General features: G+C 61.4%; 47 protein-coding genes. 20 read left to right on the top strand and 27 right to left on the bottom strand.

Annotated features, from left to right (window positions below):
* Window positions 1-409: hypothetical protein (locus D8U60_RS27790; protein WP_206663316.1), on the top strand; the 409-nt coding region annotated here is incomplete at its 5' end.
* 315 nt (window positions 410-724) lie between these two features.
* On the opposite strand, the gene D8U60_RS22815 is transcribed toward D8U60_RS27790, so the two are convergent.
* The 9 genes from D8U60_RS22815 to D8U60_RS22775 all read right to left on the bottom strand — a co-directional run bounded on the left by D8U60_RS22815 (window position 725) and on the right by D8U60_RS22775 (window position 8,727).
* Window positions 725-1,765, bottom strand: a complete 1,041-nt coding sequence (locus D8U60_RS22815; RefSeq protein ID WP_071173244.1) for an AI-2E family transporter — start codon at window positions 1,763-1,765, stop codon at window positions 725-727.
* A gap of 69 nt (window positions 1,766-1,834) precedes the next feature.
* Window positions 1,835-2,641, bottom strand: a complete 807-nt coding sequence (locus D8U60_RS22810) for a DUF4892 domain-containing protein (protein ID WP_071173245.1) — start codon at window positions 2,639-2,641, stop codon at window positions 1,835-1,837.
* A 115-nt stretch (window positions 2,642-2,756) separates the two neighbouring features.
* Window positions 2,757-3,611 (bottom strand): alpha/beta hydrolase, encoded by an 855-nt coding sequence (locus tag D8U60_RS22805; RefSeq protein WP_130901001.1) that lies wholly within the window; start codon window positions 3,609-3,611, stop codon window positions 2,757-2,759.
* Window positions 3,608-4,414 (bottom strand): alpha/beta hydrolase, encoded by an 807-nt coding sequence (locus D8U60_RS22800; protein WP_110602343.1) that lies wholly within the window; start codon window positions 4,412-4,414, stop codon window positions 3,608-3,610. Before D8U60_RS22800 ends, D8U60_RS22805 begins: the two co-directional genes overlap by 4 nt.
* Before the next feature lie 152 nt (window positions 4,415-4,566).
* Window positions 4,567-5,010, bottom strand: coding sequence for a hotdog fold thioesterase (locus tag D8U60_RS22795; RefSeq protein ID WP_016773655.1), 444 nt, complete (start codon window positions 5,008-5,010; stop codon window positions 4,567-4,569).
* A gap of 31 nt (window positions 5,011-5,041) precedes the next feature.
* The gene (locus D8U60_RS22790) at window positions 5,042-6,697 is read right to left on the bottom strand and encodes an AMP-binding protein (RefSeq protein WP_130901000.1); all 1,656 of its coding nucleotides are present in this window, start codon (window positions 6,695-6,697) and stop codon (window positions 5,042-5,044) included.
* A gap of 177 nt (window positions 6,698-6,874) precedes the next feature.
* Window positions 6,875-7,327 (bottom strand): phosphohistidine phosphatase SixA, encoded by a 453-nt coding sequence (sixA, locus tag D8U60_RS22785; RefSeq protein ID WP_130900999.1) that lies wholly within the window; start codon window positions 7,325-7,327, stop codon window positions 6,875-6,877.
* Window positions 7,324-7,671 (bottom strand): DUF4389 domain-containing protein, encoded by a 348-nt coding sequence (locus D8U60_RS22780; RefSeq protein ID WP_016773653.1) that lies wholly within the window; start codon window positions 7,669-7,671, stop codon window positions 7,324-7,326. The genes sixA and D8U60_RS22780 overlap by 4 nt, the downstream gene beginning before the upstream one ends.
* Before the next feature lie 30 nt (window positions 7,672-7,701).
* Window positions 7,702-8,727 (bottom strand): NAD(P)H-dependent glycerol-3-phosphate dehydrogenase, encoded by a 1,026-nt coding sequence (locus tag D8U60_RS22775; protein WP_024013958.1) that lies wholly within the window; start codon window positions 8,725-8,727, stop codon window positions 7,702-7,704.
* Between the two features lie 197 nt (window positions 8,728-8,924).
* On the opposite strand from D8U60_RS22775, the gene D8U60_RS22770 reads away from it, so the two are divergent.
* The 6 genes from D8U60_RS22770 to D8U60_RS22745 all read left to right on the top strand — a co-directional run bounded on the left by D8U60_RS22770 (window position 8,925) and on the right by D8U60_RS22745 (window position 16,483).
* Window positions 8,925-11,048, top strand: a complete 2,124-nt coding sequence (locus D8U60_RS22770) for a TonB-dependent receptor (protein ID WP_130900998.1) — start codon at window positions 8,925-8,927, stop codon at window positions 11,046-11,048.
* Between the two features lies 1 nt (window position 11,049).
* The gene (locus D8U60_RS22765; RefSeq protein ID WP_130900997.1) at window positions 11,050-11,982 is read left to right on the top strand and encodes an ABC transporter substrate-binding protein; all 933 of its coding nucleotides are present in this window, start codon (window positions 11,050-11,052) and stop codon (window positions 11,980-11,982) included.
* On the top strand, window positions 11,979-13,883 hold the full coding sequence (locus D8U60_RS22760) for an ATP-binding protein (RefSeq protein ID WP_110646680.1): 1,905 nt from the start codon (window positions 11,979-11,981) through the stop codon (window positions 13,881-13,883). Before D8U60_RS22765 ends, D8U60_RS22760 begins: the two co-directional genes overlap by 4 nt.
* 247 nt (window positions 13,884-14,130) lie before the next feature.
* Entirely contained in the window at window positions 14,131-14,646 is a 516-nt protein-coding gene (gene fabA / locus D8U60_RS22755; RefSeq protein WP_024013962.1) for a 3-hydroxyacyl-[acyl-carrier-protein] dehydratase FabA, read from the top strand.
* An 11-nt stretch (window positions 14,647-14,657) separates the two neighbouring features.
* Window positions 14,658-15,878, top strand: a complete 1,221-nt coding sequence (gene fabB, locus D8U60_RS22750; RefSeq protein ID WP_016773647.1) for a beta-ketoacyl-ACP synthase I — start codon at window positions 14,658-14,660, stop codon at window positions 15,876-15,878.
* A gap of 416 nt (window positions 15,879-16,294) precedes the next feature.
* Window positions 16,295-16,483, top strand: coding sequence for a hypothetical protein (locus D8U60_RS22745; protein WP_016773646.1), 189 nt, complete (start codon window positions 16,295-16,297; stop codon window positions 16,481-16,483).
* A gap of 68 nt (window positions 16,484-16,551) precedes the next feature.
* Here the strand turns inward: D8U60_RS22745 and D8U60_RS22740 are convergent, their stop codons facing one another.
* The 7 genes from D8U60_RS22740 to D8U60_RS22705 form a co-directional block, all read right to left on the bottom strand.
* The gene (locus tag D8U60_RS22740) at window positions 16,552-17,094 is read right to left on the bottom strand and encodes a DUF2058 domain-containing protein (RefSeq protein WP_016773645.1); all 543 of its coding nucleotides are present in this window, start codon (window positions 17,092-17,094) and stop codon (window positions 16,552-16,554) included.
* Between the two features lie 26 nt (window positions 17,095-17,120).
* Window positions 17,121-17,954: a nucleoside triphosphate pyrophosphohydrolase gene (gene mazG, locus D8U60_RS22735; protein WP_024013963.1), complete on the bottom strand. Its 834-nt coding sequence runs from the start codon at window positions 17,952-17,954 to the stop codon at window positions 17,121-17,123.
* A 130-nt stretch (window positions 17,955-18,084) separates the two neighbouring features.
* The gene (gene relA / locus D8U60_RS22725) at window positions 18,085-20,328 is read right to left on the bottom strand and encodes a GTP diphosphokinase (RefSeq protein ID WP_041479585.1); all 2,244 of its coding nucleotides are present in this window, start codon (window positions 20,326-20,328) and stop codon (window positions 18,085-18,087) included.
* 101 nt (window positions 20,329-20,429) lie between these two features.
* Window positions 20,430-21,806, bottom strand: a complete 1,377-nt coding sequence (gene rlmD / locus D8U60_RS22720) for a 23S rRNA (uracil(1939)-C(5))-methyltransferase RlmD (RefSeq protein WP_130900996.1) — start codon at window positions 21,804-21,806, stop codon at window positions 20,430-20,432.
* On the bottom strand, window positions 21,806-22,708 hold the full coding sequence (gene cysM, locus D8U60_RS22715) for a cysteine synthase CysM (protein WP_039757833.1): 903 nt from the start codon (window positions 22,706-22,708) through the stop codon (window positions 21,806-21,808). Before cysM ends, rlmD begins: the two co-directional genes overlap by 1 nt.
* Before the next feature lie 209 nt (window positions 22,709-22,917).
* Complete coding sequence (locus tag D8U60_RS22710; RefSeq protein WP_130900995.1) at window positions 22,918-24,342, bottom strand: sensor histidine kinase; 1,425 nt, start codon at window positions 24,340-24,342, stop codon at window positions 22,918-22,920.
* A complete protein-coding gene (locus D8U60_RS22705; protein ID WP_130900994.1) occupies window positions 24,329-25,051 on the bottom strand; it encodes a response regulator transcription factor in 723 nt (240 codons plus the stop codon). Before D8U60_RS22705 ends, D8U60_RS22710 begins: the two co-directional genes overlap by 14 nt.
* 206 nt (window positions 25,052-25,257) lie before the next feature.
* On the opposite strand from D8U60_RS22705, the gene D8U60_RS22700 reads away from it, so the two are divergent.
* Window positions 25,258-28,011, top strand: a complete 2,754-nt coding sequence (locus D8U60_RS22700; RefSeq protein ID WP_122752293.1) for a response regulator — start codon at window positions 25,258-25,260, stop codon at window positions 28,009-28,011.
* Window positions 28,012-28,092: 81 nt separating this feature from the next.
* Window positions 28,093-29,082, top strand: a complete 990-nt coding sequence (locus tag D8U60_RS22695; RefSeq protein ID WP_130900993.1) for a 2-hydroxyacid dehydrogenase — start codon at window positions 28,093-28,095, stop codon at window positions 29,080-29,082.
* Window positions 29,083-29,088: 6 nt separating this feature from the next.
* Here the strand turns inward: D8U60_RS22695 and D8U60_RS22690 are convergent, their stop codons facing one another.
* Window positions 29,089-29,547 (bottom strand): hypothetical protein, encoded by a 459-nt coding sequence (locus tag D8U60_RS22690; RefSeq protein ID WP_130900992.1) that lies wholly within the window; start codon window positions 29,545-29,547, stop codon window positions 29,089-29,091.
* A gap of 134 nt (window positions 29,548-29,681) precedes the next feature.
* Here D8U60_RS22690 and D8U60_RS22685 point away from each other — a divergent pair, with 134 nt between their 5' ends.
* Entirely contained in the window at window positions 29,682-30,116 is a 435-nt protein-coding gene (locus D8U60_RS22685) for a hypothetical protein (protein ID WP_130900991.1), read from the top strand.
* Window positions 30,116-30,520: an META domain-containing protein gene (locus D8U60_RS22680; protein WP_016773637.1), complete on the top strand. Its 405-nt coding sequence runs from the start codon at window positions 30,116-30,118 to the stop codon at window positions 30,518-30,520. The genes D8U60_RS22685 and D8U60_RS22680 overlap by 1 nt, the downstream gene beginning before the upstream one ends.
* Before the next feature lie 238 nt (window positions 30,521-30,758).
* Here the strand turns inward: D8U60_RS22680 and D8U60_RS22675 are convergent, their stop codons facing one another.
* A complete protein-coding gene (locus tag D8U60_RS22675; RefSeq protein WP_130900990.1) occupies window positions 30,759-31,226 on the bottom strand; it encodes a TlpA disulfide reductase family protein in 468 nt (155 codons plus the stop codon).
* 113 nt (window positions 31,227-31,339) lie between these two features.
* On the opposite strand from D8U60_RS22675, the gene arsC reads away from it, so the two are divergent.
* Genes arsC through D8U60_RS22660 form a run of 3 tightly spaced genes read left to right on the top strand, consistent with a single transcriptional unit; the run spans window position 31,340 to window position 32,711 of the window.
* Window positions 31,340-31,693, top strand: coding sequence for an arsenate reductase (glutaredoxin) (arsC, locus tag D8U60_RS22670; protein WP_130900989.1), 354 nt, complete (start codon window positions 31,340-31,342; stop codon window positions 31,691-31,693).
* Window positions 31,690-32,286, top strand: a complete 597-nt coding sequence (wrbA, locus tag D8U60_RS22665) for an NAD(P)H:quinone oxidoreductase (RefSeq protein ID WP_122611650.1) — start codon at window positions 31,690-31,692, stop codon at window positions 32,284-32,286. Before arsC ends, wrbA begins: the two co-directional genes overlap by 4 nt.
* Complete coding sequence (locus D8U60_RS22660) at window positions 32,286-32,711, top strand: DUF2069 domain-containing protein (protein ID WP_076563849.1); 426 nt, start codon at window positions 32,286-32,288, stop codon at window positions 32,709-32,711. Before wrbA ends, D8U60_RS22660 begins: the two co-directional genes overlap by 1 nt.
* A 135-nt stretch (window positions 32,712-32,846) precedes the next feature.
* On the opposite strand, the gene D8U60_RS22655 is transcribed toward D8U60_RS22660, so the two are convergent.
* Both D8U60_RS22655 and ttcA read right to left on the bottom strand, forming a co-directional pair.
* Window positions 32,847-33,521, bottom strand: coding sequence for a DNA-3-methyladenine glycosylase I (locus D8U60_RS22655; RefSeq protein ID WP_016773632.1), 675 nt, complete (start codon window positions 33,519-33,521; stop codon window positions 32,847-32,849).
* A 167-nt stretch (window positions 33,522-33,688) separates the two neighbouring features.
* On the bottom strand, window positions 33,689-34,513 hold the full coding sequence (gene ttcA / locus D8U60_RS22650) for a tRNA 2-thiocytidine(32) synthetase TtcA (protein ID WP_024013975.1): 825 nt from the start codon (window positions 34,511-34,513) through the stop codon (window positions 33,689-33,691).
* A 425-nt stretch (window positions 34,514-34,938) separates the two neighbouring features.
* On the opposite strand from ttcA, the gene D8U60_RS22645 reads away from it, so the two are divergent.
* On the top strand, window positions 34,939-35,541 hold the full coding sequence (locus D8U60_RS22645) for a Yip1 family protein (protein WP_016773629.1): 603 nt from the start codon (window positions 34,939-34,941) through the stop codon (window positions 35,539-35,541).
* 148 nt (window positions 35,542-35,689) lie between these two features.
* Window positions 35,690-36,184, top strand: coding sequence for a SprT family zinc-dependent metalloprotease (locus D8U60_RS22640; protein ID WP_024013976.1), 495 nt, complete (start codon window positions 35,690-35,692; stop codon window positions 36,182-36,184).
* A gap of 116 nt (window positions 36,185-36,300) precedes the next feature.
* On the opposite strand, the gene D8U60_RS22630 is transcribed toward D8U60_RS22640, so the two are convergent.
* A complete protein-coding gene (locus D8U60_RS22630) occupies window positions 36,301-37,482 on the bottom strand; it encodes a CaiB/BaiF CoA-transferase family protein (RefSeq protein ID WP_130900988.1) in 1,182 nt (393 codons plus the stop codon).
* A 267-nt stretch (window positions 37,483-37,749) separates the two neighbouring features.
* Window positions 37,750-39,084: a dicarboxylate/amino acid:cation symporter gene (locus tag D8U60_RS22625; RefSeq protein ID WP_122707473.1), complete on the bottom strand. Its 1,335-nt coding sequence runs from the start codon at window positions 39,082-39,084 to the stop codon at window positions 37,750-37,752.
* 347 nt (window positions 39,085-39,431) lie between these two features.
* Between D8U60_RS22625 and D8U60_RS22620 the strand changes: the two genes are divergently transcribed.
* Window positions 39,432-40,430 carry an AraC family transcriptional regulator gene (locus D8U60_RS22620; RefSeq protein ID WP_130900987.1) on the top strand — a complete coding sequence of 333 codons (999 nt, stop codon included), beginning with the start codon at window positions 39,432-39,434 and terminating at the stop codon, window positions 40,428-40,430.
* 219 nt (window positions 40,431-40,649) lie between these two features.
* Here the strand turns inward: D8U60_RS22620 and D8U60_RS22615 are convergent, their stop codons facing one another.
* The 3 genes from D8U60_RS22615 to D8U60_RS22605 form a co-directional block, all read right to left on the bottom strand.
* Complete coding sequence (locus D8U60_RS22615) at window positions 40,650-41,996, bottom strand: ATP-binding protein (RefSeq protein ID WP_130900986.1); 1,347 nt, start codon at window positions 41,994-41,996, stop codon at window positions 40,650-40,652.
* Complete coding sequence (locus D8U60_RS22610) at window positions 41,993-42,670, bottom strand: response regulator transcription factor (protein WP_016773623.1); 678 nt, start codon at window positions 42,668-42,670, stop codon at window positions 41,993-41,995. Before D8U60_RS22610 ends, D8U60_RS22615 begins: the two co-directional genes overlap by 4 nt.
* Before the next feature lie 146 nt (window positions 42,671-42,816).
* Window positions 42,817-43,422, bottom strand: a complete 606-nt coding sequence (locus tag D8U60_RS22605) for a membrane protein (protein WP_024013981.1) — start codon at window positions 43,420-43,422, stop codon at window positions 42,817-42,819.
* A gap of 143 nt (window positions 43,423-43,565) precedes the next feature.
* Between D8U60_RS22605 and D8U60_RS22600 the strand changes: the two genes are divergently transcribed.
* Window positions 43,566-44,357 (top strand): dienelactone hydrolase family protein, encoded by a 792-nt coding sequence (locus D8U60_RS22600; RefSeq protein WP_130900985.1) that lies wholly within the window; start codon window positions 43,566-43,568, stop codon window positions 44,355-44,357.
* Window positions 44,358-44,519: 162 nt separating this feature from the next.
* A complete protein-coding gene (locus D8U60_RS22595; protein WP_122611657.1) occupies window positions 44,520-45,245 on the top strand; it encodes a 4'-phosphopantetheinyl transferase superfamily protein in 726 nt (241 codons plus the stop codon).
* A gap of 107 nt (window positions 45,246-45,352) precedes the next feature.
* On the opposite strand, the gene D8U60_RS22590 is transcribed toward D8U60_RS22595, so the two are convergent.
* Complete coding sequence (locus D8U60_RS22590) at window positions 45,353-46,963, bottom strand: ATP-binding protein (RefSeq protein ID WP_130900984.1); 1,611 nt, start codon at window positions 46,961-46,963, stop codon at window positions 45,353-45,355.
* Window positions 46,960-47,682, bottom strand: a complete 723-nt coding sequence (locus tag D8U60_RS22585) for a response regulator (protein ID WP_056788095.1) — start codon at window positions 47,680-47,682, stop codon at window positions 46,960-46,962. The genes D8U60_RS22590 and D8U60_RS22585 overlap by 4 nt, the downstream gene beginning before the upstream one ends.
* 855 nt (window positions 47,683-48,537) lie before the next feature.
* On the opposite strand from D8U60_RS22585, the gene D8U60_RS22580 reads away from it, so the two are divergent.
* The gene (locus D8U60_RS22580) at window positions 48,538-51,432 is read left to right on the top strand and encodes a ribonucleoside-diphosphate reductase subunit alpha (protein ID WP_024013986.1); all 2,895 of its coding nucleotides are present in this window, start codon (window positions 48,538-48,540) and stop codon (window positions 51,430-51,432) included.
* Window positions 51,433-52,083: the final 651 nt, after the last annotated feature.

Below are 52,083 nucleotides of genomic sequence, written 5' to 3'. Positions count from 1 at the left end.
CTTCGCGAGCAAGCTCGCTCCCACAATGAAACTGAGTGTATTCGGTAGATATTGGTTGGATGTGGGGGCGCTATCGCTGGCAAGCCAGCTCCCACAGGGATCGTGTGGTTTCAGAGAGAGATGGGTTGGCTGTCAGGCCGCCTTCGCGAGCAAGCTCGCTCCCACAATGAAACTGAGTGTATTCGGTAGATATTGGTTGGATGTGGGGGCGCTATCGCTGGCAAGCCAGCTCCCACAGGGATCGAGTGGTTTCAGAGAGATATGGGTGGCTGCCAGGCCGCATTCGCGAGCAGGCTCGCTCCCACAAAATCAAAATCAAAATCAAAAGCAAAAGCAAAAGCAAAGCAGCGCAGCTGCCCGCGGCGAAGCCGCCCCACTCAACAATGAGCGCAAGCTCGAGTGCTTTTGATCTACGGGCGACGTCGGAAGGCTGAGCGGAGGGATTGATCCGGGCGTGGGAGCGCAGCGACCGTCTGGCGCAGCCAGACACAGCGGAAGGAGGTGCAGCGAAGCAAACCGTAGCCGCTGCGCCCGGATCGATCCCGCAGCGAAGGAACCCGAGCCTGCGAGGGCCGAACGCAGGAGCAAAGCGTTTTGGTTACTTTTGGGCGTCTGCAAAAGTGACCCGCTGTAAGAGCGGAACCGCCAGCCGCAACACCCGCAGAAACGGATATACACCCAAAACCCCAAGAGCATGGTCGGCCCAAAGGCCGCCAAGCCCCCCCTAGACCCGAGCCTGACTCTTACTCCAATCCGTCAACAAACTGTAAGCCACCGCCAACAAAGTAGGCCCAATAAACAACCCGATAAAGCCAAAGGCAATCAACCCGCCAAACACCCCGAGCAACACAATCACCAACGGCAGATTGCCACCACGGCTGATCAGATACGGCTTGAGCACATTGTCCACGCCACTGATGATGAACGTCCCCCAGATCCCGAGAAAGATCGCCATCCCGTACTCCCCCTTCCACACCAGCCAAGCCGTAGCCGGCACCCACACCAGCGGTGGCCCCATCGGAATCAGACTCAGCATAAACGTGACGATCCCCAGCACCAGCGCCCCCGGCACCCCGGCAATCAAAAAGCCGATCAACGCCAGCACCGCCTGCGCCGCCGCCGTACCAATCACGCCGTTGACCACCCGCTGCACCGTGCCCGCCACCAATTCGATGTAATAACCGGCACGATCGCCAATCAAGCGCTGCAGCAGACTGTGCACAAACGCCGCCAGTCGTGGCCCGTCACGGTAGAAAAAGAACACGAACACCAGGCTCAGCGTCAGCTCGAGAATCCCGCCGCCGATCTGCGCACTGCGCGCCAGCAGCCAGTTACCGACCTGGCCCAGATACGGCTTGATCGAGACCATCAACGCCGCGCCCTGCTGATCGATGCTGTCCCACATCGCCACCAGTCGCTCACCAACCAAAGGCACGCTGCCAAGCCAGGTGGGCGCTTCCGGCAAGCCGTCGACCTGCACATCCTTGATGAATGCCGTGGCATCGCGCACATGATCGGCAAGATTGAAGCCCAGCCACACCAGCGGCGCCGCCACCAGCAACATCCAGCCCAGTGTCAGGATCAACGCGGCCAGCGATTCGCGGCCATTGAGCGCGCGGGTCAACAAACGCATCAGCGGCCAACTGGCGAACGCCAGCACCGCGCCCCAGAACAGCGCCGACCAAAACGGCGCCATCACCCACAGGCTGGCACCGAATAACACCAGCAGCAGAATCTGCACCAGCAGGCGATCGTTATTGAGCATGGGAAGTCTCGGCAAAGTCAGTCAGCGAAAGAGTAGGCGAACACTGCGTGCATGCTCGCCCGGCACAGCTTATCGCAACAGGTCGATGCGCAGGCCAGAGCCTTCGAGATTGCCGGTCTCCAGACGCGCCGCCCGTACGCCCTGAGTGATCAACGCCTGGCGCCAGGCTTCGGCCTTGGGCCCGGAAACCGTGACCCGCAAGGTCGTGTCGAGATTCAGGCCACGGGAAATCAGGCGCAGCCAGGTGGCATCCGGCTCATCAGCGAGTTTCGGGAAATCCAGCTCGCCGGTGCTTTTCAACTGGCGCAGCAGGGTCGCCGAGGTCGGCAGCAGTTCGCCCAACGGCGCAGTCGCCTCGAACTGTTCGACATGCAGATAGGCTTTGCGATTGCCGCGAGTGATGCTGTAAAGCGCCACCAGCGTGTTGTCCTTTGGCGCCGCCAGCCGGAGCAACAGATAAGCCTGTTGCTCGTCAGCGCCATACAGCTTGGCGTTGCCGAACACTTCGTTGGCCCACAGGCTGCTTTCGCCGCAATCGCGGGCCTGGCACCAGAACAGCAACTCGGCGTCCTGCTGTTGCAGGGCTTCGCGGGCGGCGGTAAAGGCTTCGGTGGCGGAATGTTCCGGCGGCAACTCGTAGGTTACCGAGGTGGTCTGGCCGCGGGCGGTGACCTGGCCGTCGAAGCGCAACTGGCCGCTGATCTTGCGGATCGAACCCAGCGGGTAGATGCGCTCCAGCTCGGCCGCCGGGCGATAGTCGACGATCTGTGCGTCGGCCAGACGCGGCACGATTTGCAGATCCTGGCTGCCCGGCACATCGGCAGCGAAGGACAAGGAGCTGAAGCAGCACAGCGCGAAAAGACTGAGTGGCCGCATAGTCAGGCTCACCGGACGGTCATGGCTGGGCGGGTCGGGGTCGCAGCGGTATAGAAATCCATCAAGTTTGTCTCCTGTTTCAACCCGCCCAGCCTCGGCAGTTGCCGGTAGCAAGTCAAGGCATGGCGAAGAAGCGATTGAAACATTCTGCTACAAGACCTGCGCCAGCCTCGTCATTCAGGTGCAGATGATGCCCGCCCGGCAACTGTTCGTGACCGAAGGGTAGACGCTGCAGCAACTCAGGATGCCTGGCCAGCATGCCATCCGCCGCGACTACCAGATGCGCCGGGCAACTGACGCGCGAGGCAAACGCCATTGCCTGTTCTTCCGTCAGGCGCAGCGGCGATGGCAGGGTCAGGCGATTGTCGGTGCGCCAGGTGTAACCGCCGGGCACCGGCATCAAACCGCGCTGGGCCAACAGTTCGGCGGCCTCGCGACTGACTGCCACCAGGCCTTTCATCCGCGCCTCGATGGCACGCTCAAGGGTGGTATAGACCGGTTTGCGCTTTTCGCGCAGATCAAGTTGCGCCTGTAGGGCCATGCCCATGCGCTCGGCGGCGTTTTCGCCTTTGTCTGTCGGAGGAATCACGCCATCGATGAGCGCCAGATGGCTGATGCGTTCAGGCAGCGAACCGGCCAGCACCATCGAGACAATCGCGCCCATCGAATGCCCGAGCAGGCCGAAACGCTTCCAGCCCAACTGCTCGGCGACTTGCAGCACATCATGGGCGTAGTCCCACAGGGCATAACCGGCGCCGCTTGGCCGATGAGCGGAATGACCGTGGCCGGCCATGTCCAGCGCGACGATACGCAAACCGTGGAGCTTCGGCGCCAGCCGGGCGAAGCTGTTGGCGTTGTCGAGCCAGCCGTGCAACGCGATCACCGGCAGGCCGTCCTCGGGGCCGAACATATGCGCGGCCAATTCGATGTGCGGCAGGTTCAGGCGCACTTCTTCGCAGGTCGCGCTCATGCGCAATCCTTGTTCTGCCGCTGTTCCCAGCGCATGAACAGATTCTTGAGCAGCCGAGCCGTGTCCTGCGGGCGCTCCAGCGGGAACATGTGCCCGCCGGGCATGCTCAACGCCTCGCCCTGGGGCAGGCGCGAGACGAAACGTGTGTGATGGCGCATGACCACGCGGCTCTTGTGCCCGCGCACGATGGCCAGCGGCACCTGCAACTGGCGGGTGCGCCCCGGACTGGTGTGCGGCACGCCGCGATAAATGCTGATTTCCGTGGCCGGGTCGAAACGCAGACGCAGCTTGTCGTCGACCTGATGCAAACCGTGTTGCAGGTAGGCATCGAAGCATTCCGGATCGAAGCCGCGAAACAGGGTTTTGCCGGAAAAGTAATTGCGTGCACTGTCGAGATCGGCGAATTCTTCACGGCGTCCGAGGGTGCGCCCGGCGGGAGTCAGCCGGTCGATGAAACCAAAGCGCTTGGCCGCGCGAATCACCCACTGATCGGTGCGGGTCAGCACCGGTGAGTCGAGCATCACCACGCCGCGATACAGCTCGGGACAGCGCAACGCCGCGTGCAAGTGCAGCAGACCGCCAAAGGAGTGGCCGACGCCCCATACCGGCTGCTCCTGCTGCTCGAGGTGATGGATCAGTTCATCGACCAGGTTGTACCAGTTGTCGTCTGCCGGAAAACGCGGGTCATGGGCGTGCTGCTCCAGATGCACGACCCGATACTCCGGCGCCAGCGCCGCGAACAACTTGCCATAGGTCCCCGAAGGGAAGCCGTTGGCGTGGGCGAAAAAGATCGGTTGCGACATGCGGGCAAATCCATGAGCGGGAATCGTGGCGTTGATTGTCCGCAAGAGCCGGCGCCACAGCAATGACCATAACTGCCAGAAATGGTGGTGGAGACGCTTCGCAAGCAAAAGACCACAACACCGAAGGCTGCGATCTTTTGATCTACAACCTGTCAGCGCAGCGGCGGCTGTTCCCCCAGCGGCACCACCGCCATGGTCAGGCGCGATACGCAACTGGCCTTGCCTTCGTCGCTGGTCAAACGGATGTCCCAGACATGCGTGGTGCGCCCGATATGAATCGGCGTGGCCACCGCCGTCACCCGCCCACTGCGCAAACCGCGCAAGTGATTGGCGTTGATCTCCAGGCCGACGCAATAGAATTTACTGGCATCGATGCACAGATAACTGGCCATCGAACCCACGGTTTCCGCCAGCACCACCGATGCGCCGCCATGCAGCAGGCCGTAAGGCTGGTGGGTGCGATGGTCGATGACCATGCTCGCGGTCAGCGACTGTTCGTCGAAGGCTTCGAAGCGAATATCCAGCACTTCGCCAATGGTGTTCTTCTGGATCGCATTCAGCTGTTCGATGTCGGGAGTAGTACGCCACAAGCTCATCGCAGACTTCCTTTGTTGTTGTAATCGATGCTCAATCCTGCCACAGCACCGCCTCGCTGCGCGCGCTCCATTCTTCGAAGCGCGGCCCGTAGCGATCCTCGATGACGTTGCGTTTGATTTTCAGGGTCGGCGTGAGGAAGCCGTTGTCTACCGCCCAGTTGTCCTTGACCACCACCAGCCGGTGCAGGCGTTCGTGCTTGTCGAGGGCGGCGTTGACCTCCTCCAGCAGCTTTTCCAGGCTCGCGTGCAGACTGGCACGAGGCTCTTGCTGATTGACGGTGGACAGCACGCACAACCCCAGCGGTGCACTCAGGCCATCGCCGACCACGCACACTTGTTCGATGCGTGAATGCACCGCCAGGCGGTTTTCGATCGGCGCCGGCGCGACGTATTTGCCCTTGCTGGTCTTGAAGATTTCCTTGAGTCGCCCGGTCAGGCGCAGGCGCCCTTCGCTGTCCTGCTCACCCTTGTCGCCGGTGCGCAGAAAACCGTCTGCGGTGAGCGTCTCGGCAGTTTTCTGCGGTTCCTTGAAATAGCCGAGCATGTTGGCCTGGCTGCGCACCTGCACTTCGCCGGACTCATCGATGCGCACCTCGACTTCAGGGCACGGCTGGCCAATCCAGCCTTGCTTGTATCGCCCCGGCAGGCAGATATGCGAATAACCGCAGCCCTCGGTCATGCCGTAGACCTCCAGCACATCGAGGCCAAGTTTCTGATACCAGGCGAGCAAGGTCTGCGGCACCGGCGCGGCGCCCGACAACGCCACGCGCAAGGCATCCAGGCCGAGCCCGGCCAGCACTTTGTGCCCGACCCGCTTGCCGATGAAGGGCAGCCCAAGGAGGAAGTCCAGACGCTGCGCCGGGATCTTGCTGTATACGCCCATCTGGAACTTGGTCCAGATACGCGGCACGCCAAACATTGCCGTCGGCCGCGCGCGTTGCAGATCGGTGATGAAAGTCTCGAGGCTTTCGGCGAAGAACACGGTCTGGCCGGTATAGATCGAGGCCAGCTCGACAAACATGCGCTCGGCAACGTGGCACAGCGGCAAATACGACAGCAGCCGATCGTTCTCGTTGAGCCCGAACAGCTGCGTGCCGCGACTGGTGGCGAAACCAAGATTGGCGAAACTGTGCATCACGCCTTTGGGCAGGCCGGTAGTACCGGAGGTGTAGATGATTGTCGCCAATTGCTCGGCGGCGGGACGTGGATCGTCCTGGATTGGCGAACAGCTCTGCAGGTCCGCCCAGCTGTAATCGAACTCGCCTGGCGGATGCAGTGGCAGGCTGATGGTCGGCAGGCCCGCCGGCACGCCCTGCGACATGCCTGCCCAGTCATCCAGTTTGCCGATAAACGCCAGCGCACTTTCCGAGTGAGTCAGCACTTGCGCAACGGATTCAGCGGTGAGATTGGGGTACAGCGGCACCGACACATGTCCGGCCATCCAGATCGCCAGGTCGGCGATGATCCAGTGCGCGCAGTTTTTCGAGATCAGCGCAATGTGGCTGCCGGGCGGCAGCTCCCGCGCGCGCAACCAGTGCGCGGCGCAGCGGGCCTGATGGCCGACATCGGCCCACGTCAGCGTCTCCACCTGACCACCGCCGATGGGCTGCACCAGAAAGCGCTGGCGCGGGTGCCGGGCTTCCCGTTCGTAGAACACGTCCAGCGGCAAACGGAAGGCGGCAGACATGCGACTCGCTCCTGTTTTTTTGGTCTGGAGCAAGCGTAGTCAACCAAGCAAGTGCTTGGTTGAATTTTTTACCAAAAGAAACAAGATCAAAAGATCGCAGCCTTCGGCAGCTCCTACAGAGGAATGCATTCCAAGGAGCTGCCGAAGGCTCGGGCCGCGATCGGACGATCTTTGCTTTTAAGGGTGCTTGAGGCTATTGAGCTTCATCGAGCCAATCAGCAGCTCGCTGTGCTCAAGCTCCGCCAGCCCCGCTGTACTGACCTTCTCCGACGGATGCCCGGCGCCGTGTTGCAGATAGCTGAGCAGATTGCCCACCAGCGGGTTGTGGCTGACCAGCAGCACATTGCTCACCGCGACCAATTGCTCGGCGACCTTGTCCGGATCGCTCTCCGGCGTCAGCCACTCGACCGTACGGATCTCCGGCTCGAAACCCAGCGCCTCGCGCACGATTTGCGCGGTCTGCTGCGCGCGCAGATAAGGGCTGGCATAAATCGCCGTCAGCGGCTGGCCCATCAGATACGCCGCGCTGCGCAGGACTTCGTTACGACCATGCTCGGTCAGCTCGCGCTCGGAATCGATTTTCGAACCGTGAGGCACCGCCTCACCGTGACGCAGTACCCACAGTTTCATAGCTTGGGCTCCTCATCGCGCACCGGATGCGCGGCCGGGGCGACGGTGTGCGGCGCTTCCCCTTCCGGGGTGCGCGGCGCTGGCCAGTCGGCGAACGGCCAAGGCTTCTGGTCACTGTGGAACGTGCCGAAGCGGCCGATCTGCGCGAGGAACTGGCTGAGGCTGTCGCCGAAATTCATCAGGCTGGCGCTCGGTGCGCCGTAGATCAGGCGGTAGATCAGTTGCACCAATACCACCGCGCCGAGGATGAATTGCGCGACTTGCCAGACCAGCAGATAAACGATCATCCACAACACCCGCAGGAGGATGGATTCGTACTGGGTTTCGCTTTTCGGATCGTTCATGGCTTGCTTCCTGTCCGTGTAACAGCGGAATCAGTTGAAACCGCTGGTGGAAATAAAGTCGACGTCGGTTTTCGGCTCGGCACGCATCAGTAGACCGATCACCTGCTCCAGCGTGCGTCCTTCGAACAGGATCGCGTGCAGCCCGGCGACCAGCGGCATGTACACGCCGACTTCCTGGGACTTGGCCTTGAGCACCTTGAGGGTGTTGACCCCTTCGGCGACCTCGCCAAGACGCGACACCGCTTCGTCGAGGCTCAAGCCTTGACCGAGGGCGAAGCCGACCTGGTAGTTGCGGCTCTTGGGTGACGAACAGGTGACGATCAGATCGCCGACCCCGGCCAGACCAAGGAAGGTCATCGGGTTGGCGCCCTGATTCACCGCAAAGCGGGTCATCTCGGCCAAGGCGCGAGTGATCAGCATGCTCTTGGTGTTTTCGCCCATCTCCAGCGCCACCGCCATGCCGGCGATGATCGCGTAGACGTTCTTCAACGCCCCGCCCAGCTCGACACCGAAACGGTCGGCGCTGGCGTAGACGCGGAAGGTGCGCCCGTGCAGGGCGGCTTGCACCGCTTTGCACAGTTCTTCGTCTTCACTGGCGACCACCGTGGCGGTCAGTGCGTGCTCGGCGATTTCCCGCGCCAGGTTCGGCCCGGACAACACGCCGATACGCGCCTGCGGGGCGATCTCTTCGAGAATCTGGCTCATCAGCTTGAAGGTCTGCGCTTCGATGCCTTTGGTCAGGCTGACCAGCATCTTGCCGCTCAAACGCTCGGCGTGGGCGGCGAGTACCGTGCGCAAGGCGCTGGACGGCAGCGCGACGAAGCACAGATCGCAGGCGTCGAGGGTGGCTTGCAGGTCGGTGACGGCGGTCACGCCCGGCAGAATCTTGATGCCTTTGAGGTAACGCGGGTTTTCGCGGTTGACCCGGATGGCCTCGGCCTGCTCGGGGTCACGCATCCACTGAAGGACTTGATGGCCGTTCTCGGCCAGCAGATTGGCCACGGCGGTACCAAAACTTCCGCCTCCCAGGACCGCAATCGGGCGCTGTTCAGTCATATGCAATCCGTTAATCCATACCAGTGGCGATGCCGGGCATTATACGGGGCGACCCGATGGCGGCCAGCCCCAGCAACAATTACCGACATTTGTAGGAAGAAGACCAATAAAACCTAGGAAAATGCCTGCAACGTCACTGGAAAAGTCGCCGCCCTCGGTTAACATGCGCGCCAATTCTTCTCTCTGCAGGCTGTGTCGTGTTTTCTGGCCCTCCTCTCCCGCGCTCGCCGCTGCTCCTGGCGCTGCTGTTCAGCCCGCTGGTGCTGGCGGACGATCTGTTCGTCGACAGCCAGACGCTGCCGCAGGTGCTTACCGCCACGCGGCTGAAGCAGACGCCAGCGGAAGTGCCCGGGAGCATGACCGTTCTCGACAGCGAACTGATCAGCGCCAGCGGTGCCCGCGACATCAGCGAGCTGCTGCGGCTGGTGCCGGGAATGATGGTTGGCAGCATCAACGGCAATCAGCCGGCGGTGAACTACCACGGCACCAACGCCAGCGAAGCGCGGCGCATGCAGGTGTTGATCGATGGCCGTTCGGTGTACCGCGCCGGCCTGGCGACGGTGGACTGGAGCGATATCCCGGTAGCGATGGAAGACATTGACCGGATCGAGGTGTTTCGCGGCCCGAACACGGTCAGCTACGGGGCCAACGCGCTGATGGCGGTGATCAACATCATCACCCGCCACCCGGCCGACAGCCATGGCACGCGTTTGAAGATCACGCGCGGCCAGCGTGGCATCAACGACTTTTATGCCAGTCAGGGCACCGGTTGGGACGGCGGTGATCTGCGCCTGTCGCTGTCCGGCCAGGAAGACGACGGTTTCGACAGCGACCGCAACGGCGCCGATTATCGCGACAGTCGACGCTTGAATCGTCTGAGCCTGGCGGTCAGCCACGACCTCAATGAAGGGCAAAGCCTCGACTGGCAGCTCAACGCCAAGGACGGTAGCAATCAGCGGCCTTATACCTACCGCCCGGTGTTCTCGGGGATTACCGACGCCGGGAACAACTCCGACGTGGTGGCCAAGGATTACGCCGGTTCGGTGCGCTGGAACCTCGATATCAATCCCGAACACAGCCTTTATGTGCAAGGTTCGGCGCAGCACTGGGATCGCCAGCAAGTCTGGCGCGCCTGCGATGCCGAGGTGTCGTTCAGCCCCGAGCTGACGCAGCTGTGGCAGCTCAACCCGAATTACACCGAACGGCTGGCGCGCAACATCAACCAGTTCACCGGCCCCGGCGCGGCACCCGGCACGCCGCAGGAAATGGCGCTGGCCAATCAAGTGCTCGAGCAATGGCGCAACGGCGCCAGCCAGACCTTGTGCGGCGATATCGACCAGAGCGCCCGCGAATCGCGCTACGACCTCGAACTGCAGGACACCCTCAGCCTCTCCGACAGCCTGCGACTGGTCAGCGGCCTCAACTACCGCTACGACCGCGCCGATTCCGAGACCTATTTCAACGGCACCCTCGACGACACCACCTGGCGCGCTTTCGGCCAACTGGAATGGCGCGCCACCGAGCACTGGCTGGTGCAGGGCGGAGCGATGTTCGAAGACACGCAACTGATCGGCAGTTCGCTGACCCCGCGCTTCGCGGTCAACTACCTGATCAACCCGCGTCATGGCCTGCGCGCGGTGTACTCGGAGGCGATCCGTTCGCCGGACATGTTCGAGAACAACGTCAATTGGAGCTATCAGGTCAGCAACCTGCGACCCTCGGCCTACGGCCAGTCGTCGGCGCGCTATTTCGTCAAGACCCGTGGCCCCGGTGATCTCGATCAGGAACACATGCGCTCGCGGGAATTGGGCTACAACGGCTACTTCGCCGAACTGGGGCTGGCCGTGGACGTGAAGCTGTTCTACGACGAAATCACCGGGATGATCAGCGAGCCGCTGCGCAACAACCAGTACATCGCCAGCAACGCCAACAGCTCGCGCTTTCGTGGCACCGAAACGCAACTCGACTGGCGCCTCAGCAGCGCCGACCGCTTGCGTTTGACCTACGCCTTCGTCGACGCCGAGGCGAGCAATCCGCTGGACCAGCAGTTGACCTCGCGCAACAGCGGTTCCGCCGGTTGGCTGCGCAATTGGGGCCATGGCTGGAACAGCGCCCTCTTCTATTACGGCGACAACGCGCTCAACGGCTATCGCTTCGAACGCGTCGACACGCGCATCGCCAAACGCATCGCCATTGGCAAAGCTCAGCTGCAATTGGCCGGCGTGCTGCAACAGCGCCTCGACCATCAGCCGAATACTTTCGTCGACAATAATTACGATGAACGCCGGGTGATGTATTTCAGTGCCGAGCTGGAGTTCTAGGATGCGCACCGGCCCGTCACGGAAGACGCCCACCCTGGGCCACTGGCTGGCCGGGCTCTGCCTGTTCATGACCGCGTGGCTGCACGGCGTCGCGGTGCAAGCGGCGGATATTCTGTTGACCGGCGCCGAGGAAAGCCCCGGCGTGCAGGCCTTCGTACAAGCGCTGAGTGAACTGCGCCCGACCGACAACGTGCGGTTCCAGCCGCTGGCGAGTTTGCCGGCACCGGGCAAATTACCGGCCAGTCTGCGCTTGATCCTGCTCGATCTGCCCAGCCTCGACTGGCGCCTGCAAGACTCACAAGGCCCATCGACGCTGGTGTTGCGCATCAGCCGCTTGCAGGCGCGCCAGCGTTTCGCCGATGCCCAACCGGCGCGCCTGAGCCTGCTCTGGAGCGACCCACCGTTGAGCCGGCAATTGCAACTGATCCGGCGGATCTTGCCGCAGGCGCGGCGGGTCGGCGTGCTGTTCGATGAGCACGGCGAATTCCTCATTGACGAATTGCGCGCGGCTGCGCGGCCGCTGAACCTGGAGATTGTCAGCCAGCGCTGGGACAACATCCACGACAGCCGTCCGCTGCAAGCGGTGCTGAAAAGCAGCGACGTCTTGCTCGGCCTCGATGACCCCGATCTGTACAACTCGCAAACGGCGAAAAACCTCCTGCTCAGCAGCTACTCGCGTCAGGTTGCGCTGATCGGCCCCAACATTGCATTCGTTCGCGCTGGCAGCCTCGCCAGTACCTACAGCGACCAGAGCGACTGGCTGGCGATTCTCGACCATTTGCTCGATCAGCCCACCAGCGCATGGCCGCGAACGCTTTACCCCGCTCGTTTCAAAGTCTCAAGTAATGCGCAGGTGGCTCGTTCCTTAGGCATCGAACCGCTGAATGAAGCATCTGTCGCCAGTGCCTTGGCCGAAGAAGAGCGCCGCCCATGAGTTTTCGTCGCCGTTGGGACATCAACACCCGCACGCAGCTGATCAGCCTCGGGCCGGCGCTGTTGCTGACGTTGCTGTTGATCAGCTTCTTTACCTTCGTGCGCATCCAGGACTTGCGTCAGGAGCTGAACCACACCGGCCAGTTGATCGCCAACCAACTCGCCCCGGCCACGGAATACGGAGTGATCTCCGGCAACAACGAAGTGCTGGAAAGCCTGCTCAAGGCGACACTGGCCACGCCCAACGTGCGTTTTCTCGAAGTGCAGGACAGCGCCAACCGGATTCTGGTGTATGTCGAACAACCGGCCGACAGCCACAGTCGCCCGCATCAGGTCGAAGTGTTCCAGGCCCCGGTGCGTTTGCAGCGGATCGCCTTGCACAATGATTTTTTCCAGGACGGCAAGGTCAGCAACAGCGCCGCCGGCGAGGATTATCTCGGGCGAGTGATCGTCGGGCTGTCCAATGACGCTTTCAGTCAGCGCCAGCAGGAGATTTTGTTCAAGGCCGGGATTCTCGCGCTGTTCGCCCTGCTCTTCACTTTCGTCGTCGCCCGTCGTCTGGCCGGCAGTCTCTCGCAGCCGATCCGCGACATTGGCGATGCGGTCAAGGCGATTCAGGAAGGCGATTACAAAACCCCGCTGCCGATTGTCGACGACACCGAACTGGGCGCACTGTCGCAGCACATCAATAACCTTGCTCAGGCGCTGGAACAGGCCAGCCGCGAGCAGCAGCAGGCGATGGCGCAGTTGATCCAGACCCGCGAAGAGGCGGAAAAGGCCAACAACGCCAAATCGGATTTTCTGGCGATGATGAGCCATGAACTGCGCACGCCCATGAACGGTGTGCTGGGCATGTTGCAATTGCTCGAAACCACCGAGATGACCGAGGAGCAGGTCGAATACGCCGCGCTCGCTTCGGAGTCGACCGAACATCTGCTCAAGGTCATCAATGACATTCTCGACTTCTCGCGAATCGAACGTTCGGAGCTGGAGCTTGAGCACATCCCGTTCAATCTCGCCGAGCTGATCGGCGCCTGCGCGCAGTCGTTCCAGCACAGCGCGGTGCAGCGAGGCCTGGCGCTGAATCTGCGCATTCCCGACGACATGCGCGGCTTGCAGGTGCAGGGCGATCCGACGCGGATCCGGCAGATTCTGGTCAATCTGGTCGGCAATGCCTTGAAGTTCACCGAACAGGGCCGGGTCAGCATCGAGGCGCAATGGCAGTCGCTGGATCACGAACTGCTGTGGTTCACCTGCTCGGTGCGCGACAGCGGCATCGGCATTTCTTCGGAGAGTCTGGAACTGATGTTCAATGCCTTCCAGCAGGCCGACAGTTCGATCTCCCGTCGTTACGGTGGCACCGGGCTTGGTCTGCCGATCGCACGGACCCTGGCCGAACGCATGGGCGGCACGTTGCGCGCGCAGAGTGAGGAAGGACGCGGTTCGGTATTCACTCTGGAAATTCCATTGGCGCTCTATAAGCAGGCAATGCCAGCGCTGGCCGCGCCGCGAGCGCCGAACGGTAGTGGTCAGGGTGAAGGACGCCATGTGTTGCTGGTCGAAGACAACCCGGTCAACCAGACCGTGATCGAAGCGATGCTGCGCAGTCTGGGTTTTGCCGTCAGCGTGGCGACCGATGGCGCGCAAGCAGTGCGCAGTGCCGAGGGTGGCGAATTCGAAGTGATTCTGATGGATTGCCGGCTGCCAATCATCGACGGCTACGAGGCCACGCGACAGATCCGCGACCTGCCCGGACGCCGCGATGTGCCGATCATCGCGCTGACCGCCAACGCCTTGCAGGGCGATCGCGAAACCTGTCTGGCAGCGGGGATGAACGATTACCTGGCCAAGCCGTTCAAACGCAATGACCTGCAGCAGATTTTGCAGCGCTGGGTGTCGTAGTGTGGGCCTTTCGACCATCTGCGACTGGCGTGAAAAGCGAAAGTGCGGCAGTCTTAGGCACCCGAACGAGCCCCAAAAGGGGCTTGATTAAAAATTTCAGTGCACAAGTGTACATTCATGTCCTTGGTGCTGTGACTTTCACCACAACGCAATAGTCTATGAGTAGGCTGCCGGTTCGAGGCATGAACGCCTTGAACGGTCGGGAAGATCTGCCCCACCTGCCGCATGGGATTATTGAGGAGCTCGCATGACCAAACAAAACGCCTTTACTCGGGAAGACCTGCTGCGCTGCAGTCGCGGTGAGCTGTTCGGCCCAGGTAACGCGCAACTGCCCGCCCCGAACATGCTGATGGTGGATCGCATCACCCATATCAGCGAAGAAGGCGGCAAGTACGGCAAAGGTGAATTGGTCGCCGAGCTGGATATCAACCCTGACCTGTGGTTCTTCGCCTGCCATTTCGAAGGCGATCCGGTGATGCCGGGCTGCCTGGGTCTGGATGCCATGTGGCAACTGGTCGGTTTCTTCCTGGGCTGGCAAGGCCTGCCGGGCCGCGGCCGTGCGCTGGGTTCGGGCGAGGTGAAATTCTTCGGTCAGGTGCTGCCGACCGCGAAGAAAGTCACTTACAACATTCATATCAAACGCGTCCTCAAGGGCAAGCTGAACATGGCCATCGCCGATGGTTCGGTCAGTGTCGACGGACGCGAAATCTACACCGCCGAAGGCCTGCGCGTCGGCGTGTTCACCTCCACTGACAACTTCTAAGGGTTATTCGCATGCGCCGCGTCGTTATCACTGGTCTGGGCATCGTTTCGTGCCTGGGCAATGACAAAGAGACCGTCTCCGCTAACCTGCGTGCAAGCCGCCCTGGCATCCGGTTCAACCCGGAATATGCTGAAATGGGTCTGCGTAGCCAGGTTTCCGGCTCCATCGACCTCAACCTTGAAGAGCTGATCGATCGCAAGATCTATCGCTTCGTCGGCCATGCAGCGGCTTACGCCTACCTGGCCATGAAAGACGCCATCACTGACTCCGGCCTGACCGAAGAGCAAGTGTCCAACCCGCGTACCGGCCTGATCGCCGGCTCCGGTGGTGCTTCCACGCTGAACCAGATGGAAGCGCTGGACATCCTCCGTGAGAAAGGCGTGAAGCGCGTTGGCCCGTACCGTGTAACGCGGACCATGAGCAGCACCGTTTCCGCTTGCCTGGCCACGCCGTTCAAGATCAAGGGCCTGAACTACTCCATCGCTTCTGCCTGCGCCACCAGTGCTCACTGCATCGGTACCGCCATGGAACAGATCCAGATGGGCAAGCAGGACATCGTCTTCGCCGGTGGCGGTGAAGAAGAGCACTGGAGCCAGTCGTTCCTGTTCGACGCGATGGGCGCCCTGTCCAGCAAACGCAACGACACCCCGGAACAAGCTTCCCGCGCGTACGACAAGGACCGTGACGGTTTCGTCATCGCTGGCGGCGGCGGCATGGTTGTCGTCGAAGAGCTGGAACACGCTCTGGCCCGTGGCGCGAAGATCTACGCCGAGATCGTTGGCTACGGCGCAACGTCCGACGGCTACGACATGGTTGCCCCGAGCGGCGAAGGCGCGATCCGCTGCATGCAGCAGGCGCTGTCCACCGTCGACACCCCGATCGACTACCTGAACACCCACGGCACTTCGACTCCGGTCGGCGACGTTGCGGAAATGAAAGGTGTGCGTGAAGTGTTCGGCGACAAGGCTCCAGCGATCAGCTCGACCAAGAGCCTGTCCGGTCACTCCCTGGGCGCCGCCGGCGTACACGAAGCGATCTACTGCATGCTGATGATGGAAGGCAACTTCATTGCCGGCTCCGCCAACATCGACGAGCTCGACCCGGAAGTGGCCGATCTGCCGGTGCTGACCAAGACCCGCGAGAACGCCACCATCAACACCGTGATGAGCAACAGCTTCGGCTTTGGCGGCACCAACGCCACGCTGGTGCTGAAGCGCTGGGAAGGCAAGTAATTCCCCACCGCTGAGCCGCACATGAAAACGCCCCGACTGGTTCGGGGCGTTTTTTTTGGCCTGCGAAAATCAGCCGGAAAACTTCCGGTCCGTGTTGTTGATCGTTCCCACGCTCTGCGTGGGAATGCAGCCCGTGACGCTCCGCGTCACTGGACGCGGAGCGTCCCCAGAGGCATTCCCACGCGGAGCGTGGGAACGATCAAAGACAGGGTTTCAGGGTGTTCTGGAGATGAAACTTCTGTCATGAAACTTACCGCCCTGCGACCGAATGTCGCGGTTTACGCGGCCTCCAGCACTGTTGCGAAATCCGCAACAACACCTTGCGCCAATTGGCGGTTTACTTAGCTGACTAACAAATCCTATAACAGAGTCCTGCACACGCCTTGGTGCAGTAACTTGAGATTTGGAGCTAGCAGATGACTGTAAAAGTAACTGAACGCGACGATTCACACATGTCCCACGAAGGCCTGGCCGCCGGCATCCGTATCTGGGATGTGCATCAACAAGACTTGCTGGTCGGCATGTTCCACAACGAAATAGATGCCCATAACTACAAGGCCGAACTGGAAGTGCAGGAACAGCAACGAGAACTGAAGTCCGCCTGAAACAACACAGCATTTGAAAACGACAAACCCCGCCATGAGCGGGGTTCGTCGTTGTTACAGCCGTGGATTTACCACATCAGATCGTCAGGGATCTGGTACGCCGCGTACGGATCGTCCTCAGCGTTGACCTCTTCGGTCTGCACGTTGAGCTGGACAATGCGCTGCGGGTCGCGCTCCTGGATCTTCAGCGCCGCTTCACGGGGAATCACTTCATAGCCGCCGTTGTGGTGCACGATCGCCAGCGAACCGCTGCTGAGCTTGTTACGCATCAGCGTGTTGACCGAGATGCGCTTGACCTTCTTGTCGTCGACGAAGTTGTAGTAGTCCTCGGTGGTCAGCTTGGGCAGACGCGAGACTTCGATCAACTGCTTGACCTGCGCGGCGCGGGCCTTGGCCTCGGCCTTCTCCTGCTGCTGACGGTTCAGCTCCTGGTCGCGCTTGACCTTCTCGGCCATGGCTTCCTGGGCGGCGCGCTGCTGCGAATCGTCCAGCTCGGCCTGGCCTTTGTGGGCCAGGCGTTGTTGCTTCTGCTTGTCTTTGCTGACCTGCTTGGCCTGCTTTTGGTTGACCAGGCCTGCTTTGAGCAACTGGTCGCGAAGGGAAAGGCTCATCAATGCTTACTCACTTGGGCAACGGCTCAGCCGCAGCTGGGCTCATTCTTTTCCTGGCGTTTGGCTTCGCCCCACAGGGCGTCCAACTCTTCGAGGGTGCAATCTTCCATGGGACGGTGGGTGTCGCGCAATGCCTGTTCGATAAAACGGAAACGTCTTTCAAACTTGCCATTGGCGCCGCGCAGAGCGGTTTCCGGATCGACCTTCAGATGCCGGGCCAGATTGACCACGGAAAACAGCAGGTCGCCAATCTCGTCGGCCACCGCTACAGGGTCATTTTCGGACATGGCTTCGAGCACTTCATCGAGCTCTTCGCGCACCTTGTCGAGCACCGGCAAAGCGTCCGGCCAGTCGAAACCGACCTGCCCGGCGCGCTTCTGCAACTTGGCCGAGCGCGACAGTGCCGGCAACGTGGCCGGCACGTCGTCGAGCAAGGACAACTGCTCGGGCGCCGAGGCTTTCTCGGCGCGCTCTTCGGCCTTGATCTCTTCCCAGCGCTGCTTGACCTGCTCTTCGCTCAAGCGCGGCACGTCGAGCGGCGCATACAGGTCGCCCGTCGGGAACACATGCGGATGACGGCGGATCAGTTTGCGCGTGATGCTGTCGATCACCCCGGCAAATTCGAACCGCCCCTCTTCCTTGGCCAACTGGCTGTAATACACCACCTGAAACAACAGATCGCCCAACTCGCCCTGCAAATGGTCGAGATCGCCACGTTCGATGGCATCGGCCACTTCATAGGCTTCTTCGAGGGTGTGCGGGACGATCGTCGCGTAGGTTTGCTTGATGTCCCACGGGCAACCGAACTGCGGATCGCGCAGGCGGGACATCAGGTGGAGCAGGTCTTCGAGTGAATACATCATTTATCAGGCTCACCACAAAATCCTGTGGGAGCTGGCTTGCCAGCGATTGCATCACCTCGACTCTCCTGAGAGACCGAGTTGTCTGCATCGCTGGCAAGCCAGCTCCCACATGGGATCAGAGTCATCTTCACGGAGTACGGTTACGTCGCGTTTCGATGATGTTCGGCAATTGCGAAATCCGCCCCAGCAGCCGCCCGAGCGCATCCAGACCGGGGATCTCGATGGTCAGCGACATCAGCGCAGTGTTGTCTTCCTTGTTCGAGCGGGTGTTGACGGCCAGCACGTTGATGCGCTCGTTGAGCAGCACCTGCGAGACGTCACGCAACAGCCCGGAACGGTCGTAGGCGCGGATGATGATGTCCACCGGATAGGTGAGCACCGGCACCGGCCCCCAGCTGACCTGAATGATCCGCTCCGGTTCGCGCCCGCCCAGTTGCAGCACCGAGGCGCAGTCCTGGCGGTGAATGCTCACGCCACGGCCCTGGGTGATGTAACCGACAATCGCATCGCCCGGCAGTGGCTGGCAGCAGCCGGCCATTTGCGTCATCAGGTTGCCGACGCCCTGGATCTGGATATCGCCACGCTTGCCCGGTTTGTAACCGGTCGCCTTGCGCGGGATCAGTTCCAGTTGCTCGTTGCCGCGCTCCGGTTCGACCAATTGCTGGGCAAGGTTGACCAGATGCGCCTGACGCAGGTCACCGGCACCGAGGGCGGCGAACATGTCTTCGGCGGTTTTCATGTTGGCCTTTTCGGCCAGCTTGTCGAAATCCACCGCCGGCAGGCCGAGGCGATTGAGTTCGCGCTCGATCAGGGTTTTACCGGCCGCAACGTTCTGATCGCGAGCCTGCAATTTGAACCAGTGAACGATCTTCGCCCGCGCCCGCGAGGTGGTGACGTAACCGAGGTTCGGGTTCAGCCAGTCGCGGCTCGGCGTGCCGTGCTTGCTGGTGATGATCTCGACCTGCTCGCCGGTCTGCAGGCTGTAGTTCAGCGGCACGATACGGCCGTTGATCTTCGCGCCCCGGCAGTTGTGGCCGATTTCGGTGTGCACGCGATAGGCGAAATCCAGCGGCGTCGCGCCTTTCGGCAAGTCGATGGCGTGCCCGTCGGGAGTGAAGATGTAAACCCGATCGGGCTCGATGTCGACGCGCAACTGCTCGGCCAGACCGCCGATGTCACCCAGCTCTTCGTGCCATTCAAGCACCTGACGCAGCCAGGAGATTTTCTCTTCGTAATGGTTCGAGCCGGATTTGACGTCGGTGCCCTTGTAGCGCCAGTGCGCGCAGACGCCGAGTTCGGCTTCTTCGTGCATCGAATGGGTGCGGATCTGCACCTCGAGGACCTTGCCTTCCGGACCGATCACCGCCGTGTGCAGCGAGCGGTAGCCGTTCTCTTTCGGGTTGGCGATGTAGTCGTCGAATTCTTTCGGGATGTGCCGCCACAGGGTGTGGACGATGCCGAGCGCGGTGTAGCAGTCGCGCATTTCCGGCACCAGCACGCGCACCGCGCGAACGTCATAGATCTGGCTGAATTCCAGACCCTTGCGCTGCATTTTGCGCCAGATCGAGTAGATGTGTTTGGCCCGGCCGCTGATGTCGGCGTCGACGCCGGTGGCCTGCAATTCGTCCTTGAGCTGGGTCATCACGTCGCTGATGAAGCGCTCGCGATCCAGCCGCCGCTCGTGGAGCAACTTGGCGATCTGCTTGTATTGATCGGGTTCCAGATAACGGAAGGACAAGTCCTCCAGTTCCCATTTGATATGACCGATGCCGAGGCGATGCGCCAGTGGCGCATAGATGTCGAAGACTTCGCGAGCGACGCGGTTGCGCTTTTCATCGTCGGCGGTTTTCACCGCACGGATGGCGCAGGTGCGTTCGGCCAGTTTGATCAGCGCAACGCGCACGTCATCGACCATCGCCACGAGCATCTTGCGCAGGTTTTCGACCTGCCCTTGGGTGCCCATGACCATCGATTGCCGTGGGCTGAGACTGGCGCTGATGGCCGCCATGCGCTGCACGCCGTCGATCAGCTTGGCCACCACCGGACCGAAGCGCTGGCCGATGGCCGCCAGCTCTATCTGGCCTTCACGCACGCCGCGATACAAAACGGCGGCGACCAGTGAATCCTGATCGAGCTTGAGGTCGGCGAGGATCTCGGCGATCTCAAGGCCAGTGCTGAAACTGCCGGAGCCTTCGGCCCACAGGTTCTTCTTCGCATTGGACTGCTGTTCGGCCTCGCGAGCGAACTCGCAGGCTTCTTTCAAGGCCTCGCGATCCAGTGCCAGATCGACACTGACCGCGTGATCGAGCCAGGCCTCGAGATTGATACTGCCGTCGGTGTTGATCGGCTGGTGTGCTCTCACCTGTACCATGCTGCTTTACCTTCCCTACGACGCAGATTCAATGCGTCAAATCGCTGATCCTCAGTGTCCGTTCGCGCTCGCGGGGCTCAGGCGAGCGCTGCGCGGGCAGATCAGACGGATTCAGACGAGCCGTCCTGGCTCGCTTCAAATAACGCCATGGCCTCGACATGTGCCGTCTGAGGAAACATATCGAGAATCCCGGCACGTTTTAACCGGTAGCCCTGCTTGATCAATTCCTGCGTGTCGCGCGCCAGCGTGGCCGGGTTGCACGACACATATACCAACCGCTTGGCACCCAGGGTCGCGAGCTTGCGCACCACCTCGAAAGCACCGTCACGCGGTGGGTCCAAGAGTACCGCAGAAAAGCCGTTTCCGATCCACTGGGCATCGCTCAAAGGCTGGGATAAATCGGCTTGAAAAAACTTTGTGTTATGCAAATTGTTACTGACGGCGTTGGCAGCGGCCCGCTCGACCATGGTCTGCACGCCCTCCACAGCCACCACTTCACGGACGCTTTTGGCCAGCGGTAGCGCAAAATTTCCCAACCCGCAAAACAGGTCGAGCACGCGTTCTTCAGCCGTCGGTTTCAGCCAGTCCAGCGCCTGGGCGATCATCGCTTCGTTGACCCCGGCATTGACCTGAACGAAGTCACCCGGCCGATAAGCCAGCTCGAGATTCCACTGTTCCAGGCGATAACCGAGGCTCTGACCGGCCTCGACCGGTTGCGGTTCACCTTCGCCATGCAGCCACAACTGCGCCTCGTGGAACTGGCAGAAATCCTTGAGGATGCTCAGATCCGCTTCGGACAACGGCGCCATGTGCCGCAGCAATACCGCCAGTGATGAGCCGCTGAACAGCTCGACATGGCCCAGCGCCTGCGGTTTGCTCAAGCGCCGCAGCATCTCCGGCAAGCGGGTCATGATCGGCTGCAAGGGCTGTACCAGCACCGGGCATTCGCTGATCGCGACGATGTCCTGACTGCCGGCGGCGCGGAAACCTACTTCGAGTTTCTTTGCCTTCATATCCCAGCGCACGGCGATGCGCGCGCGCCGACGGTAGCCGAATTCCGGGCCGGTCAGCGGCGCCGCCCACTCTTCAGGTTCGACACCGGCCACCCGCGACAATTGCTCGGCGAGCATGCGCTGTTTCAGGGCGAGCTGTTCGTCGTGGGGCAAGTGCTGAACGCTGCAACCGCCACAGCGACCAAAGTGCGCGCACGCTGCCGGACGACGCAATTCGCTGGCAATGAATACCCGTTCGGTACGCGCCTCGACCACTTTGCCGTGGGCGCCGAGCACCCGTGCTTCGACCTCTTCACCGGCAAGGGCGCCGAGGACGAACCAGGTTTTGCCTTCGAAAAACGCGATACCGCGACCGTCATTGGCCAGGCGCTCGATACTCAAGCGCTGCTTTTTGCCGGTCGGGATCTGTGGCGCCTTGCTGCCGCCGGTGGGCTGGAAGCGCAGGCCTCTCTCGTGTTTGGCCATCAGTTCGGCGCGTCGAAAATGCCGGTCGACAGGTAACGGTCGCCACGGTCACAGATGATCGCGACGATCACCGCGTTTTCAACTTCTTTGGACAAGCGCAGCATCGCTGCCACCGCACCGCCCGAGGACACGCCGCAGAAGATGCCTTCTTCGCGGGCCAGGCGCCGGGTGACGTCTTCGGCTTCGCTTTGCGCCATGTCGACGATGCGGTCGACGCGGTCAGCCTGATAGATCTTCGGCAGGTATTCCTGCGGCCAGCGGCGGATGCCGGGAATGGCCGAGCCTTCCATCGGTTGCAGACCGACGATCTGCACGCTGTCGCTCTGTTCTTTGAGGTAGCGCGACACGCCCATGATGGTGCCGGTGGTGCCCATCGAACTGACGAAATGGGTGATGCTGCCCTGGGTCTGACGCCAGATTTCCGGGCCGGTGGTGGTGTAGTGCGCTTCGGGGTTGTCGCCATTGGCGAACTGGTCGAGCACCTTGCCACGGCCTTCGGCTTCCATACGCTGGGCCAGATCCCGGGCGCCTTCCATGCCCTCTTCCTGAGTCACCAGGATCAGCTCGGCGCCATAAGCGGTCATCGCCGCCTTGCGCTCGGCACTGGAGTTGTCCGGCATGATCAGGATCATCTTGTAACCCTTGATCGCAGCGGCCATCGCCAGCGCGATGCCGGTGTTGCCGGAGGTCGCCTCGATCAGCGTATCGCCGGGATTGATCTGCCCGCGCAACTCGGCGCGAGTGATCATCGACAACGCCGGGCGGTCCTTGACCGAACCCGCCGGGTTGTTCCCTTCGAGCTTGAGCAAAAGGGTGTTGCTGGTAGCGCCGGGCAGGCGCTGCAAACGCACCAGCGGCGTGTTGCCGACGCAATCGGCGATGGTTGGGTACTGCAAGGTCATGGCGTATTCGCAATCCAGACGTGCGGGGGCGCCTATCATACCGGCAAACCCGCGCAGGCCATATCACGCAAAGTGCGGTGCTTATGGTTTATGGGAATAAGGGACAAAAGTCTCACCAGTGGTGCGACTTTTATTTGCGCAACACTCAGTTCTCGTGGTGCTGCTTGGAATTCGCGAGCAGGCTCGCTCCCACAGGGGATGAGTGTTGCTTATGCGATCTGCGGCGAATGCGCAGCCATTGTGGGAGCGAGCCTGCTCGCGAAGGCGTCCGCATGGGCGACGCCGTCATCCGCCAACAAGCGCAAATTCAACCGCAGCCCCGCCCCGGTGTTTTCCGCCCAGAGCAACCCGCCCTGGCGCTGCACCGCATTGCGCGCAATGCTCAAACCCAGGCCAAAGCCACCATCCCCGGGTCTCGATCCATCCAATCGAATGAACGGCGAAAAGATTCGCTGCAGATCTTCGTCAGCCACGCCGCCGCCCTGATCCTCCAGCCATAAATGCCAATACTCGCCATCGCGCCGTGCACCGAGACGCACGATGCCGCCCTCGGGCGAGTGACGAATGGCGTTGCGCAGGATGTTTTCCAGCGCCTGCGCCAAGGTATTGAGGTTGCCGCGCACCCAGCACGATGCCTCGACCGAGCATTGCAGTTGCAGACTCGGCCAGCCGCTTTCATAGCAGGCGTTGTCGGTGAGCATTTCCCACAGTGCCTGAATCTGGATCGCTTCATCCGGCAACGGCGAGCGGTCGGTGTCGAGCCAGGCCAGTTGCAGGGTGTCCTCGACCAGCCGCTGCATGCCGTCGACTTCGCGGCCGATGCGTTCGCGCAGTTGCGGCAAGCCCTGTTCGCTTTCGCTGGCCACGCGCAGGCGGCTCAGCGGCGTGCGCAGTTCGTGAGACAGGTCGCGCAACAACTGCTGTTGCAGGGCGACTGTGCTTTGCAGGCGCTCGGACATGGAATCGAAGGCCCGCGCCAGCTCACCGAGTTCATCCGGGCGCTGGGTGATGCCGCTCGACAGGCGCACATTCAACTGGTCGGCGCGCCAGGCGTTGGCCTGTTCGCGCAGGTTGTTCAGCGGCACCACCAACAGGCGATACAGGCCGACGCAGAGCAACAGAGTGAACAGCCCGGGAATCAAACCGTTGGTGATCACCCGCCAGAACACCCGGTACTTGCCCGGAACAAAGCGTTCGGGCAACTCGATGACCAGAATGCCGGCGGCCGGATCCTGCGGGAACGGTACCCGCAGCCAAGGTCGGCCCTTCTTGTGGATCGGCCAGTCGAGGCCGCGCAAAAAGGTCAGGTGCTGCACCTCTGCCGCGTTCAACGGCTGGCTGCTCAGCGACTGCAAATCAGCGCCGATCACGCCGACCCAACTGGCCTCGCGCAATTCCATGCTTTGCAACCAGTCATCGACGCCATTGCGCCCGCCGCGCTGCCACGCCTGTTCGGCTTGCGCGGCATAACGGCTGAGGGTGCTGCGGGCGTCACTGGAGAGGAACTGATTGCGCTCCTCCATGTAGCGGCCCCACGACCAGCTCAGCCAGATCATCAGCAGACAGAACGCCACCAGCAGGCACGCCAGTTTCCAGAACAGCGAATGCCGCCCCGGCAGCTCAGACAGTTTCATCGGCGCCGCTCAAGACGTAGCCCTTGCCCCACACCGTGCGCACTTCGCGCTCGGTGTAACCGATGGCTTTGAGTTTGCGGCGGATCTGGCTGATGTGCATGTCGAGGCTGCGGTCGTGCGCCGCAAAGCCGCGTTGCAGGACGTGCTGATAAAGGAAGGCCTTGCTCAGCACTTCCTCGTTGTTGCGGTGCAGGGTTTCCAGCAGACGGAATTCGCTGCGGGTCAACCCGGCCGCTTGCTCGCGGTAGAACACGTCGCAGTGTTCGTCATCGAAACGCAGGGTGCCGCTGACCACCGCAGCGGTAATCGCAGGCGGGCGCCGATCCAAGGCCACGCGGCGCAGGATCGCTTCGATGCGCACATGCAACTCGGCCATGCTGAACGGCTTGGGCAGATAGTCATCGGCACCGAGGCGGAAACCGCTGATGCGATCGGCCTCGGCACCCAGCGCCGACATCAACAGCACCGGCGTCGAATGGCTCTGCCGCAATTGCGTCAACAACTGCAGACCATCGAGCCCCGGCAGCAGAATATCCATCAGCACCACGTCGAAAGGCTGGCACTGGGCGATGCTCAGACCTTCCTGGCCGTTCTGGCACCAGGTCACCTGAAAACCGCTGCGGCCCAGATGCTCGTGCACATACGCGCCGAGGACCGGATCGTCTTCAATGGAAAGGATGCGTGGCTGGCCAACGGAAACAGGAGTCATGAGTATCTGCAAGTAATTCTCAGTTGGCGGATTATTCAAGATTGTCCGACAGCGGGCAACACAAGCTTGGCCTGTCGGACGAACGAGTGCGTGGGCGGCGCTGCATTTTCCGCAAGATTGCCCGCCTGCAAATCGCTACACTGCGCCCATGTCGCGTGCCGGATGCACGCATGTGTCAACAGATCAGCGGGATGCGGGAGATAGGCGTGCTCAAGAAACTGGGAATCAAAGGTCGCGTGCTGTTGCTGACCTTGTTGCCGACCAGCCTGATGGCGCTGGTGCTGGGTGGCTATTTCACCTGGACGCAGCAGACCGACCTGCACAGCCAATTGATGCAGCGCGGCGAAATGATCGCCGAGCAACTGGCGCCGCTGGTGGCGCCGGCGATGGGTCACGGCGACGCCGATCTGCTTGAACGCATCGCCACCCAGTCCCTTGAACAACCCGACGTGCGCGCGGTGACCTTCCTCGCGGCGGACCGCTCGCCACTGGCCCACGCCGGCCCGACCATGCTCAATCAGGCCCCGAGCGGCGACAGCGCGCTGCTGCAACGACGCAGCGGCAATGACGCGACGCGCTACCTGATGCCGGTGTTCGGCAAGCATCGCAACCTCGCCGGCGAAATCATTCCCGAAGAATCCGAACGGCTGCTCGGCTGGGTCGAGCTGGAGCTGTCGCACAACGGCATGTTGCTGCGCGGTTATCGCAGCCTGTTCGCCAGCCTGCTGCTGATCGCCGCCGGACTTGCCGGCGCCGCCCTCCTCGCGTTGCGCATGGGCCGCACCATCAACCGTCCGCTGAGCCAGATCAAACAAGCGGTCGCGCAACTCAAGGACGGTCATCTGGAAACCCGCTTGCCGCCCCTCGGCAGCCAGGAGCTGGACGAACTGGCCTCGGGCATCAACCGCATGGCCGGCACCCTGCAGAACGCTCGCGAAGAATTGCAGCACAGCGTCGATCAGGCCACCGAGGACGTGCGGCAAAACCTGGAAACCATCGAAATCCAGAACATCGAACTGGACCTGGCGCGCAAAGAAGCGCTGGAAGCCAGCCGGATCAAATCCGAATTCCTCGCCAACATGAGCCACGAGATCCGCACGCCGCTCAACGGCATTCTCGGCTTCACCCACCTGTTGCAGAAAAGCGAACTGACCCCGCGTCAGCTCGACTATCTCGGCACCATCGAAAAGTCCGCCGACAGCCTGTTGGGAATCATCAACGAGATTCTCGACTTCTCGAAGATCGAGGCCGGCAAACTGGTACTCGATCACATTCCGTTCAACCTGCGTGATCTGTTGCAGGACACCCTGACCATCCTCGCCCCGGCGGCGCACGCCAAGCAGCTTGAGCTGGTCAGCCTGGTCTATCGCGATACACCGCTGTCGCTGGTCGGCGATCCGCTGCGCCTGAAGCAGATCCTCACCAACCTGGTCAGCAACGCGATCAAGTTTACCCGTGAAGGCACCATCGTCGCCCGGGCGATGCTCGAAGACGAACACGAAGACAGCGTGCAACTACGCATCAGCATTCAGGACACCGGCATCGGTCTGTCGAGTCAGGATGTCCGCGCGCTGTTCCAGGCTTTCAGTCAGGCCGACAATTCGCTGTCGCGCCAACCCGGCGGCACCGGGCTGGGGCTGGTGATTTCCAAACGCCTGATCGAACAGATGGGCGGCGAGATCGGCGTCGACAGCACGCCTGGCGAAGGTTCGGAATTCTGGATCAGCCTGAGCCTGCCCAAAACCCGCGACGATGCCGAAGACCTGCCCGCCGCGCCATTGCTCGGACGCCGTGTGGCGGTGCTGGAAAATCACGAACTGGCGCGTCAGGCCTTGCAACATCAACTGGAAGACTGCGGACTGCAAGTTACGCCGTTCAATACCTTGGAAAGCCTGAGCAATGGCGTCACCGGCGCGCATCAGACCGATCAGGCGATCGATCTGGCGGTGATCGGCATCACCAGCAACGACATGCTCCCGGAACGCTTGAACCAGCATATCTGGGACCTCGAACACCTGGGCTGCAAAGTGCTGGTGCTGTGCCCGACCACCGAACAGACGCTGTTTCATCTGTCGGTACCCAACCCGCACAGCCAGCTGCAAGCCAAACCGGCGTGTACGCGCAAATTGCGCCGGGCCTTGTCCGATCTGGTCAATCCGCGCCAGACCCGCAGCGAACCGGGCGAGCCGCTATCCAGCCGTGCGCCGCGCGTGCTGTGTGTCGACGACAACCCGGCGAATCTGTTGCTGGTGCAGACCCTGCTCGAAGACATGGGCGCCCGCGTGCTCGCGGTCGAAAGCGGCTACGCGGCCGTCAAAGCCGTGCAGAGCGAATCTTTCGATCTAGTGCTGATGGACGTGCAGATGCCGGGCATGGACGGTCGCCAGACCACCGAAACCATTCGCCAGTGGGAAAGCGAGCGGCATTGCACGCCGCTGCCGATCGTCGCCCTCACCGCCCACGCCATGGCCAACGAAAAACGCGCGCTGCTGCAAAGCGGCATGGACGACTACCTGACCAAACCGATCAGCGAGCGGCAACTGGCGCAGGTGGTGTTGAAGTGGACCGGACTGGCTCTGCGCAATCAGGCGCCGGAGCGCAACGGCGACAGCGCGGCGAGTCAGCAGGAACTGCCGGTGCTCGATCACGAAGAAGGCTTGCGTCTGGCAGCGGGCAAGGCGGATCTGGCGGCGGACATGCTCGCTATGCTGCTGGCCTCGCTGGAAGCCGACCGCGAAGCGATACGCGCCGCGCGTGACAGCCACGACCAGAATGCCCTGCTCGAACGCGTGCACCGCTTGCACGGCGCGACCCGTTATTGCGGCGTGCCGCAACTGCGCGCCGCCTGCCAGCGCAGCGAAACCCTGCTCAAGCAGGACGATCCGAAAGCCGCTGCCGCGCTGGATGAGCTGGAACGCTCGATCAATCGACTCGCGGCGCAGGCGCGCATCAGCGCCTGATCCATGGCAAGGTGCTGCACGAGCAAAGCGCTACAGTTGTCGCGGGCCATTGCGGCCCGCGTCGATGTTCCAGGAGGATTCATGCGCACAATCTTTTTCAGCAGTCAGACCTACGATCGCGACAGCTTCCTCGCCGCCGACTGCCCGGCCGGGCTTGAACTGCATTTTCAAGCGGCGCGGCTCAGCCTCGATACGGCGGCGCTGGCCGAGCAACACGAAGTGGTCTGCGCGTTCATCAATGACGACCTCAGCACCCCGGTGCTCGAGCGCCTCGCTGCCGGTGGCACGCGGCTGATTGCCCTGCGTTCGGCGGGTTACAACCATGTCGACCTGCCGGCGGCGAAACGCCTTGGCCTGGCCGTCGTGCGTGTGCCGGCCTACTCGCCGCACGCCGTGGCCGAACATGCGGTGGCGCTGATCCTCGCCCTCAATCGTCGCTTGCACCGTGCCTACAACCGCACCCGCGAAGGCGATTTCAGTCTGCATGGCCTGACCGGTTTCGATCTGGTCGGCAAGACCGTCGGCATCGTCGGCACCGGACAGATCGGCGCAACGTTCGCGAAAATCATGCACGGCTTCGGCTGTGAATTGCTCGCCTACGATCCGTATCCCAATCCCGAGGTGCTGGCCTTGGGCGCACGTTATCTGAGCCTGCCGGAATTGCTCGCGCAATCACGGATCATCAGCCTGCATTGCCCGCTCAACGAACAGAGCAAGCACCTGATCAATCGCGACTCACTGGCGCACATGCAGGCCGGGGCGATGCTGATCAACACCGGGCGTGGCGGGCTGGTGGACACGCCAGCGCTGATCGACGCGCTGAAGGACGGCCAACTCGGGTATCTGGGGCTGGATGTGTACGAGGAAGAGGCGCAGCTGTTTTTCGAGGATCGCTCCGATCTGCCGTTGCAGGACGATGTGCTGGCGCGTCTGCTGACGTTTCCCAACGTGATCATCACCGCGCATCAGGCGTTTCTGACCCGCGAAGCATTGGGCGCGATTGCCGCGACCACCCTGCACAACATCGCGACCTGGGCGGCAGGTGCGCCGCAGAACCAGGTCGAGGGTTGAACGGTTTTACTTGGACAGCGAAGACGCCAGGATCAGCAAGCCCAGCCAGCCGAACCCGAGCAGGCGCTGCTTGCTGGAATGGCCGTTGCGCAGCAGGAACCAGACGAAAAACGCCGGTAGCAGAAACACCATGATTTTCAGCCAGCCCTCCACCGGGCGGCTGCCATCGGCGTTGAGCGGTTGCTGCTCCTCGCGGGCCTGTTCTGCGGCCTGCTGACGACGGCGACGCCCTGCTGCTGCCGGCATCACTTTGGGTAAAGGCTCGGACACTGGCGGCGCAACCGCCTCGGGCACTGCGTTGTTGCGTGGCAGGCTGCCGAAGGAAATCGTCGCGGCTTGCACCGGTGCCGCCGTCGATTGCGTCTGCATGGCGGCATGTTCGGCCATCGGCGCGCCGCAGTGAATGCACACCAGCGCTTCGGAACTGATGCTCCGCTTGCATTCATAACATTCGATCAGCGCCATGTTCCGTTCCTTCAGATTCGGGGGCCGGCAGTTTGCCATGACTGTCGGCGCATTTGAACCGGATCGAAGGTCGCACGCGTGCATCATTCTGCAATCGAGCCCGTGCTAGCATGTCGCGCATATTTGGAGGACCCATGGTCGAACACGATTTCCGCTACACCCTGATGAACCCGCAACACACCCTCACCGAATGCCGCGCCCTGGTTCCAGGCCGCTATCAGGTGACCGGCAACGGTGGCTCGATCCGTATCGGCGATGCCCTGTTGGTCACGCTCAAAGGCAGCAAGGATTTGTCCATGCGCCTGACCGTCGACACGGTGCGCCACCTGATCAATCCGCCAGGCCAATGGACCGCGATGACCACAGGCCCGGTGTTCGGCGAACTGGCCATTCACACCTGGCAGGTCAACTGCGACAGTTGCGCGAAAGAGCTGAGCTTCGAATTCGCCGTGGATGCCAAACTCGGCAAGTCCGCCGAGAAACCTGCCGCCACCGCGCGCATCGCCGAGCTGGGCTGGAAAACCGTCGGCGACAAGCACCTGTGCCCGAAATGCCAGGAGCCTGCGTGATGAAACGCCTCGCCCTGACCGCACTGATCGGTGTCGGCCTGGTCGGTTGCGCCGCAGAGCCGGTGCAACTGCAGCACAACCGCAGCTACATTCTGGAATGGATCGGCGAGCGGCCACTGATGGATTACAGCCATCTGACCGTGACCCTTGGCGATGACGGCCGCGCCTACGGCAACGGCGGCTGCAACCATTGGTTCGCGCCGTACACGCAGGACGGCGACAAGCTGAGCTTCGGCAAGATCGGCAAGACCCGCAAGCTCTGCGCCCCGGCGTTGATGGAGCAGGAACAACGCTTCTTGCAGGCGCTGGAAAAAGTCGAGCGCTGGGACATTTCGCCCATCGAGCAGATACGCTTCTGGCCTGCTCAAGGCAAACCGTTGCGCTGGTGGCTGGAAGAGGGTTGATCCGCCCTGGATCGCCAAGGCCCTCACCCTAGCCCTCTCCCAGAGGGAGAGGGGACTGATTGGGGGATATTGAAGAGTTATGTCGACGTGGTAATTCTTCGCCGAATCCATAATCGACTGGATCCTGTCTGACGGGACCATAATCAACTCGGTGTCTCAGGTCGATGTACGACGAAAGACACCTCGGTCGGCCCCCTCTCCCCCCGGGAGAGGGCTGGGGTGAGGGGCTTCTGGCGGTTTACTTCGTAGCCTGCAACGCCTCCAGCTTCGCCAGCACCCCCGCCGCCGTCTGCTCACCCAGCAACTGCTCACGCACCTTGCCCTTGTCATCGATGATGAACGTCACCGGCAGCGCCTCACTGCGCGGCAGGTCGAACAGCTCGGCCGGATCCTGCGCGAGCACGGTGAACTTGATGCCGAGCTTTTCACTCGCCTCTTTCAATTCCGCGCCCTGCACATTGTCGAAGTTGACCCCGAACACCCCGACGTTCTTGCTCTTGAGCTCATCAGCCAAATGATTCAGCTCGGGAATTTCCGTGCGGCACGGGCCACACCATTCGGCCCAGTAGTTAAGCACCACCCATTGTTTGTCCAGTCGTTCGGACGCAACCTTCTGGCCGTTCTGGTCGATGCCGTAATCATTGCCGCAGCCCCCCAGCATCAACGCCCCGATTATCGTCAATGCCGCTGCCAATCGCCGTGTCATGTCGTGTTCCTTGTGAAAATTCGAAAGCGCCTGCGACCCATCGCCTCTGACGGTTCTGGATTGCGCGCCGCACAGTTAGAATAGCCGCCACTTTACGCCAGAAGCGACCCGCCATGACCGATCTGACGCTTTATCACAATCCGCGCTGCTCGAAATCCCGCGGCGCGCTGGAACTGCTCGAAGCCCGCGGCTTGCATCCGACTGTCGTGCGCTACCTGGAAACGCCGCTCAGCGCCACGCAGATCAAGGCCCTGCTCGGTAAGCTCGGGATCAGCGCGCGACAGCTGCTGCGCAGCGGTGAAGAGGAATACAAAACCCTGAACCTGGCCGACGCCAGCCTCAGTGAGCAGCAGCTGATCGACGCCATCGCCGCGCACCCGAAACTCATGGAGCGGCCGATTCTGGAAGTCGCCGACAAAGCCGTCATCGGTCGCCCACCGGAAAACGTGCTGGAGTTGTTGCCATGAGCACACCGTACATTCTGGTTCTCTATTACAGCCGCAACGGCTCGACCAACGAGATGGCCCGGCAAATCGCCCGTGGCATCGAGCAGGCCGGAATGGAAGCGCGTCTGCGCACAGTGCCGGCGATTTCCACCGAGTGCGAAGCGGTGGCGGCGGATATTCCCGCTGAAGGCGCGCTCTACGCCAGCCTCGATGATCTGAAGAACTGCGCCGGCCTCGCCTTGGGCAGTCCGACGCGTTTCGGCAACATGGCCGCGCCGCTCAAGTACTTCCTCGACGGCACCAGCAACCTCTGGCTGACCGGCGCGCTGGTCGGCAAACCGGCCGGCGTGTTCACCTCCACCGCCAGCCTGCACGGCGGTCAGGAAACCACGCTGTTGTCGATGATGTTGCCGCTGTTGCATCACGGCATGTTGATCACCGGTCTGCCCTACAGCGAATCGGCCCTGCTCGAAACCGAGGGTGGCGGCACGCCGTATGGCGCCAGCCATCACGCCGGTGCCGACGGCAAGAACGGTCTCGACCAGCACGAAGTGGCGCTGTGTCGCGCACTCGGTCTGCGCCTGGCGAAAACCGCGCAGAAACTGGTGGGCTGATGGCGAAGAAGCCGAAAGTCCTGCCTTCGATAGAGTGGCTTGAGCCACGGGTCAAGGCGATGCGCGTGCTCAGCCTGCTGAGCTTTTTCGCCCTCGCCGGCTTGCTCGCTGTTTATTACCTGGTGTTCGCCGACCTGCATGGCGCGCGGCCTTGGGTGATTCTGCTGGTCGAGCTGATCCCGTGGCTGGTGCTCGCCCCGGCGATGATCATGGGCAGCGCCCGTGGCCATTCGTGGATGTGTTTTGTGGTGAACCTGTATTTCATCAAAGGCGCCCTGGCGGCGTACGACCCCAACCGGCAGCTGTTCGGCCTGCTGGAAATGGCCGCGAGCCTGGCGGTGTTCTGCTCGGCGCTGTTGTATGTGCGCTGGCGGTATCAGTTGAATCGCAAATTGGCGGGTGAAGGCGAGATCAGCGTCGCCTGACCGATCGCCATCAGTTGCTCCACCGATCGTTACCACGCTCTGCGTGGGAATGCATCCAGAGACGCTCTGCGTCTCAGGGACGCGGAGCGTCCCGGGCGGCGTTCCCACGCGGAGCATGGGAACGATCAGATTGACTCAATGGTTGACGGTATAGGCGAGCATCATCGAAATCTGGCTCATCGGCCGTCCGCCGCTCTGTTCGTGCCATTGGTTGAAGGCGTTTTGCACCGTTGCCAGATCACGCTGGCTGGTCGGCACTTTGTCGACGATCTTCTGCGCATTCAGCGCCGCGACCACGTCGTAGCTCGGCACGAACGTGTCCTTGCCGACCATGCGCAAAAAGCGTGGCGCCGACAGCCCACCGAGTTGGTGGCCGTGCTTTTTCAGGTACGTCCACAGGCCGACGATATCGGTCACCGGCCAGTCGGCGATCAACGCGCCGAAGCTGCCCTTGTCCTTTTCCACATCGAGAATGAACTGCGCATTGCGCGGCACGCTTTTCAGCTTGCCGAGGTGGCGGATGATCCGCGCGTCCTGCATCAGGCGCTCAAGGTGTTCGGCGCTCATCAGCACGACTTTTTCCGGATCGAACTTGAAGAACACTTCTTCGAACGCCGGCCACTTGGCGTCGACCAGGCTGTGCTTGAGCCCGGCGCGAAAAACCCGCAGGGCCATGGTCGAGAGGTAGCGGTCGTCGCGGATTTTGCGCAGTTGTGCGGGGGTCTTGGGAACGGGCAGATGGGCTTCCAGTTCAGCCGCCGAACCGAAACGGTTCAGACAGTATTCGTGCAGCCACTTGTAATCGCGCATGCCCTCTCCTGAGGTTTGGAAATGAATAACACCCGCAGAAGCAGGCCCCTGTGGCGAGGGGATTCATCCCCGCTGGGCTGCGCAGCAGACCCCGAGATTTTGGGGCCGCTTCGCGCCCCAGCGGGGATGAATCCCCTCGCCACAGGGCTCGCTTCTACAGGTTGTGTTTACAGATTGACGACATTGACGAAACGCGAAGCCGCGGTCTCGTCGATCTTCAGGCTGGTGAAGTCGAACAGGTTGCGGTCGGCCAGTTGCGACGGCACTACGTTCTGCAGGCTGCGGAAAATCGATTCGGTGCGGCCCGGGGTCTTGCGGTCCCAGTCCTGGAGCATTTCCTTGACCACCTGGCGCTGCAGGTTTTCCTGCGAGCCGCAGAGGTTGCACGGGATGATCGGGAATTGCTTGAGGTCCGAGTAGGCCTGAATGTCCTTCTCGTTGCAGTACGCCAGCGGGCGGATCACCACGTTGCGGCCATCGTCGGCGCGCAGCTTCGGCGGCATCGCTTTCAGGGTGCCGTTGAAGAACATGTTGAGGAAGAACGTTTCGACGATGTCGTCGCGGTGATGACCGAGGGCCATTTTCGTCGCGCCGATTTCGTCAGCAAAGGTGTACAGGGTGCCGCGACGCAGGCGCGAGCACAGCGAACAGGTGGTCTTGCCTTCCGGCACCAGTTCCTTGACCACCGAGTAAGTGTCTTTCTCGACGATGTGGTACTCGATGCCCAGTTCTTTCAGGTAGGCCGGCAGCACGTGCTCGGGAAAGCCCGGCTGTTTCTGGTCCATGTTCACCGCGACGATGTCGAACTTGATCGGTGCAACCTTTTGCAGGTGCATCAGCACGTCAAGCATGGTGTAGCTGTCCTTGCCCCCGGACAGGCAGACCATGACCTTGTCGCCGTCTTCGATCATGTTGAAATCGGCGACCGCTTCGCCGGCCAGGCGGCGCAGGCGCTTTTGCAGTTTGTTCTGGTTGACCGTAAGAGTGCCCATGACGCGAAATCCGTGAGGTGTGACGAAAGGCCGGCATTTTACGCAAAAACCCCAGTAGCGCGAAGCATCTGTGGCGAGGGGATTCATCCCCGCTGGGTTGCGAAGCAGCCCCAAAGCCTGAGAACTCGTATTGCCTGACACTGCGCGCTGAATGGGCTGGCGACTGCTGCGCAGCCGAACGGGGATGAATCCCCTCGCCACAAAAATGTTTCGACCTCAAAAATGCCGTCCCCGCAAGACCCCGAGGCGATTATCCATCCCGTTTACAGCGCGATTTGCTCTAAGCCCGGCATACCGGTGCGCTGGAGTCCTTTCTATACTGCGACATAAGGTCGCACACATCTGAAGACCTGTATTTGCTCGGCCATCTTGGCCCGTAGGCGCTCCGTTGGGGGGCGATGGCAATGACAAGAGGAGTGAATGGCATGATCCATCACGTAGTGGGACTGTTTACCCACCCCGATCAGGAATGGAAGGAGATTCGTGGCGACCAAGAGGAAAGCATCAGCCACATGTACCTGACGCACACGCTGATTCTGGCGGCGATCCCCGCTGTCTCGGCGTTCATCGGCACGACCCAGGTCGGTTGGGTGATCGGCAATCGCGCGCCGGTGATGCTCACGTTCGAAAGCGCCTTGTGGATGACCATCATGTCGTACCTGGCGATGCTCGGCGGGGTCGCGGTGATGGGCGCTTTCGTACACTGGATGGCGCGCACCTATGACGCCAATCCAAGCCTGGCCCGTTGCGTAGCCTTTGCCACATACACCGCGACACCTTTGTTTGTCGGCGGTCTGGCGGCGCTGTATCCGCACATGTGGCTGGGGATGATCGTCGGCACAGCGGCCATCTGCTATACGGTGTATCTGTTGTATGTCGGCCTGCCGACCTTCATGAACATCCCTTCGGATGAAGGTTTCCTGTTTTCCAGCTCGGTGCTCGCCGTCGGCCTGGTGGTGCTGGTGGCGATCATGGCGTTCACCGTGATTGTCTGGGGCCTGGGTGTCGGCCCGGTCTATACCAACTGACCTGTTTCCTCCCTGAGAAAAACAACATCTGCCAATACAGGCCGCCGCAAGGCGGCCTTCTCGTTGAGGCGACGACCATTCGGCAGGTCGGCGATTCGCAAGTCACCGGGGTTGCGGCATACTCGGCGTCTCTGGAGATCCATCAAGCATGCCCGAGCAACTCAATACCCGCGTCGAAGATTGTTACCAACTCGCTGAATCCTTTTTCAAACGCTCCTTCAAACGCCCAGTCGTCAGCCTCAAGCTGCGCGGGCAGAAAGCCGGTGTCGCGCATCTGCACGAGAACCTGCTGCGCTTCAACCCGCAGCTGTACCGGGAAAACACCGAACACTTCCTCAAGCAGACCGTGGCCCACGAAGTCGCCCACCTGATCGCTCATCAACTGTTCGGCGACCGCATCCAGCCCCATGGCGAGGAGTGGCAACTGATCATGCGCGGCGTCTACGAACTGCCGCCGGACCGCTGCCACACCTATGAAATCAAGCGGCGCAGCGTGACCCGCTATATCTACAAATGCCCGTGCCCCGACAGTGATTTCCCGTTTACCGCCCAGCGCCATGGTCTGGTGCGGCAAGGGCGGCGGTATCTGTGCCGGCGCTGCCGCAGTACGCTGGTGTTCAGTGGTGAGATGCGGGTGGAATAGTCAGTTTCTGCGGTGCCCTGACTGGCCCTATCGCTGGCAAGCCAGCTCCCACAGATTTTGTGAACACCTCGGAACCTGTGGGAGCTGGCTTGCCAGCGATGAGGCCGTTACAGGCGCTAAAGAATGACTTTGGCGCGACGCAGGTCTTCAATTTTCGAAGGGCTAAGTCCCAGCTCCCCCAACACCTCCTCCGTATGCTGCCCCAACCCCGCGCCAACATGCCTTGGCGCCGGCAACGCCTCAGAAAATTTCAACGGACAGGCCATCTGCGCCTGCGTCGCGCCATCGCCGCGCGGCACCTGCGCCACCAGCTTCCGCGCCTGCATTTGCGGATGGCGCAGCGCCTCGCCCAGACTCAACACCGGCTCGACACAGGCATCGACCCCGGCGAACAACTCACACAGTTCTGCAAAATCATGCCGTTCGAATTCGATGCGCAACGCCTCTTTCAAGGCCTGTTGTTGCTCAGGCCTGGGCGACAACCCTTGCGCGGCCAGTTCCGGCCGGCCCAGCGCCGTGCACAATTGCTGCATGAAGGCCGGCTCCAGACTGCCCACCGACATCCAGCGCCCATCCCGGGTACGGTAATAATCGTAATAGCTGCCGCCATTGAGCATCTGGTCTTCCCGGCCCGGTTCCGCGCCGCAGGCCAGATAGCCAGCGCCGGCCATGGCGTTCAGGCTGAACGCGCAGTCGGTCATGCTCACATCCAGATGGGTGCCCTGCCCGGTTTGCTGACGAGCAATCACCGCTGCCAGCAAGCCGATCACGCCGTGTAGCGAGCCGCCCGCCACGTCCGCCACCTGCATGCCCAACGGCAACGGCCCGCTGTCGACGCGTCCGGTATAGCTGGCAAGCCCGGCCAGCGCCAGATAGTTGATGTCATGCCCGGCGCGTTCCTTGTACGGCCCGGTCTGGCCGTAACCGCTGATCGACACATAAATCAGCTTTGGGTTGATCGCTTTCAACGCTTCATAACCCAGGCCCAGACGCTCCATCACCCCGGGGCGAAACTGCTCGAGCACGATGTCGTACTCGCCCAGCAGTTGCTTGATGATCTGCAGCGCTTCGGGCTGTTTCAGGTCCAGCGCCAGACTGCGCTTGTTGCGGTTGAGGTAGGCGTGACTGGCCGAGACACCGCCATCATGCGGCGGCAGCACCCGCAGCAGATCCATACGCGTCGGCGATTCGATGCGCAGCACCTCGGCGCCCATGTCCGCCAGCAGCAACGAGGCGAACGGCCCCGGCAGCAAGGTGGAGAAATCGAGAATCTTCAGTGAGGCCAGCGGTGCAGACATGGGCGAACTCCTTGGGCAATGTACTCAGCCTAGGCAGCCATCGCCGATGCGGCAATCACCGCAAATGTCAGCAGGTGTGACCGTTGCGCTCAAATTCCGGGCAAAAAAAAACCCCTGTGGCGAGGGGATTTATCCCCGTTGGGTCGCGAAGCGGCCCCTTCTCTGGAATTGGAAGAAGAGGCCCGCTGTGCTGTCCATCGGGGGTAAATCCCTCACCACAAGGGATTTTTTACAACCTCACATCGTACTGATGCGCAGTTCTTGTATTTACTTCACATTGCTCGGGGTTGGGCCTTCAGCCACACCCAGGTCGTCTTCTTCACGCTCATCGGAGATACCGCGACCGCCGGAAGCCAGCTCGGTCTGCAGTTGATCGGTGTCCAGTTCCTTGACCCACTTGGCGACGACGATGGTCGCTACAGCGTTACCGACCAGGTTGGTCAGTGCGCGGGCTTCAGACATGAAACGGTCGATACCGAGGATCAGCGCCAGACCGGCAACCGGCAGGTGACCTACCGCCGACAGTGTCGCGGCCAGGACGATGAAGCCCGAACCGGTCACACCCGCCGCGCCTTTGGAGGACAGCAGCAGTACCAGCAGCAGGGTGATCTGGTGGGTGATGTCCATGTGCGTGTCAGTCGCCTGGGCGATGAACACGGCGGCCATGGTCAGGTAGATCGAAGTACCGTCGAGGTTGAACGAGTAACCGGTCGGGATCACCAGACCCACTACCGATTTCTTCGCGCCCAGACGCTCCATCTTGATCAGCATGCGTGGCAGTGCCGATTCCGACGAGGACGTACCCAGTACGATCAACAGTTCTTCACGGATGTAGCGCACCAGCTTGAATACGCTGAAACCGTGAGCCCGGCAGATCGCACCCAGCACCAGCACGACGAACAGGACGCAGGTGATGTAGAAGCAGATCATCAACTGGCCCAGTTGCACCAGCGAGCCGACACCGTAGGCACCGATGGTGAACGCCATGGCACCGAACGCACCCAGCGGCGCCAGTTTCATGATCATGTTGATGATGTTGAACATCACGTGGGCGAAGCGATCGATCATGTCCAGCAGCGGACGACCGTACGAACCCAGGCGATGCAGGGCGTAGCCGAAGATCACCGAGAACATCAGCACTTGCAGGATGTCACCGGTGGCGAACGCGCCGACGATGGTGTTCGGGATCACATTGAGGAGGAAACCGACAATGCTCTGGTCTTTACTGGCCGTCACGTAGGTGGCGATTTTCGAGGCGTCGAGGGTGGTGACGTCGATGTGCATGCCGGCGCCCGGTTGCACAACGTTGACCACGATCAGACCGATCAGCAGGGCAATGGTGGAAACGATTTCGAAGTACAGCAGCGCGTAGCCGCCGGTCTTGCCTACCGACTTCATGTTCTGCATGCCGGCGATGCCGCTGACAACAGTACAGAAGATGATCGGGGCGATGACCATTTTGATCAGCTTGATGAAGCCGTCACCCAGTGGCTTGAGGGCCACACCGGTCTGCGGATAGAAGTGACCAAGCAGGATGCCGATGGCGATGGCAACGATCACCTGGAAATACAGGGATTTGTACAGTGGCTGACGAGTCGTCATTGCAGGTTTCCTCAAGCGTCCAGCGGCAACATCCATCTGTCGAGCGCTGAACCTTAATTGCGAACCCTCCTGCACTGGAGGGATTTGTTGTTGGAACGGCATTTTTCCCGGTCGGAGAAATGCACGCTTCTGTAGCTTGTATCGCAAACGTCGTGCCAGATTGGTGCGAATGGCAGCAAGCCTTTTGATATCAGGGCCTGCGGGATTTTCCTGTCACCAATCAGTGACTTGAGGCATGGCGGATTTCCGCCAACTGAGCGTTCAGTGTCCTGCAATTTGGCGGAAATCCGCCTTGTTGCGTTGCCGGCCCGCCGTTACGATCGGTGCCTGAACAAGGATTGCCGCTTATGCGCGAACGCACCATCGCCAGCCATTTCGCCCGTGCCGCCCTTGGCGGTGCACGCCGGCGCGGCCTGGATTATTCAGGCCTGTTGCAGCAACTTGGGATCAGCGCGGAATTGCTCGACGAGCCCCGCGCGCGGATTGCCCCGGAGCAGTTCACCCGGCTGATTCAGGGCTTGTGGCTGGCGCTGGACGACGAATACCTGGGTTTCGGTAACGCCCCGAGCAAGCCCGGCAGCTTCGCCATGATGTGCCACGCCTCGATTCACTGCCGCAACCTGGAGAAGGCTCTGCAACGTGGCTTGTTGTTCTACAGCCTGTTCCCCGACGCTCCACGCCTGGCTCTGCGCCGCGAGGACGACTGGGTGCGTTTGAGTCTGGACGACGCGCAGTGGTGGGACCCGGATCATTTTCTCAGCGAGAGTCTGTTGGTGATCTGGCACCGCCTCGGCAGTTGGCTGATCGGCCAGCGCATTCGCCTGGAACAAGCGACTTTCAGCTATCCGCGCCCCGAGCACGGCGGCGAATACGATCTGCTGTTCCCCTGCCCGCTGACCTTTGATGCCGAGCAAAGCAGCCTGCTGTTTCACAGTCGCTACCTGGCCATGCCGCTGTTGCAGGACGAACGCACGCTCAAGCATTTTCTCGAACGCTCCCCCGCCGACCTGCTCTCGCGCCCGGACGACGGCGACAGCCTGAGCAGCCGCCTGCGTCGCTTGCTCAGCCGCGACGCTGCGAGTTGGCCGGATCTGGAAGCCGTTGCGGCGCATCTGCATATCAGCCCGCAGACCTTGCGCCGGCATTTGCGCGAGGAAGGCACCAGTTTTCAGGAACTGAAAGATCAGCTGCGGCGGGATATCGCTATCTACCATCTGGGCCGCGCGGAGCTGTCGTTGCAGCAGATTGCCGAGCAGCTCGGGTTCTCTGAGCCTTCGGCGTTTCACCGGGCGTTCAAGAAATGGACGGGGCTGACACCGGGGGCTTATCGGTCGCAGGAGCAATGAGGCGCTAAATCAAAAGCCCCTCACCCTAACCCTCTCCCGGAGGGAGAGGGGACTGATTGGGGGATGCTTGAGAAATACGCCGACCTGCAAGCTCTCTATTGAATCCATATTCGCTGCAAATCGCTCAGGTCGATAATTTTCCAAAGACACTTCGGTCAGTCCCCTCTACCTCTGGGCGGTCCGACGTTTCGGGAGGGTTAGGGTGAGGGCAGCTCGCAATCACACCGCAGGAAAATCAATCCTGAACGCCGCCCCGCCCATCGGTGAATCACCCAAGGCCAAACGGGCGTTGTAGCTTTCGATGATGTCCTTGACCACCGCCAGCCCGATGCCCTGCCCGGGATGCTGGGCGTCCAGGCGTTCGCCACGTTCGAGAATCCGCGCACGCTGATCGAGTGGCACGCCCGGGCCATCATCCTCGACGCACAATTCGATCCCGGCCAAGGACTCGCGCACGCTGACCCGCACTTCGCCGAGGCACAGGCGGTAGGCGTTTTCCAGCAGGTTACCGAGCATTTCCAGCAGGGCGCCCTGCTCGATCGGCACGTAGCAATGCTCCGGCAGATCAAAGGTCACGCGCACATGTTTGTCGCGGTAGACCTTGTCCAGCGTATCGCAGAGGCTTTTGAGCACTGGTTGCAGGCGCACCTGATGGCGCACCAGTCCGCTTTTGCGCAGGCTGGCCCGTTGCAGTTGGTAGCTGATCTGCTGGCTCATGCGTTCGATCTGGCTTTGCAGGACCCAGGCCTGGTCGCGGTCTGCGGGACGCTGGGCCATGTCTTCGCTGACGCCTTGCAGCACCGCCAACGGGGTTTTCAGGCTGTGGGCGAGGTCGTCGAGGGAGTCGCGGTAGCGGCTGCGTTGCTGGCGTTCGCTGAGCAGCAAGCGGTTGAGCGAGCCGGTCAGGCGCAGCAGTTCACGCGGGTGTTTCTCCGTCAGGCTTTCGCGGGTGCCGCCTTCGATTTCGTCGAGTTCCTGGCTCAATCGGCGCAAGGCCTTGAGGCCCCAGGTCAGGCCGATCCATAGCAGCGCCAGCAACACCAGCAATGCCGCGCCGAAGCCCAGATAGAGATTTTCGCGCAGGCCTTCGAGGGTGGTTTCGTATTCACGCACCGGTTGCAGAGCGACGATGCTGAACGCCGCACTCTTGCCGCCGAGCAGTTTGACTTCGGCGTCGTAGACGAAGAACTCCTGACCGCTGGCTTCACGAATCCGCGCGAACTCGTTGCCGAGGCCGTCGTAGCGCGGTTTGTAGTTGATCTGTTCTTCCTGGGTGGCTTTCGAGCGCCACACCAGTTTGCCGTCGCGGTCGTAGATATAGCCGAGCAAGCGGAAATCGGTGAGGTTGAAACGCTCGTCGGGCAATTGCGACGGCATCACCAGCCGACCGTTTTCCACCCGCGCGGCGGAGATCAATGTGGTGACGTCGGAGGCCAGACGTTGCTCGATCGAGTCCTGCAAGGCAAGGCTGAAGGCGCCCTGCATCGCCGGCAGCAAGGCAAGCATGAACAACACCGCCAACGTGGTGGCGGCGAGCATCAAGCGAACGCGAAGGGAACGGATCAAGTGCAGCGCTCATTGAACAGGTAACCGAGGCCGCGCACGGTGTCGATCGGTTTGAACCCGGCCGGGCCTTCTAGCTTGCGGCGCAGACGGCCGACCAGCACTTCGATGACATTCGGATCGCGCTCGTCGTCATCCGGATACAGCTGCTCCATCAAGCGATCCTTGGGCACCACTTGCTGGTGATGGCGCATGAGGTATTCGAGGATGCGGTATTCGTAAGCAGTAAGCGCCAGCGGTTGCTCATCGAGGCTGGCCTGTTTGCGATTGAGGTCGAGCAGCAACGGCCCGGCAACGATGGTCGACTGGGTGAAACCGCTGGAGCGGCGCAGCAATGCGTTCAGGCGTGCGTCGAGTTCTTCGAACTGGAACGGCTTGACCACGTAATCGTCGGCACCGGCGGCGAGTCCTTCAACCTTGTCCTGCCAGTTGCCGCGCGCGGTGAGTATGAGGATCGGGAAGGTCTTGCCGCCCGAGCGCAACTGGCGGATCAGGTCGAGCCCGCCCATGCCCGGCAGGCCGAGGTCAATCACCGCCAGATCGAAGTTGTACTGGCCGGTCTGGTACAGCGCCTCCTCGGCATTGGCCACGGACTCGACCACATGACCGCTTTCCGTCAGGCGGGTTTGCAGGTGATGACGCAACAGCGCCTCGTCTTCGACGACCAACAGTTTCATGCCTTTCTCCCTATCACTTGAACTCTCCAGGCAACTACCTGTGGGAGCGAGCCTGCTCGCGAATCCGGTGGATCAGCCAAGCAAGTGTCGGCTGATACACCTTTCGCGAGCAGGCTCGCTCCCACACTTCAAACTGCGACAACCACTTAGAAATAGTAGTTGGCCGACAGGTAGGTCTGCGCGCTGCTGGTCAAGCCCAGCGAGCCCTGTTTGCTGCCGCCGCTCTCTTTCATTTCGGTGCTGGCGTTGCTGCGCAGGTAACGGTAACCGAGTTCCACCGAGGTGTTCTGCGAAACTTGCTGCAACACACCGACCTGGCCACCGATGGCGTATCCGATGTCGCTGTCACGGCTGAAACCTGGCGAATCCTGCGTCAGCTTGGTCAGACCGGCCGTGGCGCCACCGAACAATTTGGTGCTGCCGCCCACCGGGTAGAACAGGTCGTAGCTGCCGAGCAGATTTTCCTGGCGCAGTTTAACGCCATTGTGCGAGCCGGAAACGTTGTCGTAGGTGGCGTAGTAGCGGCCCTGGCTGTTTTGCTGACCGAGGCGCATGCCGTAGGTGTTGTTGCCGTCGATGGCCCCGGTGACGTTGGGGTTGCCGAGATTGTTGTTGAGCGCGTGGGACTTGTCGATTTTGTCGCTGGTCTGGCCGAATGTCAGGCCGGCGAAGTTGCTGGTGTCGTCGGCATTGGCCGCGATGCTGGAGCCTAACAGGGTAAAAGCCAGCAGCAATTTGTTTAAACGAGTCATGGGTATTTCCTCTTTCACAGTGCTGTTTGGGTATGGCGCAAGGTTACTGAGCCGCCCCTGTACGGCCCCTGAACCGTCTCTGAACCTGACCTGAACCGGATCGACTAGGCTGTTCTGACCACTTTCAATAAGGAGATCCGACCATGCGCCTGTTCCTCGCCCTCTCTTTGCTGGCAGTCAGCAGCCTCACCCAGGCTGCGATCAAGACTGCAGAAATCCCCTACCAAAGCGCCGACGGCAGCCAACTGATCGGCTACTACGCCTATGACGACGCGATCAAAGGCCCACGCCCCGGCGTTGTCGTGGTCCACGAATGGTGGGGGCTGAACGATTACGCCAAGCGCCGCGCGCGGGATCTCGCCGAACTCGGCTACAGCGCGCTGGCCATCGATATGTACGGCGACGGCAAAAACACCGAGCACCCGAAAGACGCCATGGCCTTCATGCAGGCAGCGACCAAGGACGCCGATGCGGCGAGCAAGCGCTTCGCCGCCGGGCTCGATCTGTTGAAGAAGCAAAAGCAGACCGACCCGAACAGGATCGCCGCCATCGGTTATTGCTTCGGTGGCGCCGTGGTGCTGAATGCCGCCCGTCAGGGTGTGCCGCTGGCCGGTGTGGTGAGTTTCCATGGCGCGCTGGCAACCAAGACCCCGGCGACTCCGGGCAGTGTGAAGGCGAAAATCCTCGTCGAGCACGGTGCGCTGGACAGCATGGTCACTCAGGACCACGTCACCGCGTTCAAGTCGGAGATGGACAAGGCCGGGGCTGACTACCAGTTCGTCAGTCTGGATGGCGCCAAGCATGGTTTCAGCAATCCGGATGCCGATCGTTTGAGCCATGGCGAGCATGGCGGGCCGGACATTGGTTACAACAAGGCGGCGGATGAAAAATCCTGGGCGGATATGAAAGCGTTCTTTCAGAAAATCTTCAGCTAACCGCGCTTGTCCTGATCGTTCCCACGCGCAGCAAAGGAATGCCGCACGGGACGCTCCGCGTCCCATCGCTGGGTGACGCGGAGCGTCACAGGATGCATTCCTTTGCTGCGCGTGGGAACGATCATCTCGACCTCGCCCCGACTAACCGGCAAAATGCCCGCCATGAACTTCACCCCCGCCCTGCCCGCCTGCTGCACTGCGCTCGACAGCCACTGGCCGTTGCCGACGGTCCTGGCCGATACCGTGCTGCTCAGTACCCACTTCGACCCGACACGGTTGCTTGGCGATGACTTCCAGCGCAGCGCTGTGCCGGCGCCGCCGAGCATTCAGCGCTCGGTGGCCAAGCGCCAGGCCGAGTTTCTCGCCGGGCGCATTTGCGCGCGGGCCGCGCTGCAACAACTCGAAGGCCTGAATATCGTCCCGCCGATTGGCGAAGACCGCGCGCCGGTGTGGCCGGCGCACATCTGTGGTTCGATCACTCACAGCACTGGCCGTGCGGCGGCGATTGTCGCCAACAAACAGCACTGGCGCGGCTTGGGCATGGATCTGGAAAACCTGTTGAGCCACGAGCGCGCTGAACGCCTGGCCGGGGAAATTCTCACCCCGGCGGAAATGCAGCGCATGGCGGCAGGCTCGCAGGAGCAACTGGCGCTGCGGGTGACCCTGACGTTTTCGGTGAAAGAGAGTTTGTTCAAGGCGCTGTACCCGATCGTGCAGCAGCGCTTTTATTTCGAGCATGCCGAAGTGCTGGAATGGACTGCGGCGGGTCAGGTCAGGCTGCGGTTGCTGACTGATTTGTCCAGCGAATGGCGCAATGGATCGGAGCTGGAGGCGCAGTTCGGCGTGCAGGATGGGCAGTTGTTGAGTCTGGTCAGTATTCCTGCCTAGGGATTTGTACTGCCTGATATGGCCCCTTCGCGAGCAGGCTCGCTCCCACAGGGGATCGCATTTCAAATGTGGGAGCGAGCCTGCTCGCGAAGGCGGTATCCCGAATCTCAGCGGCGCTCCTGATTCCTCGGCCAACTCAGACTGAAGCACGCCCCACCCAGACTCTTGCTCTTGCCAATGATCGCGCGGCCGTCGTGCCAGTGAATGATCCGCCGCACAATCGACAAGCCCAGACCATGCCCGCCCGAGGCCCGCGTGCGACTATCGTCGAGGCGCAAAAACGGCGTGAAGATCCGCTCCCACGCCACTTCCGGCACGCCCGGTCCGTCGTCCTCGACGTCGATCCGGCAACGCAACTGGCCGACCTGATAACTCACCGTCACCTGCGAGTGCGCATGGCGCATCGCGTTGCCCACCAGATTCTGCAGCGCCCGATGCAAATAACGCGGCTCGGCCTCGACCCACGCGCCGTCGTTGTCGGCCGATGACAGACACAAACCGCGCTGCACCGTGACCTCGGCGCGCAGCGGCGCCAATTCTGCGATCACCTGATTGACCAGCGCATCCAGATCGATGCGCTGGAAAGTCAGCGCCGGCGAGCCTTGCTCCAGTCGTGCGTAGGTGAGCATTTCGTCGACCAGCTTGTCGAGGTCCTCGATGTCGTGATCCATGCCTTCGCGGTATTTCTCCAGTGCCTGCGGGGTGGTCGCCGTACCGATCATCTCCAGACCGAAACGCAGCCGCGCCACTGGCGTGCGCAGCTCGTGAGACACCGCGCGCACCAGTTCACGCTGGATCGCCAGCAACTGCTGCAAGTGCTCGGCCATGCCATTGAACGCCGACGCCAGCCGCCCGACCGAGTCGGCACCGCGCGCCGGCACACGGGTTTCCAGGCTGCCCTTGGCGATCCGCGTGGCCGCTGCTTCGAGGCCGCGCAAACGTCGCTCGAGCTGACGCACCAACAGATAAACGATAAGACCGATCAGGGTCAGACCGAGCGCGGCAATCAATACCAGCCATTCCGGCGGGTACGGATTCATCTGATACAGCGGGCCGATTTCCAGCACCCACGGCGTGCCGACCATACCGGCGAAGACGCGGATCGAATCGCCGCCCTTGCCCAGCGCCATCACCGTATCCCCCTCGGCCACGCGGCGGCTCTGGTCTTCGTCCATGTCGGCGTCATTTACCGTGACCAGACGCAGATCGAAGCCAAAGCCCTTTTCCTGTTTTATCTGCGCCAGACGCTTGGGCTGTTCGCCGACCGGTACCCGCACCAGTTCATCGGCCAGCAGGTAAATGGTCGCCCGGGCCAGTTGCTCGCTGATCTGCTGCACCTCGCCCACCAGCATCATTTGCTCTTTTTCGCTGATCAGCCGATAGACCTTGGCCGCGTGAGGCCCGGTCTGCTCGACCAGCGCCTGACCGCGCAGCACACGGGTGCGCTGGGCCAGATCGAGGTCGGTTTCAGAGAACTTCTTCAGCGTCAGCGGAATACCGAGCAGCCGCTCCCACACCAGCAACGCGCGATGGCGTTCGGTCTGGTTCATCGGTTGCAGGTTGTCGGCCATCAGCGAGAAGGTGCCGTGGGCCAGGCGTTCGCGGTATTGCTCGCTGCGCACCTGATTGAGCAGGTTCAGCGCCAGCACGCCGAGCACCGCCACCAGAATCAGCGCGGCGCACATGCCGCCGTAGATGCGCAGGAAGATCGAATTCACAGCGCCAGGTCTGCGCAGGCCTCAGGGACGAACAGATAGCCTTTGCTGCGAATGGTCTTGATCAGGCGCGGATGATCGGGGTCATCGCCGATTTTCGGGCGGATGCGCGAGATGCGCACGTCGATCGAGCGGTCCTGGCCGTCATAGCCGATGCCGCGCAATGCAGTGAAGATTTCTTCCCGGGAAAGAATCCGCCCGGCATTGGACACCAGCAGCCACAGCAGGTCGAACTCGGCGCTCGTCAGCTCGATGCCGTTGTCGCTCAGCCAGGCTTCGCGCAATGCGTTGTCGACCACCAGTGGACCGAATTGCAACCGCCGGGATTTTTCCGCGACCGGCTCCGGTGTGTCACTGCGCCGCAGCAACGCCTGGATGCGCGCCAGCAACAAGCGCGGACGCACCGGTTTGCATACGTAGTCGTCGGCACCGAGGTCGAGGCCGTGGATCTGATCAGCGTCATCGGTGCGCGCGGTGAGCATCAGGATCGGCCCGTCATACTGGCTGCGCACCTTGCGGCAGATGCTCAGGCCATCCTCGCCGGGCAGCATCAGATCGAGGATCACCAGATCCGGTTGCTCCTTGATGATCCGCGCCGCCGCCAGCGCACCGTTGCCTTCGATCTCGACGCGCAGGCCATTGGCTTGCAGGTAATCGCGGGTGAGCTCGGCCAGTCGCTGGTCATCCTCGACGATCAATACCTGCCAGGTTTGTTGCTCCACCGGTGACCTCTGCTTGCTGTTTTTATTGATATATGAAGGTTTCGCTGAATGAACGCGGTTCCTGTAGGAGCTGACGAGTGAAACGAGGCTGCGATCTTTTGATCTTGCTCTTGAAAAATCACAATCAAAAGATCGCAGCCTTCGGCAGCTCCTACATGAGTCCTCCCGATCATCTGTCATGTTTCAGGAGGATAAAAATGCCCATGCACCCAGCGATTGTATAAACGCCGGTCACGCGGAAAACAAGTCGGTAAATGCGTTCGGACAAGGCGGAATTCTGTGATAGGGTTCGCGCCCTTAAAAAACCGCTGAAGCGTTTTTCCAGGCAAAAAAACAGTGACAAACGGTCTGGCTCAGCAGGTTCGCGGCCTACACGCGTTTTCCCTGTTTCTTACACAAATTACGCACAGGCTTATCCACAGGTAGTACGTTGCAATCCCCCCCTGAAACGCATTATCTTGTAGCACGGCGAAAACAGAGACCCTACATATAGGGTTTTCACCTAAAACGCCCAACCACATTTCAGACCTGAAACTCAAGTGCTTTATGGCCAGTTTCCGGTAGAACAAGCGAGTTTTTTCAAGCCCAAACCGCACTGGCGGATGGCACCGTTTTATTTGGTCCGAAACGGACAAAACGGTATGGGTGTTGCAGTCATGACTGCCACCCGCGAAGGAATCCGGTGGCGAGCTTCGGCTCGTAACCAAAACTTCGGCAAGGATGCGGCGTTGCAGCCTTTTTCCTACTGTTCCGAAGTTTGTAATGCCGACGCCCGTCGGTTGCAGTGCTTCGGTACAGAACGGTGAGCACCATGACGGTGCCAAACAAACATAGAGAATGTGGAGACCACCCCCCATGCAAACCGACACAACTCGCGAGAACCCGCAGGGCACCTTGCCGCAGGCCGCCGATTCGACTTCGGATCTGGCAGCCACCGCGCCTGGCCAGCTGCGCGTGATCAAGCGTAATGGCACTGTCGTTCCTTACACCGATGACAAGATCACCGTCGCTATCACCAAAGCGTTCCTCGCAGTTGAAGGCGGCACCGCTGCCGCCTCGTCGCGAATCCACGACACCGTTGCGCGCCTGACCGAACAGGTCACCGCGACCTTCAAGCGTCGCATGCCATCGGGCGGCACCATCCACATCGAAGAAATCCAGGACCAGGTCGAACTGGCCCTGATGCGTGCCGGCGAGCAGAAAGTCGCCCGTGACTACGTGATCTACCGCGACGGCCGCTCGAAAGAGCGCGCAGCGCACGCTCCTGCCGAAGCAGCAGTCAACGCGCACCCGTCGATCCGCATCACCCGCGCCGACGGCAGCCTCGCGCCGCTGGATATGGGCCGCCTGAACACCATCGTTACCGAAGCCTGCGAAGGCCTGGAAGAAGTCGACGGCGACCTGATCCAGCGCGAAACACTGAAGAACCTGTACGACGGCGTGGCCCTGACCGACGTCAACACCGCGCTGGTGATGACCGCCCGTACCCTGGTTGAGCGCGAGCCGAACTACTCGTTCGTTACCGCCCGCCTGCTGATGGACACCCTGCGTGCCGAAGGCCTGAACTTCCTCGAAGTCGCCGAAAGCGCCACCCATCACGAAATGGCCGACCTGTACGCCAAGGCACTGCCGGCCTACATCGCCAAAGGTATCGAGTTCGAACTGCTGAACCCTGTGCTGGCCACCTTCGACCTGGAAAAGCTGGGCAAGGCGATCAACCACGAGCGCGATCAGCAATTCACCTACCTGGGCCTGCAGACCCTGTACGACCGTTACTTCATCCACAAGGATGGCGTGCGTTTCGAACTGCCGCAGATCTTCTTCATGCGCGTGGCCATGGGCCTGGCGATCGAAGAGAAGCAGAAAGAAGACCGTGCGATCGAGTTCTACAACCTGCTGTCCTCGTTCGACTACATGGCTTCGACCCCGACCCTGTTCAACGCCGGTACCCTGCGTCCACAGCTGTCGAGCTGCTACCTGACCACCGTGCCGGATGACCTGTCGGGCATCTATCACGCGATCCACGACAACGCCATGCTGTCGAAATTTGCCGGCGGCCTGGGCAACGACTGGACGCCGGTTCGTGCGCTGGGTTCGTACATCAAGGGCACCAACGGCAAGTCGCAAGGCGTTGTGCCGTTCCTAAAAGTAGTGAACGACACCGCTGTGGCCGTGAACCAGGGTGGCAAGCGCAAAGGCGCTGTGTGTGCCTACCTGGAAACCTGGCACATGGACATCGAAGAGTTCATCGAGCTGCGCAAGAACACCGGTGATGATCGTCGTCGTACCCACGACATGAACACTGCCAACTGGATCCCTGACCTGTTCATGAAGCGCGTCTTCGATGACGGCAAGTGGACCCTGTTCTCGCCATCCGAAGTACCGGACCTGCACGACCTGACCGGTAAGGCCTTCGAAGAGCGCTACGAGTACTACGAAGCGCTGACCGAGTACCCGGGCAAGGTCAAGCTGTTCAAGACCATCCAGGCCAAAGACCTGTGGCGCAAGATGCTGTCCATGCTGTTCGAAACCGGCCACCCATGGCTGACTTTCAAAGACCCGTGCAACTTGCGCAGCCCGCAGCAGCACGTCGGCGTGGTCCACAGCTCGAACCTGTGCACCGAGATCACCTTGAACACCAACAAGGACGAAATCGCCGTTTGCAACCTGGGCTCGATCAACCTGCCGAACCACATCGTCGACGGCAAGCTCGATACCGCCAAGCTGCAACGCACCGTGAACACCGCCGTGCGCATGCTCGATAACGTGATCGACATCAACTACTACTCGGTGCCGCAAGCGAAGAACTCCAACTTCCGCCACCGTCCGGTCGGTCTGGGCATCATGGGCTTCCAGGACGCTCTTTACCTGCAGCACATCGCCTACGGCTCCGACGCTGCCGTCGAGTTCGCCGACAAGTCGATGGAAGCGGTCAGCTACTACGCGATCCAGGCTTCCTGCGACCTGGCCGACGAGCGCGGCGCCTACGAAACGTTCAACGGTTCGCTGTGGTCCAAGGGCATCCTGCCGCTGGATTCGCAACAGATCCTGATCGAGCAGCGTGGCGAGAAGTACATCGACGTCGACCTGAAGGAAACCCTCGACTGGGCACCGGTTCGCGCCCGTGTACAGAAAGGCATCCGTAACTCGAACATCATGGCCATCGCACCGACCGCGACCATCGCCAACATCACTGGCGTTTCGCAGTCGATCGAACCGACCTACCAGAACCTGTACGTGAAATCGAACCTGTCGGGCGAATTCACCGTGATCAACCCGTACCTGGTTCGCGACCTGAAGGCTCGCGGTCTGTGGGATTCGGTGATGATCAACGACCTGAAGTACTACGACGGTTCGGTGCAGCAGATCGAGCGCATCCCGCAAGAACTCAAAGAGCTCTACGCGACCGCGTTCGAAGTGGACACCAAGTGGATCGTTGACGCCGCCAGCCGTCGTCAGAAGTGGATCGACCAGGCCCAGTCGCTGAACCTGTACATCGCCGGCGCATCGGGCAAGAAGCTCGACGTGACCTACCGCATGGCCTGGTACCGTGGTCTGAAAACCACCTACTACCTCCGTGCCCTGGCCGCGACCAGCACCGAGAAGTCGACCATCAACACCGGTAAGCTGAACGCTGTTTCCAGCGGCGGCAACCATGGTGATGATTCGGTACTGGCCGCACCGGCCGGCCCGGCGCCAGTGCCAAAAGCCTGCGCGATTGACGAGCCGGATTGCGAAGCTTGCCAATAAGCTGAGCTGAGATCAGGCGTTGCGAGACGCCTGGAATCTCAAGGCAAACAAAACCCCCGACAGACTTCTGGTTTGTCGGGGGTTTTGTTTTTTGGCGGCCTTGGCGGCCTTTGGGCCGACCGGGCTCTTGAGGTTTTGGGTGTATATCCGTTGCTGCGGGTGTTGCCGCTGGCGGTTTCGCTCTTACAGCGAGTCACCTTTTTCAGACGCCAAAAAGGTAACCCAAAAGGCTTTGCCCCGGCGTACGGCCCGCTCGCTAAAGCTCGGGGTACCTTCGTTACGGGACCGATCCGGGCGCAGCGGCTCCGGCTGGCTTCGCTGCACCTCCTTGCGCTGTGTACGACTGCGTCGTACGGTCGCTGCGCTCCCACACCCGGATCGATTCCGTAACGAAGCCTGCCGAAGGGGCAAAAGATCAAAAGCCGGATCAAAAGCCAGAGCAAAAGCAAAAGCAAAAGCCAGATCAAAAGATCGCAGCCTTCGGCAGCTCCTACAGTTGGATTGGGTACCACTTCAAGAACAGGTCGGCTGACAGGCCGCCTTCGCGAGCAAGCTCGCTCCCACAAAAAGGCAAAGCAGCGCAGCTGCCCGCGGCAAAGCCGCCCCACTCAACAATGAGCGCAAGCTCGAGTGCTTTTGATCTACGGGCGA

It is taken from the genome of Pseudomonas sp. Sample_11 (genome assembly GCF_004307505.1).
Lineage (GTDB): Bacteria > Pseudomonadota > Gammaproteobacteria > Pseudomonadales > Pseudomonadaceae > Aquipseudomonas > Aquipseudomonas atacamensis.
This window is presented reverse-complemented; position numbering and strand designations above follow the sequence as displayed.

What these genes read in the sequence shown, in the direction of transcription:
- D8U60_RS22625 (WP_122707473.1), bottom strand. Translation starts at nt 39,084, where the DNA reads ATGACGACTCGTCAGCCACTGTACAAATCCCTGTATTTCCAGGTGATC.
- D8U60_RS22760 (WP_110646680.1), top strand. Translation starts at nt 11,979, where the DNA reads ATGAGTTTTCGTCGCCGTTGGGACATCAACACCCGCACGCAGCTGATC.
- D8U60_RS22680 (WP_016773637.1), top strand. Translation starts at nt 30,116, where the DNA reads ATGAAACGCCTCGCCCTGACCGCACTGATCGGTGTCGGCCTGGTCGGT.
- D8U60_RS22685 (WP_130900991.1), top strand. Translation starts at nt 29,682, where the DNA reads ATGGTCGAACACGATTTCCGCTACACCCTGATGAACCCGCAACACACC.
- D8U60_RS22605 (WP_024013981.1), bottom strand. Translation starts at nt 43,422, where the DNA reads ATGACTCGTTTAAACAAATTGCTGCTGGCTTTTACCCTGTTAGGCTCC.
- ttcA (WP_024013975.1), bottom strand. Translation starts at nt 34,513, where the DNA reads ATGGGCACTCTTACGGTCAACCAGAACAAACTGCAAAAGCGCCTGCGC.
- D8U60_RS22640 (WP_024013976.1), top strand. Translation starts at nt 35,690, where the DNA reads ATGCCCGAGCAACTCAATACCCGCGTCGAAGATTGTTACCAACTCGCT.
- D8U60_RS22795 (WP_016773655.1), bottom strand. Translation starts at nt 5,010, where the DNA reads ATGAGCTTGTGGCGTACTACTCCCGACATCGAACAGCTGAATGCGATC.
- D8U60_RS22810 (WP_071173245.1), bottom strand. Translation starts at nt 2,641, where the DNA reads ATGCGGCCACTCAGTCTTTTCGCGCTGTGCTGCTTCAGCTCCTTGTCC.
- D8U60_RS22765 (WP_130900997.1), top strand. Translation starts at nt 11,050, where the DNA reads ATGCGCACCGGCCCGTCACGGAAGACGCCCACCCTGGGCCACTGGCTG.
- D8U60_RS22790 (WP_130901000.1), bottom strand. Translation starts at nt 6,697, where the DNA reads ATGTCTGCCGCCTTCCGTTTGCCGCTGGACGTGTTCTACGAACGGGAA.
- D8U60_RS22780 (WP_016773653.1), bottom strand. Translation starts at nt 7,671, where the DNA reads ATGAACGATCCGAAAAGCGAAACCCAGTACGAATCCATCCTCCTGCGG.
- D8U60_RS22815 (WP_071173244.1), bottom strand. Translation starts at nt 1,765, where the DNA reads ATGCTCAATAACGATCGCCTGCTGGTGCAGATTCTGCTGCTGGTGTTA.
- D8U60_RS22745 (WP_016773646.1), top strand. Translation starts at nt 16,295, where the DNA reads ATGACTGTAAAAGTAACTGAACGCGACGATTCACACATGTCCCACGAA.
- D8U60_RS22660 (WP_076563849.1), top strand. Translation starts at nt 32,286, where the DNA reads ATGGCGAAGAAGCCGAAAGTCCTGCCTTCGATAGAGTGGCTTGAGCCA.
- D8U60_RS22595 (WP_122611657.1), top strand. Translation starts at nt 44,520, where the DNA reads ATGAACTTCACCCCCGCCCTGCCCGCCTGCTGCACTGCGCTCGACAGC.
- D8U60_RS22710 (WP_130900995.1), bottom strand. Translation starts at nt 24,342, where the DNA reads ATGAAACTGTCTGAGCTGCCGGGGCGGCATTCGCTGTTCTGGAAACTG.
- fabB (WP_016773647.1), top strand. Translation starts at nt 14,658, where the DNA reads ATGCGCCGCGTCGTTATCACTGGTCTGGGCATCGTTTCGTGCCTGGGC.
- D8U60_RS22800 (WP_110602343.1), bottom strand. Translation starts at nt 4,414, where the DNA reads ATGTCGCAACCGATCTTTTTCGCCCACGCCAACGGCTTCCCTTCGGGG.
- cysM (WP_039757833.1), bottom strand. Translation starts at nt 22,708, where the DNA reads ATGACCTTGCAGTACCCAACCATCGCCGATTGCGTCGGCAACACGCCG.
- sixA (WP_130900999.1), bottom strand. Translation starts at nt 7,327, where the DNA reads ATGAAACTGTGGGTACTGCGTCACGGTGAGGCGGTGCCTCACGGTTCG.
- fabA (WP_024013962.1), top strand. Translation starts at nt 14,131, where the DNA reads ATGACCAAACAAAACGCCTTTACTCGGGAAGACCTGCTGCGCTGCAGT.
- D8U60_RS22675 (WP_130900990.1), bottom strand. Translation starts at nt 31,226, where the DNA reads ATGACACGGCGATTGGCAGCGGCATTGACGATAATCGGGGCGTTGATG.
- D8U60_RS22600 (WP_130900985.1), top strand. Translation starts at nt 43,566, where the DNA reads ATGCGCCTGTTCCTCGCCCTCTCTTTGCTGGCAGTCAGCAGCCTCACC.
- D8U60_RS22695 (WP_130900993.1), top strand. Translation starts at nt 28,093, where the DNA reads ATGCGCACAATCTTTTTCAGCAGTCAGACCTACGATCGCGACAGCTTC.
- D8U60_RS22620 (WP_130900987.1), top strand. Translation starts at nt 39,432, where the DNA reads ATGCGCGAACGCACCATCGCCAGCCATTTCGCCCGTGCCGCCCTTGGC.
- D8U60_RS22655 (WP_016773632.1), bottom strand. Translation starts at nt 33,521, where the DNA reads ATGCGCGATTACAAGTGGCTGCACGAATACTGTCTGAACCGTTTCGGT.
- D8U60_RS22740 (WP_016773645.1), bottom strand. Translation starts at nt 17,094, where the DNA reads ATGAGCCTTTCCCTTCGCGACCAGTTGCTCAAAGCAGGCCTGGTCAAC.
- D8U60_RS22690 (WP_130900992.1), bottom strand. Translation starts at nt 29,547, where the DNA reads ATGGCGCTGATCGAATGTTATGAATGCAAGCGGAGCATCAGTTCCGAA.
- D8U60_RS22805 (WP_130901001.1), bottom strand. Translation starts at nt 3,611, where the DNA reads ATGAGCGCGACCTGCGAAGAAGTGCGCCTGAACCTGCCGCACATCGAA.
- arsC (WP_130900989.1), top strand. Translation starts at nt 31,340, where the DNA reads ATGACCGATCTGACGCTTTATCACAATCCGCGCTGCTCGAAATCCCGC.
- D8U60_RS22645 (WP_016773629.1), top strand. Translation starts at nt 34,939, where the DNA reads ATGATCCATCACGTAGTGGGACTGTTTACCCACCCCGATCAGGAATGG.
- relA (WP_041479585.1), bottom strand. Translation starts at nt 20,328, where the DNA reads ATGGTACAGGTGAGAGCACACCAGCCGATCAACACCGACGGCAGTATC.
- D8U60_RS22610 (WP_016773623.1), bottom strand. Translation starts at nt 42,670, where the DNA reads ATGAAACTGTTGGTCGTCGAAGACGAGGCGCTGTTGCGTCATCACCTG.
- D8U60_RS22580 (WP_024013986.1), top strand. Translation starts at nt 48,538, where the DNA reads ATGCAAACCGACACAACTCGCGAGAACCCGCAGGGCACCTTGCCGCAG.
- rlmD (WP_130900996.1), bottom strand. Translation starts at nt 21,806, where the DNA reads ATGGCCAAACACGAGAGAGGCCTGCGCTTCCAGCCCACCGGCGGCAGC.
- wrbA (WP_122611650.1), top strand. Translation starts at nt 31,690, where the DNA reads ATGAGCACACCGTACATTCTGGTTCTCTATTACAGCCGCAACGGCTCG.
- D8U60_RS22630 (WP_130900988.1), bottom strand. Translation starts at nt 37,482, where the DNA reads ATGTCTGCACCGCTGGCCTCACTGAAGATTCTCGATTTCTCCACCTTG.
- D8U60_RS22775 (WP_024013958.1), bottom strand. Translation starts at nt 8,727, where the DNA reads ATGACTGAACAGCGCCCGATTGCGGTCCTGGGAGGCGGAAGTTTTGGT.
- mazG (WP_024013963.1), bottom strand. Translation starts at nt 17,954, where the DNA reads ATGTATTCACTCGAAGACCTGCTCCACCTGATGTCCCGCCTGCGCGAT.
- D8U60_RS22705 (WP_130900994.1), bottom strand. Translation starts at nt 25,051, where the DNA reads ATGACTCCTGTTTCCGTTGGCCAGCCACGCATCCTTTCCATTGAAGAC.